This is a genomic window from Brevundimonas sp. (assembly GCF_051858995.1).
In the GTDB taxonomy this organism is placed as follows: domain Bacteria; phylum Pseudomonadota; class Alphaproteobacteria; order Caulobacterales; family Caulobacteraceae; genus Brevundimonas.
Window position 1 is genome coordinate 227,802 of the sequence record NZ_JBHYGN010000010.1, and the last position, 57,671, is coordinate 285,472.

General features: G+C 68.1%; 43 protein-coding genes and 1 tRNA gene (1 of these 44 only partly in view). 17 read left to right on the top strand and 27 right to left on the bottom strand.

From position 1 onward, the window contains the following. The 3 genes in view from ACTIEF_RS12025 to ACTIEF_RS12035 are tightly spaced (each overlapping or abutting the next) and all read left to right on the top strand, a layout consistent with a single transcriptional unit that may run on beyond the window. Positions 1-2,373, top strand: partial view of a hypothetical protein gene (locus tag ACTIEF_RS12025; protein ID WP_439472382.1) — the 3' portion only. The gene continues 327 nt to the left of window position 1, outside the view; only the last 2,373 of its 2,700 coding nucleotides appear in the window; its start codon lies off the left edge, out of view; the stop codon is at positions 2,371-2,373. Next, complete coding sequence (locus ACTIEF_RS12030; RefSeq protein ID WP_439472383.1) at positions 2,370-2,903, top strand: hypothetical protein; 534 nt, start codon at positions 2,370-2,372, stop codon at positions 2,901-2,903. Before ACTIEF_RS12025 ends, ACTIEF_RS12030 begins: the two co-directional genes overlap by 4 nt. After that, on the top strand, positions 2,900-3,361 hold the full coding sequence (locus tag ACTIEF_RS12035; protein WP_439472384.1) for a hypothetical protein: 462 nt from the start codon (positions 2,900-2,902) through the stop codon (positions 3,359-3,361). The genes ACTIEF_RS12030 and ACTIEF_RS12035 overlap by 4 nt, the downstream gene beginning before the upstream one ends. Here ACTIEF_RS12035 and ACTIEF_RS12040 read toward each other — a convergent pair. From ACTIEF_RS12040 to ACTIEF_RS12050, 3 genes are read right to left on the bottom strand one after another with little or no spacing between them, the layout of a single operon-like run. Beyond that, the gene (locus ACTIEF_RS12040) at positions 3,352-3,630 is read right to left on the bottom strand and encodes an Hpt domain-containing protein (protein ID WP_439472385.1); all 279 of its coding nucleotides are present in this window, start codon (positions 3,628-3,630) and stop codon (positions 3,352-3,354) included. The genes ACTIEF_RS12035 and ACTIEF_RS12040 overlap by 10 nt on opposite strands. Then, positions 3,627-4,010: a response regulator gene (locus ACTIEF_RS12045; protein ID WP_439472386.1), complete on the bottom strand. Its 384-nt coding sequence runs from the start codon at positions 4,008-4,010 to the stop codon at positions 3,627-3,629. Before ACTIEF_RS12045 ends, ACTIEF_RS12040 begins: the two co-directional genes overlap by 4 nt. Continuing rightward, complete coding sequence (locus ACTIEF_RS12050) at positions 4,007-6,502, bottom strand: CHASE3 domain-containing protein (protein WP_439472387.1); 2,496 nt, start codon at positions 6,500-6,502, stop codon at positions 4,007-4,009. The genes ACTIEF_RS12045 and ACTIEF_RS12050 overlap by 4 nt, the downstream gene beginning before the upstream one ends. Positions 6,503-6,708: 206 nt before the next feature. On the opposite strand from ACTIEF_RS12050, the gene ACTIEF_RS12055 reads away from it, so the two are divergent. Beyond that, a complete protein-coding gene (locus ACTIEF_RS12055; protein WP_439472388.1) occupies positions 6,709-6,969 on the top strand; it encodes a hypothetical protein in 261 nt (86 codons plus the stop codon). A 9-nt stretch (positions 6,970-6,978) separates the two neighbouring features. Here ACTIEF_RS12055 and ACTIEF_RS12060 read toward each other — a convergent pair whose 3' ends face one another. From ACTIEF_RS12060 to ACTIEF_RS12095, 8 genes are all read right to left on the bottom strand, one after another. After that, positions 6,979-9,975: a TonB-dependent receptor gene (locus ACTIEF_RS12060; RefSeq protein WP_439472389.1), complete on the bottom strand. Its 2,997-nt coding sequence runs from the start codon at positions 9,973-9,975 to the stop codon at positions 6,979-6,981. Between the two features lie 77 nt (positions 9,976-10,052). Next, positions 10,053-11,039 (bottom strand): FecR family protein, encoded by a 987-nt coding sequence (locus tag ACTIEF_RS12065; protein ID WP_439472390.1) that lies wholly within the window; start codon positions 11,037-11,039, stop codon positions 10,053-10,055. Positions 11,040-11,126: 87 nt separating this feature from the next. Further along, positions 11,127-11,657 (bottom strand): RNA polymerase sigma factor, encoded by a 531-nt coding sequence (locus ACTIEF_RS12070; protein ID WP_439472391.1) that lies wholly within the window; start codon positions 11,655-11,657, stop codon positions 11,127-11,129. A gap of 94 nt (positions 11,658-11,751) precedes the next feature. After that, entirely contained in the window at positions 11,752-14,556 is a 2,805-nt protein-coding gene (locus ACTIEF_RS12075; protein WP_439472392.1) for a TonB-dependent receptor, read from the bottom strand. Between the two features lie 123 nt (positions 14,557-14,679). Then, positions 14,680-16,524, bottom strand: coding sequence for a Ca2+-dependent phosphoinositide-specific phospholipase C (locus ACTIEF_RS12080; protein ID WP_439472393.1), 1,845 nt, complete (start codon positions 16,522-16,524; stop codon positions 14,680-14,682). A 97-nt stretch (positions 16,525-16,621) separates the two neighbouring features. Next, complete coding sequence (locus ACTIEF_RS12085) at positions 16,622-18,940, bottom strand: TonB-dependent receptor domain-containing protein (protein ID WP_439472394.1); 2,319 nt, start codon at positions 18,938-18,940, stop codon at positions 16,622-16,624. A gap of 130 nt (positions 18,941-19,070) precedes the next feature. Further along, the gene (locus tag ACTIEF_RS12090; protein WP_439472395.1) at positions 19,071-20,021 is read right to left on the bottom strand and encodes a FecR family protein; all 951 of its coding nucleotides are present in this window, start codon (positions 20,019-20,021) and stop codon (positions 19,071-19,073) included. 103 nt (positions 20,022-20,124) lie between these two features. Further along, positions 20,125-20,649, bottom strand: a complete 525-nt coding sequence (locus tag ACTIEF_RS12095) for an RNA polymerase sigma factor (protein WP_439472396.1) — start codon at positions 20,647-20,649, stop codon at positions 20,125-20,127. A 203-nt stretch (positions 20,650-20,852) separates the two neighbouring features. On the opposite strand from ACTIEF_RS12095, the gene ACTIEF_RS12100 reads away from it, so the two are divergent. The 3 genes from ACTIEF_RS12100 to ACTIEF_RS12110 are packed head-to-tail and all read left to right on the top strand — an operon-like array spanning position 20,853 to position 23,510. Continuing rightward, positions 20,853-21,767: a glucosamine inositolphosphorylceramide transferase family protein gene (locus ACTIEF_RS12100; RefSeq protein ID WP_439472397.1), complete on the top strand. Its 915-nt coding sequence runs from the start codon at positions 20,853-20,855 to the stop codon at positions 21,765-21,767. Further along, the gene (locus tag ACTIEF_RS12105; RefSeq protein WP_439472398.1) at positions 21,767-22,879 is read left to right on the top strand and encodes a glycosyltransferase family 4 protein; all 1,113 of its coding nucleotides are present in this window, start codon (positions 21,767-21,769) and stop codon (positions 22,877-22,879) included. Before ACTIEF_RS12100 ends, ACTIEF_RS12105 begins: the two co-directional genes overlap by 1 nt. 43 nt (positions 22,880-22,922) lie before the next feature. Then, positions 22,923-23,510, top strand: coding sequence for a class I SAM-dependent methyltransferase (locus ACTIEF_RS12110; RefSeq protein ID WP_439472399.1), 588 nt, complete (start codon positions 22,923-22,925; stop codon positions 23,508-23,510). Between the two features lie 62 nt (positions 23,511-23,572). Here the strand turns inward: ACTIEF_RS12110 and ACTIEF_RS12115 are convergent. From ACTIEF_RS12115 to ACTIEF_RS12140, 6 genes are all read right to left on the bottom strand, one after another. After that, positions 23,573-23,662, bottom strand: a tRNA-Ser gene (locus tag ACTIEF_RS12115). A gap of 87 nt (positions 23,663-23,749) precedes the next feature. Beyond that, positions 23,750-24,682 carry an NUDIX hydrolase gene (locus tag ACTIEF_RS12120; RefSeq protein WP_439472400.1) on the bottom strand — a complete coding sequence of 311 codons (933 nt, stop codon included), beginning with the start codon at positions 24,680-24,682 and terminating at the stop codon, positions 23,750-23,752. A gap of 2 nt (positions 24,683-24,684) precedes the next feature. Beyond that, positions 24,685-25,278 (bottom strand): YfbR-like 5'-deoxynucleotidase, encoded by a 594-nt coding sequence (locus tag ACTIEF_RS12125; protein WP_439472425.1) that lies wholly within the window; start codon positions 25,276-25,278, stop codon positions 24,685-24,687. Positions 25,279-25,409: 131 nt separating this feature from the next. After that, positions 25,410-26,297, bottom strand: a complete 888-nt coding sequence (locus ACTIEF_RS12130) for a methyltransferase type 11 (RefSeq protein ID WP_439472401.1) — start codon at positions 26,295-26,297, stop codon at positions 25,410-25,412. 216 nt (positions 26,298-26,513) lie between these two features. Continuing rightward, positions 26,514-27,374, bottom strand: a complete 861-nt coding sequence (locus ACTIEF_RS12135; RefSeq protein ID WP_439472402.1) for an AAA family ATPase — start codon at positions 27,372-27,374, stop codon at positions 26,514-26,516. Between the two features lie 483 nt (positions 27,375-27,857). Then, a complete protein-coding gene (locus tag ACTIEF_RS12140) occupies positions 27,858-29,135 on the bottom strand; it encodes a lytic murein transglycosylase (protein ID WP_439472403.1) in 1,278 nt (425 codons plus the stop codon). 400 nt (positions 29,136-29,535) lie between these two features. On the opposite strand from ACTIEF_RS12140, the gene ACTIEF_RS12145 reads away from it, so the two are divergent. The 5 genes from ACTIEF_RS12145 to ACTIEF_RS12165 all read left to right on the top strand — a co-directional run bounded on the left by ACTIEF_RS12145 (position 29,536) and on the right by ACTIEF_RS12165 (position 31,273). Beyond that, the gene (locus ACTIEF_RS12145; protein WP_439472404.1) at positions 29,536-29,817 is read left to right on the top strand and encodes a hypothetical protein; all 282 of its coding nucleotides are present in this window, start codon (positions 29,536-29,538) and stop codon (positions 29,815-29,817) included. 32 nt (positions 29,818-29,849) lie between these two features. Continuing rightward, the gene (locus ACTIEF_RS12150; RefSeq protein ID WP_439472405.1) at positions 29,850-30,089 is read left to right on the top strand and encodes a hypothetical protein; all 240 of its coding nucleotides are present in this window, start codon (positions 29,850-29,852) and stop codon (positions 30,087-30,089) included. A 153-nt stretch (positions 30,090-30,242) separates the two neighbouring features. Next, positions 30,243-30,368 carry a type B 50S ribosomal protein L36 gene (ykgO, locus tag ACTIEF_RS12155; RefSeq protein ID WP_045655953.1) on the top strand — a complete coding sequence of 42 codons (126 nt, stop codon included), beginning with the start codon at positions 30,243-30,245 and terminating at the stop codon, positions 30,366-30,368. A 207-nt stretch (positions 30,369-30,575) separates the two neighbouring features. Next, a complete protein-coding gene (locus tag ACTIEF_RS12160; protein ID WP_141626229.1) occupies positions 30,576-30,851 on the top strand; it encodes a DUF2312 domain-containing protein in 276 nt (91 codons plus the stop codon). Positions 30,852-30,964: 113 nt separating this feature from the next. Beyond that, positions 30,965-31,273, top strand: coding sequence for a hypothetical protein (locus ACTIEF_RS12165; RefSeq protein WP_439472406.1), 309 nt, complete (start codon positions 30,965-30,967; stop codon positions 31,271-31,273). 74 nt (positions 31,274-31,347) lie between these two features. On the opposite strand, the gene ACTIEF_RS12170 is transcribed toward ACTIEF_RS12165, so the two are convergent. The 3 genes from ACTIEF_RS12170 to ACTIEF_RS12180 all read right to left on the bottom strand — a co-directional run bounded on the left by ACTIEF_RS12170 (position 31,348) and on the right by ACTIEF_RS12180 (position 37,777). Continuing rightward, positions 31,348-34,146, bottom strand: coding sequence for a TonB-dependent receptor (locus ACTIEF_RS12170; protein WP_439472407.1), 2,799 nt, complete (start codon positions 34,144-34,146; stop codon positions 31,348-31,350). Between the two features lie 192 nt (positions 34,147-34,338). Beyond that, positions 34,339-35,820 (bottom strand): sigma-54-dependent transcriptional regulator, encoded by a 1,482-nt coding sequence (locus ACTIEF_RS12175; RefSeq protein ID WP_439472408.1) that lies wholly within the window; start codon positions 35,818-35,820, stop codon positions 34,339-34,341. Between the two features lie 115 nt (positions 35,821-35,935). After that, positions 35,936-37,777 (bottom strand): DUF4153 domain-containing protein, encoded by a 1,842-nt coding sequence (locus tag ACTIEF_RS12180; RefSeq protein ID WP_439472409.1) that lies wholly within the window; start codon positions 37,775-37,777, stop codon positions 35,936-35,938. A 401-nt stretch (positions 37,778-38,178) separates the two neighbouring features. Between ACTIEF_RS12180 and rplJ the strand changes: the two genes are divergently transcribed. Continuing rightward, positions 38,179-38,694 carry a 50S ribosomal protein L10 gene (rplJ, locus tag ACTIEF_RS12185; RefSeq protein ID WP_439472410.1) on the top strand — a complete coding sequence of 172 codons (516 nt, stop codon included), beginning with the start codon at positions 38,179-38,181 and terminating at the stop codon, positions 38,692-38,694. A gap of 66 nt (positions 38,695-38,760) precedes the next feature. Next, entirely contained in the window at positions 38,761-39,147 is a 387-nt protein-coding gene (gene rplL, locus ACTIEF_RS12190; protein WP_439472411.1) for a 50S ribosomal protein L7/L12, read from the top strand. A 102-nt stretch (positions 39,148-39,249) separates the two neighbouring features. Here rplL and ACTIEF_RS12195 read toward each other — a convergent pair whose 3' ends face one another. The 5 genes from ACTIEF_RS12195 to ACTIEF_RS12215 all read right to left on the bottom strand — a co-directional run bounded on the left by ACTIEF_RS12195 (position 39,250) and on the right by ACTIEF_RS12215 (position 46,366). Then, positions 39,250-40,623: a serine hydrolase gene (locus tag ACTIEF_RS12195; protein ID WP_439472412.1), complete on the bottom strand. Its 1,374-nt coding sequence runs from the start codon at positions 40,621-40,623 to the stop codon at positions 39,250-39,252. Positions 40,624-40,725: 102 nt separating this feature from the next. Further along, positions 40,726-42,693 carry a M61 family metallopeptidase gene (locus tag ACTIEF_RS12200; protein ID WP_439472413.1) on the bottom strand — a complete coding sequence of 656 codons (1,968 nt, stop codon included), beginning with the start codon at positions 42,691-42,693 and terminating at the stop codon, positions 40,726-40,728. Positions 42,694-42,701: 8 nt separating this feature from the next. Continuing rightward, the gene (locus tag ACTIEF_RS12205; protein ID WP_439472426.1) at positions 42,702-44,654 is read right to left on the bottom strand and encodes a M61 family metallopeptidase; all 1,953 of its coding nucleotides are present in this window, start codon (positions 44,652-44,654) and stop codon (positions 42,702-42,704) included. 134 nt (positions 44,655-44,788) lie between these two features. Further along, on the bottom strand, positions 44,789-45,808 hold the full coding sequence (locus ACTIEF_RS12210) for an alpha/beta fold hydrolase (protein WP_439472414.1): 1,020 nt from the start codon (positions 45,806-45,808) through the stop codon (positions 44,789-44,791). A gap of 48 nt (positions 45,809-45,856) precedes the next feature. Beyond that, positions 45,857-46,366 (bottom strand): FKBP-type peptidyl-prolyl cis-trans isomerase, encoded by a 510-nt coding sequence (locus ACTIEF_RS12215; RefSeq protein ID WP_439472415.1) that lies wholly within the window; start codon positions 46,364-46,366, stop codon positions 45,857-45,859. Between the two features lie 380 nt (positions 46,367-46,746). Between ACTIEF_RS12215 and rpoB the strand changes: the two genes are divergently transcribed. Together rpoB and rpoC are read left to right on the top strand one after the other, a co-directional pair. Further along, on the top strand, positions 46,747-50,862 hold the full coding sequence (rpoB, locus tag ACTIEF_RS12220; RefSeq protein WP_439472416.1) for a DNA-directed RNA polymerase subunit beta: 4,116 nt from the start codon (positions 46,747-46,749) through the stop codon (positions 50,860-50,862). A 95-nt stretch (positions 50,863-50,957) separates the two neighbouring features. Further along, complete coding sequence (rpoC, locus tag ACTIEF_RS12225; RefSeq protein ID WP_439472417.1) at positions 50,958-55,154, top strand: DNA-directed RNA polymerase subunit beta'; 4,197 nt, start codon at positions 50,958-50,960, stop codon at positions 55,152-55,154. Positions 55,155-55,327: 173 nt separating this feature from the next. On the opposite strand, the gene ACTIEF_RS12230 is transcribed toward rpoC, so the two are convergent. Beyond that, positions 55,328-56,128, bottom strand: coding sequence for a hypothetical protein (locus ACTIEF_RS12230; RefSeq protein WP_439472418.1), 801 nt, complete (start codon positions 56,126-56,128; stop codon positions 55,328-55,330). Between the two features lie 69 nt (positions 56,129-56,197). Continuing rightward, positions 56,198-56,836, bottom strand: a complete 639-nt coding sequence (locus tag ACTIEF_RS12235; protein WP_439472419.1) for a hypothetical protein — start codon at positions 56,834-56,836, stop codon at positions 56,198-56,200. 429 nt (positions 56,837-57,265) lie between these two features. On the opposite strand from ACTIEF_RS12235, the gene rpsL reads away from it, so the two are divergent. Continuing rightward, entirely contained in the window at positions 57,266-57,637 is a 372-nt protein-coding gene (rpsL, locus tag ACTIEF_RS12240; RefSeq protein WP_056453566.1) for a 30S ribosomal protein S12, read from the top strand. Positions 57,638-57,671 lie beyond the last annotated feature (34 nt).

Consider the following 57,671-nt stretch of genomic DNA (forward strand, 5'->3'; position numbering starts at 1 on the left):
CGGCTGGCGGGGCGGTCCATCCGATTCAGTCCGGACCAGGCCGCCATCTATGACGACGACCTCTATGTGCGGCTGGACCTGCTGCAGCAGATTCTGCCGGTGCGGCTGAGCGCCGATACGGCCGCGCAGGTGATGGACCTGACCGCCACCGAGCCCCTGCCGTTCCAGCAACAGGCGGACCGGTTGCGGCGGCAGGCGACGCTCGGCGCGACGCCGTCGGAACCGCAGGCCCTGCATGTCGCGACGCCCTATCAGCTGTTCACGCCCCCCGCCTTCGATGTGAACCTGGGCGGTATGCTGGCCCGGGACGGTGTGGATCAGGCCAGCCGCTATGACGTGCGCGCCGCTTCGGACCTGCTGTGGGCCGGCTTCGAAGGCTATGTCGGGTCGGACGAAGACGGGCACGTCAACGACGTTCGCGTCCTGCTGAGCCGCAAGGACCCCGGTGGGCGGGCGCTGGGGCCGCTGGGCGGCACCCGGGCCGGGCTGGGCGACGTGTTCACGCCCTCAATGCCCATTGGCGCGGCGGGCTATGCCGGGCGCGGGATCTTTTACACCTCCGCGCCGCTGGAGAATCTCGATCTGGCCACGCCACTCGACCTGCGCGGCGAACTGGCGCTGGGCGAGGAGGTCGAGCTCTACGTCAATGAGGTGCTGCAGGCGGCCCAGACCTCGCCGGCGCAGGGGCGGTATGAATTCCTCGACGTGCCGCTGGCCTTCGGCCTGAACACCCTGCGCCTAGTCTTCTACGGATCGCAGGGGCAGAAGCGAGAGGTCGTCCGTCGGATCAATTTCGGCGCCGGACAGGTCGAGGCCGGGCGACTGGTCTTCCGCTTCGGCGCGATCGAGCAGGGGGCGACGGTCTTTGACGTGGGCGACCGCGCGGTCACCGCCGCGACGGGCGAGACCCGGTTCAGCGTCATGGCCGATTACGGCCTGTCCTCGGGCCTGACGGTCAGCGCGGGCGCGGCGCGGTTCACCCCCGAAGGCGCCGAGGCTCGCTCGCTGGGCGCGCTGGGCCTGCGCAGTTCGCTGGGCCCCGTGGCGGCCCAGATCGACATGGCCTTCGACGATGTCGGCGGACGCGGGGCGACCGTCGGCGTGGCGGCCCGCCCGTTCGGCGTCTCGGTGGTGGCGCGGCATTCCGAATACCGTGGCGGTTTCATCGATGAGACCCGTCAACTCGGCGTGCTGGATCTCGCGCCGCTGCGCAGCGCTACGGACCTAAGGCTCGATGGTCAGGTGTCGGGGTCGCGCGGCCTGTCCGTGCCGGTGTCGTTCAACCTGCGCCAGCTGCGCCGCACCAACGGCGACCGGCTGACCAATGCCGAACTGCGCGCCTCGGCCCCGGTCGGGCGCTATTACGCCTCCAGCAGCGTGGTCTATGAGAATGATCAGAGCACGGGCCTGAACCGCCCCCGCTGGCTGGGTTCGACCGATGTCGCCACCCTTGTTTCGTCGCGCCTGCAACTGCGCGGCGGCCTGGCCTATGAGTTGTCGCCCAACCCGGAGATCGAGACCGCCTACGCGACGCTGGACTGGCAGATCACCGAGGCGAACGCCCTGCGTCTGGGCATCGTGCGGGCGCGGGGGACGACCTCGGAGACCAGTCTTCAGGTGTCGAACCTGTGGCGGGCGGACCGGTTCGATCTGGCCGTGAACGCCTCCTACGAGACCGAGTCCCGCGAGTGGCGGATCGGGCTGCAGATGGGCTTCGGCTTCGGCTATGACCCGTTCGCGCAGCGCTATCGGATGACCCGGCCCGGAGTTGCGACGGGGGGCTCGGTCGCGGTCAACGCCTGGGTGGACGAGAACGCGGACGGCCTGCGTCAGGCGGGCGAGCCTGGGGCGCCAGGGCTGGTCGTCGATACGCCCGTGGGGGCGGTCAACACCGGGGCGGATGGGCAGGTGGTGGCGGTGGGGCTGGGCGACGGCGCCTCGGCGCGGATCCGTCTGGACGCCGAGGGGGTGGACGATCCCTTCCTGATGGCCGGCCCGCCCTTGCTGGAGTTCACCCCGCGTCCGGGCCGGACGGCGGTGATCAACTATCCGATGCGACGCAGCGCCGAACTGGAGCTGTCGGCCCGCCTGCGCCGGGCGGACGGCACGTTGCGTCCGCTGGCGGCGCTGAACGTCGAACTGGTCTCGGCGGATGGTCAGACCATCGTCGCCGGGCGTAGCGACCACGCGGGCGTCATCTTCTTCGAGGGCGTCGGCCCCGGCGTCTGGACCGTGCGTCTGGAGGAGGCCCAGTCCCGCCAGTTGAACCTGCGGCAGGTCGCGCCGCTGCAGGTGACCATCCCCGCGACCGGCGGCTTCGTGCGGGGCGGGGCGGTTCTGATCGACGCCGGACAGCAGGAGGCCGCCCAATGAAACGTCTTGTCGCCGCCTTCAGCGCCGGACTGATGCTGTTCTCAGCCAGTCAGGCCCAGGCCGATCCAACCGTGACCCGCTCGCCCGCGACGGCGCCCGCGCTGGGCACGGTCATCCGGGGCAGCGCCACCACCTTCTCGGTCTCGACCGCGGGGGCGGTGACCCGCACCTCCGGCACGGCCATCCGGCTGACATCCAGCACGGTCACCACCCCGACCATCACCATCAACTGCGGCCTGCTGAACCTGAACAGCCTGTGCGCCCTGCGCTATATCCGGGTAACGATCACGCCGGTCACGGGCTCTGGCCCGGCGACGATCACCCGCCTGCGGGTGGGCTCAATGACCGGCGGCGTCTATCGCAGCGGCTCGGCCCCGGCTGAGGGTGCGAGTCTGACCTTCGATCTCAATCCGCTGGGCCTGCTCACCACCGCGACCTTCAAGCTGGGCATGGATGTGCAGCTTGCCGCCGGGGCGACCACAGGCAATACGACCTTCGACTACCTTGTCACGGTACAGTTCACGACATGATCCAGTTTCGCGTTCTTCTGCTGGTCGGCCTGATCGCCGCGACCCCCGCCGTGGCGGCGGCGCAATCGGAGACGGGCTCGGCGACCCTGACTGTCCAGCGCGGCCTGAGCATCGCCACCGTCAGCCCCATGCGGCTGCAGCCGTCGGACCCTGAGGCCGCCCTGTCGGTGACCGGCTCCAATCTGGTCGACGCTCCGGCGATGATCCGGATCAGTGGCGATCCGGGGCGGGTCTACCGGATCCGCCTGCCGCAGGACGACGTCGAGCAGCAGGGCGTGCCGGTGATCTATGATCTGAAAATCTGGAGCGCGACCTCGGGCGACATCTCCGAGACCCGCGTGGCTCGGCTGGATCTGCAGGGGCATGACCTGCTGCGGGTCTCCGGACGCCTGCGCACCGGGACGAACGAGGAGGGCGAGCCGGTGGCCGCCCTGCCGCTGAGCATCGACTACGAATAGGCCGCCGTGTCGCGCCGGATGGCGGTGATCAGGGCCTCGACCTCTGCACGACCGGGCGTCTCGCCCTCCGCGAACTTGCCGTCGATCCGCTTGGCCAGACCGCCCATGTCGGTGAAGCCGAACAGGCCCGCGGCCCCCGCCAGCCCATGCGCGAGCGCCTCGATCCGCACGTGATCGGTCTCGGCCAGGGCGGCCTCCAGCGCATCGGCGTCGCCGCGCGCCCGCTCGCAGAAGCGGGGCCTCAGGGGGGCGAGAGGATCGGGGCTCAAGCCTGTCCCTCCGCCAGCAGGGCGCGGACCTGGGCGGCCAGCGTCATCGGATCGAACGGCTTGACGATCACCCCGATGGCTCCCAGCGCCAGATAGCGGTCCTGCTCGCTGGCCTGCACCCGCGCGGTCATGAAGATGACCGGCGTGGTCTCCAGCCCCGGCAGGGTGCGCAACTGGGCCAGTGTTCCGGGACCGTCCAACCGGGGCATCATGACGTCCAGCAGGATGACATCGGGGCGCATCCCGCCCTGAAGAAGCTCCAGCGCCGTTTCGCCGGATTCCGCCGTGGTCAGGGTGATGCCCGGATCAAGCTCCAGCGAGAAGGCGGCCACCTCCCGGATGTCGGGCTCGTCGTCCACGTGAAGGATCGCGAGGGTCATTGTCGGCCTCCCTTGCCCGTCAGACGGCGCACCGTCCGCACCAGTCCCGCCAGCGAGGTTCGGGACTTCACCAGCACCGCCTCGACCCGATGGCCGAGGGCGGCGTCCATTTCCTGCGCCGAGTAGACGATGACCGGGACCGGCTGGCCCTCGCCGTCATCAAGGTCCGCCAGCAGCTCCAGCCCGGAGCCGTCGGGCAGGCCGAGGTCCAGGATCACCAGATCGGGCAATCGGCCCCTCAGCACCTCGCGCGCCTCGGATAGCGAAGGGGCGGGCAGAACCTCGGCCACGCCCACCAGGGCCGAGGCTGTCACGGTCAGGATGTCGGGGTCGTCGTCGACATGCAGGACGACCGGGCGGCGTTTCTCCAGCCGCTCCAGAATGCCGGCCACGGCGCTGCGCAGGCGGGTCTGGTCGAACGGCTTCTCGAGCCAGTCGATCACCTCCAGCGAGCGGCCCCGCGCGCGGCCCCGCGCGATGTCCGCCGAGACGACCACCACGGGCAGGTCGCGCGTCCTGGGATCGGAGCGCAGGGTGCGGATCAGGCCCACCCCGTCGGCGTCGGGCAGCTGCAGATCAACCAGAACCGCCGCATAGGCCTCGGTGCGGACGGCCACCAGGGCTTCCCGCGCGGTGGCGGCGATGTCGGCGCTGAAGCCGTCCTGGGCCAGCATGGTGCGCAGCACCTGTGCCGCGTCCGGATCGTCCTCGACGATCAGCAGGTGCGGGCCGTCGCCCTCGCTGATGTCGCTGTCCTGCAGGTCGAGCGGCAGGTCCATGTGGAAGGTGGCGCCTTCGCCCGGCGCGGATTCGAACCACAGCCGCCCGCCGTGGCGCTCGGCGATCTCGCGGGCGATGGCCAGCCCCAGCCCGGTGCCGCCCTTGGCGCGGGTGTCGGAGGAGTCCGCCTGGGCGAATTTCGAGAAGATGCGGGCGCGAAATTCATCAGGGATTCCGGGGCCATAGTCGCGGACGCTGAGGCGGGCGATGCGGGTTTCTGGCTCCACCGTGACCACTACTTCGCTGCCTGCGGGCGAGAATTTCGCGGCGTTGGACAGCAGGTTCACCACCACCTGGATCAACCGGTCCTGATCGCCGCGCACCGGGGCGCTCGGGCCATCGACCAGCTTCAGCGTCACCTCCAGATCGTCGGCGAGGCCGTGGACATTGTCGATCGAGCGCAGGGCGATGTCGCGCAGGTCCAGCGGCGCGATCTCCAGCACCATTTGGCCGGACTCCAGCTTTTCGACATCGAGGATGTCGTTGATCAGCCGCACCAGTCGCTGGCTGTTGGAATGTGCGATGCCGATCAGCCGCGCCGCCTTGTCGCTCAGATCACCCGCCGCGCCGCCGGCCAGCAGGCCCAGTGAACCGGCGATGGAGGTGAGGGGGGTGCGCAGTTCATGGCTGACGGTCGAGACAAACTGCTGCTTCAGCTCATCGACGCGGCGGCGTTCGGAGATGTCGCGCACGACGGCCACCATGTGGACGCCTGTGGGCAGGGGCATCAGGCTGAGGGCCACATCGACGGGGAAGGTCCCACCGTCGCGGTGGCGGGCGGTCAGCTCCCTCACGATGCCGTCGCCCATCTCACCGTCGCGGAAACCGAGGCGAGCGAGGAAGCCCTTCGACGGATCGCCCGCGCCATCGAGGTCGAGCATGACCGAGATGTCCCGGCGCACCAGTTCCGGTCCGGCCCAGCCGAACATGCGGGCGGCGGCGGCGTTCATCGTCTCGATGCTGCCGCTGGGATTGAGCGTCAGGATGGCGTCGATGGCGCTGTCGAAGATGGCCTCCTGCCGGGCGGCGGTCTCACGCACCTCGGCCAACAGCAGGCGGCGGGTGCGGATGTAGCGCCAGCCGGTCACCCCGGTGAGCAGCACGGTGATCAGCAGCAAGGCGAACAGGCCGGTGACCCACCGCTCGGTGGCGGCGCCGCGGGCTTCGGCCCGTCCGGTCAGGACGGACAGCGCCTGCGCCTCATGGTGGACCATCCGATCGATCACCACCCGGATATCGTCCATGGCGGCCTTGCCCGCCCCGCCCGACACCACCGCGAGGGCGGCGTCGCGGCCCTGCTGCTGCCGCGCCTGCAAGCCCTCGGTCAGGGTCGCCTGTTTGCGATCAACCAGGGTTTTCAGGCGGGCGACGTCGGCGGCCTGGGCGGGCTGGTCCGCATAGAGCCGCTCCAATCGCTGGAACTGCGCCGCCAGCTTGTCCTCGGCCTCGTCATAGGGCTGCAGGAACCGATCATCGCCGGTGATGATGTAGCCGCGCTGGCCGGTCTCGGCGTCCTGCAACAGGGAGAAAACGCTCAGGATTTGCGCCCGGGTCTCATGCGAGCGCTCGACCTCGGCCCGGACCTCGCTCTCGCGGGTGAATTCGCGCCGAAGCTCCAAGCCGATGCCGATCAGGGCGACGGCGACGATCAAGGCTCCGGCGGTCGCCAGCAGGGCGACGCTGCGACGTGACATCAGAACCGGCTGCTGCATCGACCAGCTTCCCCTCCAGGCGGACCGAATCTCCGAACGGGAGAGTGCGCGACTTACGAATTCTCGCAACCCCGACGGGATAAGTTCCCTAAGGTGCACAAGTTTGAGGATAACGTTCAAAAGTCGCTGTCGGATGCGCCTGTCCTGAGGCATTCACCCAGGGAAGAAAGTTAATAGCGTACGCCGTTGGGGAACGGGCATTGTACGTGAAGCTGGTTTACGTCTCCGACCATCTTCTGTCGGGGCAACGGTGTATCGGAATGGTTGTGCATTACGCGGATGGCGGGTGGCAACTGGCGTGTGGCAAGTATGACCACCACCCGGATTTGGCCACAACTCGACCAACCCACGCCGGAAGCCTTTTTGCGGGCGCGCCCTTCCTCCAGGAGATGATGGAGTCTCTGGAGCGGGGCTGGCTGGCCGAGTGGGTGGATGATCGCTGGGTATTGGCCGGTCACGACGACTGACCGGCGCGGCTAAAGCGTCCAGCGGAAGGCCAGCGACACTGTCCGCCCGGCGCGGCCCAGTTGCAGCAGGCGGTCGCGCGACCCTTCCCAAGCCAGATCAACGGTGTCGGTCAGGTTGGAGGCGGTCAGCATGATCCGCGTCCTGTCGGTGAGGTCGAAGGTCGCCTGGGCGTCGAGATAGCCCGCCGGCGCGACCACGAAGCTGGAAACCCCGCCGCCCTGCATGTCCGCCTCGGAGCGGAAGGCCGAGCGCCATGACCAGGACAGGTTCACTGCCAGCCGACCCCTCTCGTAGAAGGGATTGAGCGAGTAGGATAGCTCCGACACGCCCAACAGGGCGGTGTCCGATCCGACGATCCGGCTGTCGGTCCAGGTCCCGCTGGCCCAGAAGCCGAAGCCGCCGTCGAACGTCTGGTGCAGGCCGATCTCCAGCCCGTCCACGCGGGCGCGCCCGACATTGCGGGGACGGGACATCATCACCTCGGCCTGGACCGGCGCCCCGGCGCGGGTCTCGAAGGTCAGGACCTCGGGCGCGGCCAGGGTCTGGATGAAGTCGTCGATGGTCTTGTGGAACAGGGTCGCGCTGAACGAGCCGCGAGGCAGAGTACGCTCCCAGGCGATGTCGAAATTGGTCGCCACATAGGGCGACAGGTGCGGATTGCCGCCGACCCCCGAGAAGATGATGCCCGGCGACGGGTTGTCGATCTCGGCCTGACCCCGCTCATAGATGGCCGCCACGAGCACGCTGGCGGGGACCGTGGCCGAGCGAAGGTCGGCCAGCGACGGGCGGGTGATGGAGCGCGAGGCGGCGAGGCGCAGCAGGCTGATGCCGTCCAGTTCAATGGCCAGATTGACGCTGGGCAGCCAGACCTCGTGCGTCCCGGCATAGGTGACCGGCTGGACCTGCAGCAGGCCGCTGTCCATCCCGAGGATCGAGCCGTCCACCTCGGTGCGGATGTCCACGGCGCGAAGGCCCAGATTGCCGGACAGTGGCCACGGCCCCGCCATGGCGTCGATATCCAGCCGGACGTAGGCCGCCGCCACCTGCTCGCCGACCCGATAGGAGTTCTGCAGATCCGCGCCGGTCGGGGCCAGTTCGCGGGGACGGAAGATCGCATTGTCCCGCTCGCCGGGAAGGAAGAAGGCGTCGCGATACCAGTGGGCGCCCGCTGTGGCCCAGGGAGCCGAGCGATGGGTAATCAGGTCCTCGAACACATCCCCCGGGGTCTGGCCGTCATAGGCCTCGACCATGTTGACGAAGCCGGGGCGAAGGACGGCCATTCGGTCGCGGCGCTGATAGTCGCGGTCGCGGTCACTGAACTGACCGCCGATGCGCAGGCTGGCCAGGCGGACGGGCCCCAGATTGCGGTCGAGCGGACGGCGGGCGTCCATCAGGAGAGTCACGTCGTCATCGCGCGACTCCACCGCCCGGACGCCCAGCTTGGGCGGGGCGAACAGTTCGGGATCGGTCAGGTCCAGGTCGGTGGTCAGCCTCAGCACCCGGCGCCTGTCCGCCGCGTCACCGAGATCGAAGGCATAGCCGGCGGGGGCGGCGGTGCGGGCTGACTGTCGCTCCAGCGGAGTGTCGAGCACCGACCGGGCCACGGACACGCTGAACCGGGGCTGGAGCCGCCACTCGCCCAGCCGGAAGCGGGCGCCCGCCGACATCGCCAGATTGAGGTGGGTCTGATCCGAGAACTCGGTGTTGTTGTCGATAGCGCCCGCCGTGGTCCAGGCCGAGGTGACCACGCCGTTGCGGACGCCCACGCTGGCGCCCGGCTGCATCAGCCGCTCGCCGAGGCCGTAGACCAGACGATCTTCGCGGATGGCGTTGTCGAAGGTCGAGATCAGGCCGTCGAAGTCGAGCGACAGATCGGGAGTGAAGCGCCAGTCGATGCCCAGGAAGGCGCTGCGCCGCCGCCGGTCCTCGCGCTCGACGGTGGTGCGCACATCGGCGGGGGTGGCTACGGTCTCGCCGCCGATGGGCAGGTCGAAATAGCGCTGGATCTGGAACCGGTCGTAGCGGACTGACCGGTCCTCCTGCGCCACCCCGCCGACCACCCCGCGCCGCCCGTCCCCGGAGATCGCACGGCCCGCGACCGAGACCTCGGCGCCCGGGCGGCCGGTGCGGGCGTCGAAGCCGCCCCCGGCGCGGATGGTCAGGAAGGGTTCGCCGTCCAGCCCGCCGACCGTCTCGATGTCGATGTTGGAGCCGATGCCGCCGTCGATCATGTCGGGCGTGGCCGACTTGGACAGGGTCGCCCCGGCCAGCAGATCCGGCGACAGGGCGCGGAAGCGGAACTGCCGCCCGCTCTGGGTCGAGTTGCGGATGTTCTCGTTGAAGGCCACCGGGGCGCCGTTCAGGGTCACCGACTGGAACAGCGGGCCCAGCCCTCGAACGCTGACGAACTGGCCTTCGCCCACCTCGCGCTCTATGGCCACGCCCGGCGCGCGCTGCAGGGCCTCGGCCAGGTTGGCGGCGGGCAGTTCGCCAATTCGGCCGGCGGTGACGACATCGAGGATCAGGTCGGCGTCCCGCTTCCGCCGCAGGGACTCGTCGATCCTCTCGGACAGGCGGTTGATCACCACCACGGGGTCAAGTTCGACCGGCGCCTCCGGAAGGATTGGGGCAGGGGCGGGGGCGGTCGCCGCGCGGGGCTCGCTCCACACCCGGACGCCGTGGGCGCCGATGAAGCGGTGGCGCAGGTCAGTGCCGCGCAGCATCTGCTCCAGAGCCGCGCGCCATGTCATCCGTCCTCGCACGGCCCGGGTGCGCACGGTCACGCCGGGTCGCTGGACGAAGGCCAGTTCGCAATCGGCGGCGGCGCACAGCCGCAACAGTGCGGATGAAGCGTCCTGGGCGGGAATGTCGAAGGTCTGCACGCCCGCCGTCTGGGCGTCTGCGGGGGCCGCCGCGAGCAGGGTGAGGCCGGCCGCCAGAGCCGCCGCCAGACCGGGCGCGCCCCGCGCGGCGCGCGCCGGCAGCGATGGAGCGGACGAAGTCAAACGCGGGACCTGTCAGGAGACGGTGGGAAGGAACCGGTGGTCCTTACAGCGCGGGCGTGACAGCTCTGCGATACGGCCTATTCGCCGCGGACCAGGGTCCGGCCATCCGCCGTCTGTTCGACCGTGACCGGCAGCAGGGCGTCGATCCGGCTCACCAGGCTGCCTTCACCCTCCAGCGGCAGCACCGCCGTCACGCGCACGGCGGCCAGCCGGGGATCGGCCAGCGTCAGCGGACGATCCGAATAGCGTGATGCCGCGGCGATGACCTCGGATATGGGCGCATCGCGGAAGATCAGCCGACGCTTGCGCCAGGCGGTGGCGATCTCGAGGTCGTCGCGGGCCTGCCGGACCACGGGCGCGCCGCGACGGTAGTGGGCTTGGTCACCGGGCGTCATGGCCACGCCGTCGGACAGGGCGCGACCGGTCTTCACGTCATGGACGCTGAGCACCACCCGGCCTTCCAGCAGGGCGACCTCGGCGGTGTCGGTCTTCAGGGTGGTGACGAAGCGGGTGCCGGTGACGATGACGTTGCGATCCATCAGCCCGACCTGGAAGGGATGGGCGGCGTCGTGGGCGACGTCGAAATAGGCCGCGCCGCGCTCCAGCCGCACTCGCCGCACCTTGTCGTCCATCGAGACGCGGATGGCCGAACCGGCGTCCAGCGTCACTCGCGAGCCGTCGTCCAGCATCACGTCGGAAATCTGGCCCGGCGCGCTTTCATAGAGGCGCCCCTGAGCGGGCATCATCGGCCACATCAGGACCCCGGCGACCGCCGCGGCGGCGACCAGACCGCCGGACAGCACCAGCCGTCGCGACAGGGCAGGCCTTTGGCGACGCCAGCGAATGGCGGCCAGATCGGCCTGGAAGGCGCCGCGCAGGGGCTCCAGCGCCGCGCTGCGGGCCTTGGCCCGTTCGTACCGTTCCAGATTGGCGGGATCGGCCTCCAGCCAGTCCATGAACCGGGCCTGCTCACGCGCGCTGACGCCCGACCGGCCCATGCGCGCCAGCCAGTCCTCGGCCGTTTCCGGCCGACGGTCGAACAGGGCGGTCAGGCGGTGGATCATGGGCGGGCGAAACTCTCGTGACGGCGACCGCGCGCAGGCTGCGCGATCAGGGGCTTACAACTCACAACGACGGCGAAGGCCAACACCTCAGTCCTCCGCCGAAATCTTCAGCTGTCGGAGCGCTTCGGCGATGTATTTCTCGATCATGCTGACCGAGACGCCCAGCTTTCCGGCGATCTGGCGGTAGGTCTGGTTCTCGAACCGGTGCATCAGGAAGGCGTCGCGCGTGCGCGGGGGCAGGGCGCGAATGACGGCGGCGGCGGCGGCCAGGTTCTCGCGACCGATCAGCCGGTCATCAGCGCTCCGGTCGTCGCTGGCGATGGCGCGTGGACCCGCGTCCAGGGTGGCGACATCCTCGGCGACCAGACGTCGGGCCTCGCGCGCGGCGGCCTTCCAGCGGTCGTTCTGGATATTGCGGGCGATGACGAACAGCAGGGGGCGGGCGTCGGGGGACATCAGATCATGGCCGGCGCGGTGGAAGCGGACGAAGGCCTCCTGCACCGCATCCTCGGCGTCGCCGGTGGTCTGACCCTTGCGTTGCAGATAGCTGACGATGTCGCGGCGCAGGACCGCGAAGGCCTCGGCCTGACGGGCGGCCTCGCCACCCGCCGGACGCACAAGGACGCCCCCTCCATCGGAGGGGGCGTCCGCGCGGACTGTATTCCCGGGGATCAGGATAAAGCCCGTGTGCTGGTCAGGCGGTGGCGCAAGGTCAGAAGTCCATACGCATGCCGAAGGTGACCCGACGGCCGGACATCTCGTCCATAACCGGGAAGGACGGATCCATGGTGTAGCCCGTGGTCCGCTCGTCGGTGAGGTTGATGGCCTCGACGTTGAACTGGATGTTGTCCGTCAGATTGTAGCTGACCGAGACGTCGGTCTGGCCGTAGCCATCGCGCCAGATCGGGTACATTTCGTAGCCGATGCTCTCCACGTACTTGTCCTTGAAGTTATAGGACGCGCGCGCCTGGAAGCGGTCGTTCTCGTAGAACAGGGTGAGGTTGTAGGTCGACTCGGCCAGACCCACCGGCGGCAGCGGGATGTTGAGGGTCGAGGTGCCCATGATGGAGCTGTCCAGCATGGTGTAGTTGGCGTTCACGCCGAAGCCTTCCAGCGGCTCCCAGAACATGCCCAGCGGCACGACCGCGACCAGTTCCAGACCGTTGACCTCGAACGAGCCGTCGACGTTGATCGGCTGATACACATCGAAGGTGTAGACGCCGTCGATGGTGCCGTTGGCGTTGTACTTGGTCACGTTCGGCACGGTGCCGGTCAGGGCCTGACGGACCAGACCGTCGATTTCCTTCCAGAAGTAGGACACCGACAGCAGGCCGCCGCCGTCCAGATACTGCTCCAGACCCAGTTCCCACTGCTTGGCGTAGGTGGGCTTCAGGTTCGGGTTGCCGTCAGTGAAGCGGAACGAGTTCCAGCTGGCGGTGCGCTTGTAGGCCAGGTCCGTCAGGGCCGGGCGGATCAGGGTCTCCGAGGCCGCGCCGCGCAGGATCAGGCTGTCGGTCAGCTCAGCGGTGAAGTTGATGCTGGGCAGGACCTTGTCGTAGCCGCCTTCGCTGCTCACCGGGGCCGGGGTGTAGGTGGTGCCGCCGGTCGGGGTCTGGATCTGGTGATAGCCGGACGAAGTGACCGAGGTGTCCATGTAGCGCAGGCCGGCGTTGACGCTGACCGGCACCGGGCCGATGTCGAAGTCGAGGTTGGCCATGGCGTAGGCGGCCAGGACTTCTTCCGAGACCTCATAGTAGTCGCCGACGTTGAACGGGGTCCGGAAGCCGTCGTAGCGGAAGGTGCGACGGGCGTAGTCGTTCGACACCTGGCTCCAGCTCAGGTCACGCAGGGTGTAGCCGCCGCCGGGGGCGAGATCGGCGCTATTCGTCAGCTGGCTGTCCGACAGGCGACGGGTGTTCAGCCAGGCGGTGCTGCCCGCGGTCGGGCCCTGGATGTTCAGGGCGCCGTACTGACGTTCCTTGTTCTTGTCGGTGTAGCGCAGGCCGACCTGCACGCTGGTCAGGGCCGGGAAGACGTCGAGCCCGAAGTGCTGAGTGAAGTCGACCTGGGCGGCGTACTTGTCGTCGGTGATCTGCTCGAGCGTGGTCTCGTAGGCCTCGAACAGGTAGCGATCGAACGAGCTGTACATGTTGAAGCCCGCCGAGGCGGCGCTCGGGATGGTCTCACCGCCGTTCGCGGTCCAGCGGGTGCGCGACGGGGCGTAGGCCACGTGCTTCAGGTTGGCGTAGTCCAGCGTCTTCTCGGCGCCCGAGTAGCCGATCATGGCCGACAGCTCCCAGCTGTCGCCGCGCCAGTCCAGGGTCCCCGCGAACTGCGAGTAGTCGGTCTGGTTGATCCGTTCCTTGCTCAGCATCTCGTGCTGGGTGGCGGTGTAGGAGACGTCGCGCAGGACCACGATCCGCTGCTCGCCCAGGGTGGTCGAGTCGAACGCGTGGATCGTGTCGAAGGTGCTGCGGCTGGAGGCCGAGTAGGCGGCGGCGTCGTACTCGTCTTCGGTGGTCTCATAGCCGCCCAGCATGGCGTCGAACGTCAGGCTGAACTGGGTCGAGGGACGGTACTGCAGCGACAGGGTGCCGCCCCACTGGTCCTGCTCATTCATGTAGATGCGGTCGCCGACCTTGTCCTGGAAGATGATCCGGCCGGTGATGTCGCGGTTGTCCATGTCCGCGTCGGACAGGTTGATCCCGGCGTCGCGCAGCAGGACGGCGCGGGCCTGGGCTTCGCGGGCGCCGCCGGCTTCCAGGAAGCGGAAGGCCGGGCGGAAGTTGATGCCCGAGTTGGAGTCGGTGCGGTTCGAACGGCGAGCGGTCGAGAACGACACCAGCGCGCCCCAGTCGCCCCAGGTGTCGCTGGCCAGGAAGGAGACCTTCGGGTCGATCTCGTCCGAGATGGAGTTGTGCGAACCCTCGACCGAGGCGACCAACTGGCGGTCGCGATAGTCGAAGGGGCGGGCGGTCGAGATGTCGACCGAACCGGCGATGCCGCCTTCCTCATCCGAGGCGCGCGGCGACTTCTGGACGACGACCTGCTGGATGATCTCCGAGGCGAAGATGTCCATCTCGACGTCACGACCGCCGCTGCCCGAGGCGGTGGCCAGGTTGTTGATGCTGACGAAGGTGTACTCGCTCGGCAGGCCGCGGACGCTGACCCGGCCGCCCAGGCCGCGGTTGCGCTCGATGGTCACGCCGGGGATGCGCTGTAGCGCTTCAGCCAGGTTCTGTTCCGGGAAGTTGGCGACGTCGGTGGCCACGATGGCGTCCGAGAAGCCGACGTTCTCGCGTTTGATGTCGATCGCCTGCTCAAGGCTGCGCTGGTAGCTGCCGCCGGTGACGACGATTTCGTCCAGCTGGGTCGACTCTTCCTGCGGCGCGACGGCCGGGGCGGTCTGGGCCGTGGCGTCGCCGGCGCTCATCAGGCTGACGACGGCGGCGCCGCCCATCAGGAAGGCCATGCGGCCGGTGCGGCCCTGGCCGCGATTCTGGTTCGATCCGGTCACTACGAAATCTCCGCTGGGTCGATGTTGACGTCGGCGGCCGCCGGCGGATCGTTCCGTCCGGTCTGCGCCCCCGTGGCCCTCAACGACCCCGCGGCGAGGTCCCTCAACGTGTGACAGCAGGTTTCATTCAAAGTTCACGGCGGTGTCTTGTTCGCCGCCGGAACCGGCTCTCGCCAGCGCCGCCTGCACCTCGGCGCGGGCCGCTTCCATGTCGCGGCGGAAGGTCTCCGATCGCTGCTCGGCGCCGTAGATGACGGCTCCGGACAGGATGCCCGCCTCGGCGGCGCTGTAGCTGTGCGAGCCGCAGATGTAGCGGCTCTCGGCGAACTCGCGCCCCCGGGCGTACAGGATGTCGGCCCGCTGCGGGGCGAGTTCGGCCAGGATCATGGCGACGTGCATCCCGTGGGCGGAGTGGCCGGACGGATAGTCGGGATTGCCCGCCAGGTGATCGGTCTTGGCCTCACAGATCGGCTGGTCGGTGCCGATATAGGGGCGCTGGGTGCCCCAGTGGGTCTTGGCCACGCCGACCACAGACCGGTCATCGCCCGACCGGTTCAGCAAGGCGGTCAGCACCGGCGCTTCGGCCTCGGTCAGCTCGACGCCCAGGGCGCCCGCGAAGTGGTGGTACATCGTCCCGCGCACATCGTCCGTGGCCAGCGCCCAGCGCGGCGAGCCCTCGAGCGGACGGGTCTCGCGGAAGACGCCGGTGTTGGCGATGTCTCGGGCCGAGCCCGGCGCCGGGGGCGGGGCCAGCACCAGCGTCAGGTCCGGGCGGTCCTCGCGCGCCAGATAGCCCCGCTGCGGCGCGTCTTCGGTCAGCTCGACGGCTAGGCCATCGCAGCGTTCCGCCGCGCGGACCGGGTTACAGGCCGCCGCGACGCCGCCGGGCAGACGGACCTGATAAGTCGGGAAGCGGGCGTCGGCCCACATGTAGTCGGTCGAGATGTACTGCGCGCCGCTGGACAGGGCGGCGCTGCGCCGGGTCACGTCGGCGGCGCGGGCCTCGACGGTGTCGGCGTCAGCGCGGGTGCGAACCACGAAGCCCGCCTCGACCGCGGCGCGGATGCGCGCCTGCTGCGCGACCGGATCGTTCAGGGTCAGATAGGCGGCGGCGGGCGAGGCCTCGTCGGTGTTGACGAACATGGCCCGGCCTTCCAGCGAGCGCCGGGCGCCGCGATAGCTCGCCACCGTCTCCGGACCTTCATCGAGGGCGAAGAAGACCTTGCCGCGGGCCTGGCCCAGCGTCGGCCAGCCGCCCGCCAGCACGCCGTCGCGCAGGGTGGCATGGTCGCCCTGAACCTGATCGGGAGTGATCAGGCCGTCGGCGCCGAAGACCGAGCGGATCTCGGCGTCCAGCGCGTCCCAAGCCGTCGCATCGAAGTCCAGCAGGGCCGTTCCGCCCGGCATCGACGGCGCACCAGTCTTGGCGTTGAGCATGATCAGGATGGGCGCGTGACCCGGGTGCGCCCGCGACCAGTCGCGGATTTCGGTCAGGCAGGCGACGAAGGTCAGGCAGGAGCTGCGGAAGTCCACGTCCGGCATGTGCAGGGTCTTGAACCCCGGACGGGCCATGGCCTCGGCGAAGGCTGGGCTGATCGGCGCGCCGCCACCCAGCGCCGTGCGGGGTCGCGCATAGCGCCCGCCCTGGGGGTCGTTCAGCACATCGATTTCGATCTGGCGCGCCCCGGCGTTCAGCTGTTCGACCAGCGGACGGTGGGCGTAGTCGAGGCCGCGCGCGGCGGGATTGGCGGCGGTCATGGCCGCCAGCTCATCGCCGGGGATAGCCAGCTTGTAGCTGTTGTGGGTGCCCACCGCCGACAGGTCGTTCAGGCGCAGGTTCCGGTCCATCCAGACCCGGGCGCAGGCGTCGCCACCCCCGGCGCCAAGGCTTTCCGCTGTCGGTGCGCAGGCCGGTTCCGGCCCGGTCTGCAGCGATCCCGCCATCAGAATGGTCAGCAGGGTGAACATGGGCGCGCTCCATCGGTTTCGACGGCGGCCCTCCTAGTCACGCTCCGTGAAGGTTCGATGTCGGGGGCGGGCGCGACGCGGCGCCGCAGCGGCCTTCCTAGCGCGATACCCGCAGGGTCACGCCGATGGTGCGCGGGCGCAGGGGCGTGGTCGCCAGCGCCTCGGGCAGGCGGAACGGATCGCCGAATGAGAAGGTATTGGCGGTGGTGTTCAGCGGGTTGTCCACGAAGGCCACGACCGCCCAGCCGTCGGTCTCCAGCCCGGTCGAAATCCGCCCGGTGACATAGTCGCCCATCCGGTATTTCCGTTCGGCGTCGAAGGTCAGGCGAGAGTCGCCGACATAGGCCAGGCTGCCCTCGACGAAACCCTCCAGCCCGAAGCCGACCGGTTTGCGCCAGGCCATGTTGATGTTGGCCGACACGGCCGGGACGCCCGGCAGGCCCGCGTCGCCACGCGAGTTGAAGCTGGGACTGGGGTCGGTGATGCGGGGTTGGGCCAGCAGGGCGTTGGCGCGGATTTCGATGGTGCTGGTCGGCTTCCAGTTGGTCTCGATCTCGATGCCGCGATTGGAGCCGTCGCCGACGTTGACCGCATAGGCCAGACCGCTGGGCAGGAACTGGTCGCTCTGGATATTGCGCCAACTGGCGACGAAGGCGGCGATGCGCGCCTGCACCCGGTTGTCCCACAGCGAGGTCTTGGTCCCGACCTCGAAATTCCACAGGGTGTCGCCGGCGTATTCACGCGCCGGGTTCCGAGGACCGCCGCCAAAGGTCTGCGACATCGGTCCGCCGGTGTTGAAGCCGCCTGTCCGGTGCCCCTGGCTGATCAGGCCATAGACGCCGATGCGCTCGTTCACCCGGTATTCCAGACCCACGCGCGGCGAGAAGCCTGAGGTCCGGCCCTGACCCTGGAAATTCCGCTCCTGAAGCCCCTGATCGACCTCGGACCGCGCCTGATAGTCGAAGGTGTAAGCCCGCCCGCCGAGGGTCAGGCTCAGCGACGGACTGAAGTCGTAGACGACCTCGCCGAACACCGCCGCTTCCCACAGTTCGTCGTGGCGATCCTCGGCATAGGGGATCCAGTAAACCGGCCAGAGGGAGGTCAGGGTCGTGTCGGTCCGCGTCCGGCTGCTGGAGAAGAAGGCGCCCGCCAGCCATTCCAGCCTGCCCGATGATCGGGAGCGGAAGGTCGCCTCGCCGACCACCAGATCAATGCTTCGCGCCTCGTCCAGCGCGCCGATGCGGCCCGCGGAGCCGAACTGGCGCAGGGCGGCGGAGGCGTCGTAGCGGCTGTTGAACCGATGATCGAGCCAGGCGAGGGAGGCGTCGAACCGGCCCCAGTCAGCGCGCCCCCTGACGGCGATGGCGGCTCGGGTGAAATCGTTGGAGTGCGGTTCGCGCACAAGATTGGCCCGCCGCAGCCCGCCGAGGGTCCGATAGACGTAATGGGTGTCCTCGGTGTCGATCGACTGGTGCGCCAGGCTGAGGGTGGTGCTCCAGTCTGGCGAGAGCTGCAGTCGCGCCGCCAGCCGTCCGCCCCGCCGGGAGGAGGCGTTCACCTGACGCAGGCTCAGGCTCACGTCATCGATGTAGCCGTCGAAGGATTCCTCATAGAGGACGCCGCGCACCGCGCCCGCATTGCCGGGCAGGGGGAGGTTCAGCACCGCCGAATAGTCGCTGTTGGCGCCGCCGCCATTCGTCACCGAGCGGGTGGACAGAACGTCCAGCGTCGTCTCCAGCGGGTCCGGGCGGCGGGTGACGATCCGCACCACTCCGCCGATGGGCCCAGTGCCGTAGAGGACGCCCTGCGGCCCCCGCAGCACCTCGACCCGGTCGATGTCGACCAGCTTCAGATCAGGGTCCGGGGCGCTGTAGGTGACGGGGACAAGGTTCAGGTACAGGCCCACCGTCGACTGGGTCACGCCGGTGAAGGCGCCGTCCGACATGCCGCGCAGCAGGATCTTGTTCCGTCCCGAGCCGAGGTTGGTGACGGTCATCCCGGCGACGAGGGCGCTCAGGTCGTGGGTGTCGACCGCTCCGGCGCGTTCGATCTGCAGGCCCGACAGGGCGGTGACCGGCGTTGCGGCGCTCTGGGGCGAGTCCGGGCGGCGCTCGATGGTGACGATGACATCGCTGAGTTCCGCCACCGCCTCGGGCGCGACCGCCGCCTGAGCGGCGGGCGAAGGCGGGGAGGGGGCGACGACGGGCGCGGGGCGAGACGGCGCGGCGCGGCGAATGATGATCGCTCCGCTGTCGCTGACCGTCCAGCTACAGCCGGAGCCGCTCAAGAGATGGGACAGGGCGCGATCTAGCGTCATCGTGCCGTTCAGGGGGCGGGTGACGCCCCGGCAGGCCGACAGATCGCCGCCTAGGGTCGAGCGGCTTTGCAGGGCCAGATCGAGCAGCGCGCTTTCCACGCGCTGCGCCGGAATGTGCAGATTCAGACGGCGCTCGGACCGCGCCTGCACGGGTCCGGCCAGTCCGACAGCGACAGCTGACGCGATGGCGACGAGGGCGACCTTGCTCGTCCTCCAACTCGATAGGCTGTCAGGTCCCGCCACGCCTGGTCAGTTCCACTCCCTCGGGTGACCGGGAGACCTCCACCGGAACAAGCTCGCGAAGCTGCTCCAGCATGATCTTCTCGTCGCCGACCCTCAGCACCCCCGTGAAGCGCAGTTCGCGCGCAGACTGGGACACGTTAACCGGTTTGTCGAGGTAGCGCGACAGGTCATCTCCAACCTCGCCCAGCGAGGCGCGGCGATAGACCAGAACGCCGTCGCGCCAGGCCGAGGCCGTGGCCGGATCAACGGTGCTGAGCACCGCGGCGGCGTTGCTGACCTGATCGACGCGCTGGCCCGCCTTGAGGCGCAGGGGCGTGCGGCTGTTCGCGGGGGTCACCCCCACCACGCCGCGCTCGACGCTGACGGAGAAGCGTCCGTCGTGATTGACCACATTGAAGGCGGTGCCCAGCACCTCGACGCTGTGGTCGTCGGCGGCGATGACGAACGGACGTCGCGTGTCATGGGTGACGTCGAAGGCGGCTTCGCCGTCCGTCAGGCTGACCTCGCGCCGACCGGGGCGCATGCGGACCCTCATCTCCGAATGGCGGTTCAGATAGACGGTCGAGCCATCTTCCAGCCGCACCGTCTGCGGCGCGGAGGTGGTGCGATAGGTCTGCAGGTCGCCGCCGTTCAGCATCGGCCACACGCCGACGGCCAGCAGGACGGCGGCCGCGATGCCCACGCCGGGCAGCAGCCAGCCGGGACGCGAGGCCTGACGACGGGGGCGGGGCAGGTCTTCGTTGGCGGGGAGGGCGGAGGCGGGGACGTCTTCCAGGGCGACCCACAGGGCCTCGACCCGGTCGTAGGCCAGACGGTGCGCGTCATCGGCCTCGATCCAGTCCTGGAACGCGAGCCAGTCCGCTTCGGGCGCATCCGGGCCGTTCAGCCGGACGAACCACCCGCGAGCCTGTTCATCGATGTCAGTGAAACTGTTCATCCGAGAGGTTGCCAATTCTGAACCGTAAAGCACGGATCCCAATGCCAAGACGTCGCCGTGGAGGCGCCACCTCCGACGAAATATTCGCTTTTGAGGATAGAGGTCATCGCGGCGCCCTTGCAGCGAGTATCTTCAGCGCGTCCATCATGTGCTTCTCGACCGAGCTTCGGGAGATATCGAGGCGGGCGGCGACCTCGGCGTAGCTGAGGCCGTCGAACTTGTGCATGCGGAAGATGGCGGAGGTCTTGGCCGGAAGCGTCTCCAGCGCGGCGACCAGGGCGGCCAACCGTTCTCGACCGGCGACCACGGCCTCCGCCGACGGGGCGTCGTCGATGTCCTCGGCGCCCGAGGTGGCGTGGGTCAGCATCCGCCATGCGCCGTCTCGCGCTCCGGCCCTTTGGCCTGATCTGCGCCGGTCCAGCAGCAGGTTGGATGCCAGCCGATAGAGGAAGGCGCGAGGGTCGCGGACTTCCATCGACGGCTCGACCTGTGACGTCTTCAGATAAAGGTCCTGCAGCAGGTCCTCGACGTCCGGGGCGCCGCCGGTTCGCGCTCGCAGAAACCGCGCCAGCGCCTCGCGCTGCTCGAAATACACTTCGGTCAGGGTAGGCCCTGTCGGCGCAGTCACAGAATGTCCGCCCCTCCCGAAGCCGCGACCTCCGGTGTCACCGGATCAAACCCGTCATGCCGCGCAGATTCTTTTGAGGCAAGCGGTCCGGGGCGCCGTCTACTTAACGAGAGGTAACCCCTGCCCTCTCACCACCCGCCCGGTCCCAGCTCTCCTGCATCGGGGCCGGGCGGTCACTGAGACGATGGTAGCGAACCCTCTGGATGTTTGATCTCTGGCGTGTCGGCTTTATCCGCAAACCGCTGGCGCATGTTCTGCGGCCGGAGGGGCTGGACGTCGCCAATGTTGTCTGGCTGCCGGAGAGCCCGCGCGATTTCCAGTTCGTCGCCGATCCGTTCGGAATTGAGCGCGGCGGCGTTCTGACCGTCTTCGTCGAGGCCTTCGACTATCGCGTTCGTCGCGGCGAGATCCATTACTTCCAGTACAATCAGGCCGATGTCTTGATCGCCAAGGGCGTGGCCCTGGCCGAACCGTTCCATCTGTCCTTCCCGAGCCTGATCGAGGAGGGCGGCGAGCTCTATATGCTGCCGGAAGGCTACAAGAGCGGCGCGTTGACCCTGTATCGCTGTGTTCGCTTTCCAGACCACTGGGAGCCGGTGCAGACCCTGCTGGACGTTCCGGCCATCGACGCCGCTGTGACCCATTTCGGCGGGCGGTGGTGGATGTTCCACGCCCTGCCGGGTCCCGAAGACCGGGCGATGCGCGAACTGCATGTCGCCTGGGCCGACAGCCTGATGGGGCCTTGGACCCCGCACACCGCCAATCCCGTCCGCTCGGGTCTGGCCGACTGCCGTCCGGGCGGCACGCCGTTCGAGCAGTACGGGGTGCTGTATCTGCCGGTCCAGGATTGCGCCGAGGGGTACGGCCGTCGCATTCGTCTGCTGCGTCTCGATGTTCTTGAACCCGACCACTTCGAGGCGACCGAGGTCCGCCGGTTTGAACCTGAGGGGGTTCTGGAGGGCTATGCCGACGGCCTGCACACCCTGTCGGGCCTCGGGAACGTCACCTTCATCGACGTGAAAAGTCTGAACCAGTCTCCGTCCGAGGGACTGATCCGCACCCAATACAAGCTACGCCGCCTGTTCAGGATGAATGGGCCCCGGAAGGAGGCCGCGTGATGCGGATCGCCGTCGTCATGCCCCGTGGCAGCCGCATGGAGCGCGGCAGGACCAACTCCATGGAGACGGTGGCCGTCACCCTGAACCGCTACAGCCGCTACAGCGCCGACGTCCGGATCATCTGCGACGCGGGCGCCGCCGACCCGGCCATGCGCGGGCTGGTCACCGTGCCGAACGGCCTCAGCAAGCGCGAGCGCAACCGGGCGGTCATCGCCCTGCTGCGCGACTTTGAGCCGGACATCGTCGAATACCATCAGCAGCTCGGCCCGGCGGCTGAACTGGCCAAGAGCCTGCCCGGGCCGGTGCATGTGCTGTACCGCCATACCCGCATCAAGCCGCCGGGCGGCTTCGTCGAGCGGTTCCGTTATCGCCGCCGCCTGCGGGCCTTCAATCATCTGCTGTTCGTCAGCGAGGCCGCCTGCGCCGAGTTCCGGGTGGACTATCCGGGCTTCAATGGCTCGATCTCGTCGGTCTGCAATCCGATCGACGTCGAGGCTTGGCGGGGAGACCCCGACGCCCGCGAGCCGCTGATCCTGTTCGCGGGGCGCGCCATGCCCGAAAAGGGGCTGGACGCCTTCTGCGAGGCGCTGGCCACGGTGCTGGACCACAATCCCCTGTGGCGCGGCGCATTGATGCTGGGCGACTGGGAGAAGCATAGGGACTGGGCCGAGCCCCACGTCCGCGAGCTGGATCGTTTCGGCGACCGGGTCGAGGTCCACTATTCCGCGCCGCTGACCAAGGTGGCCGAGGTGACCCGTCGCGCCGCCATCGCCGTCACCCCTTCGCGCGTCCCCGAGGCGCTGGGCCTCACCGCGCTGGAGGCCCACGCCGCGGGCGCGGCCCTGGTGTCGTCCGGACGCGGCGGCCTGCGCGAGGCCAGCGGCGAACACGCCCTCTATGTCGATCCGCCCGAAGCGCCCGGTCTGACCGAGGCGATCCTGCGTCTGGTCGGAAGCCGCACCCTGCGTCGCTCGATGGGCCGTTCCGGGCTGGCGCATGTCCTCGCCTGCCACACCCCGACTGTCCGCGCGGCCCAACTGGACGATCTGCGCGAGCGCCTTACCGCCGACCGCGTGGTTCACGGTAGCCTTCCGCACCGCAAGGCCGCATGATCGGACGCCAACCGGCTCCAACCATGTTCGATCGAGGCTCGCCATGGGCGGACGCACTTTTCTGACCAACCTCCTGTTCGGCAAGGAGGCGGCGGCCCGACGGCTGCAGGCCCGCACCCGGCATATCCGCGAGCTTCCGGACCGGCTGATTCTGGCCGACGTCTGGATCCCGGCCTTCGCGGGCGAGGGAGGGCGAATCCTGTGGGTCGGCTGCCGGGCCTACACCTCGACCGACTATGCCGCGCTGGAAGCGCAGGGCGCGGAGGTCTGGACCACGGACATCGATCCCGACGCCGCCCGCTGGGGCCGCGAGGCGCGGCACCGCACCGGCGACCTGTGTGAGATCGACACCGTCTTCCCGGAGCTGACCTTCGACGCCGTCGTCTGCAACGGCGTGCTGGGCTACGGCGTGGACGCGGTCGAGCAGCAGAAGAGGGCCATGGCGGCCATGGCGGGGGTCCTGCGGCCGGGCGGGCGGCTGCTGCTGGGCTGGAACACTGACAAGATCGACGACCCGGTCGCCGGAGGGCTGCTGGAACCGTGGTTCGACCCGGCGCCGTTCGCGGGACAGCCGTCGCGCACCGGCTTCGAGACCGTCACCCACGTCTACGACAGCCTGATCCGGCGCTGAGGGCGTCTGGGCGGTCGGGGCCGCCGGAGCGGCTGTTTTCTGATTTATCGGGCTAGGGCCGGTGGCGGAGAGGGGGGGATTCGAACCCCCGGTACGCTTTCACGCACGCCGCATTTCGAGTGCGGTACATTCAACCACTCTGCCACCTCTCCGCGGGGCCGAACGCTCATTGGTCGAACGAGAGCGGCTTCTCTAATGGGGGAGGCCGTGCGCCGCAAGCGGCGAATTGAGGAAAATCGTCAGCGTAGGGCCGGAAGCGGCAGACCCAGCGCCTCGCCGCTGGACAGATCGCCCGCGACGACGCGGAAGAGCTCGGCCGGACGGCCGCCGGTGGCCGCCGAAAGACGGCCGGTGGCCTCGACCAGACCGGTGCGCTCGACCCCTCGGCGGAAGTTCTGCTTGTGCAGAGACAGGCCCGCGACGGCCTCGGCGGCGGCCTGTAGGCCGGACAGGGTGAAGGTCTCGGGCATCAGGTCGAACAGGACCGGGCGGTACTTCAGCTTGCTGCGCAGACGGCCCAGGCCGGTGGCGAGGATGCGGCGGTGATCGGAGGCCATCGGCAGGCCGGGGGCGTGGGCTGGAACGGGCTTGTCCTGATCGCGGGCGGCCTCGGCTACCAGCCCGGCCTCGTAGAGCAGTTCGTAGCGCTCCAGCACGCGGCCCTCGTTCCAGCGGTAGCCGGGGGCGGCGGCGAACAGGGCCTCGACGCGGGCGGCGCGGCGGGGATCGCCGGCGCTCCAGTCGCGCAGACCGTCGAGCAGGACGGTCTGGCAGGCGGCGGCGCCGTCGCGGCGGTCCTCCCACGGGAAGACGTCCAGCAGGGGCGTCCAGCGGGCGTCTGCGGCTGGGGCGTCGGCGGCGTCGGCGGTCAGGGCCAGATAGCCGACCGAGACCTCGCGGTGATGCTCCGGCCCCGGAGTGGCGCGGGGGCTGGCCCGGCCCAGGTCGCCGAAGGTGTAGAGCTGCTCGACGAAGCCGAGGCGGAAGCCGGTCTGGGCCGTCACGAAGGCGCGCAGGGCCAGTTCGAAGGTGCGGTCGCGGGCCGGGTCGAAGGGGCCGAAGGGCAGGGCGGCGGAGCCGTCATCGCCGGTCGTGGTCAGGGCGCAGGCCTTGCCGTCCCGAAGCGCGATGACCACAGCCGAGAGGCCGATGCGGACGCCCTGTTCGCCCATGGCTATTCGGTGTGCCAGGCGTCGGGCGCGGTGATCAGGCCGACGGCCTCGGCCAGCACGCGGTAGCGCTCGAGATAGCGCTGCTGGGCCACGGGGGCGGGCAGGGGCTCGATGATCAGATCATAGCCGGCGGGCGGGGCGCCGAAGATCTGCAGGCTTTCGGTCTTGTTGAAGCCAGCCAGCTGGGTGGCTTCGAAGAAGGCGCAGGCGCGGTCGGCCTTCTTGATCAGGGTCTTGATGGCCACCGGGTTCTTGGGCGGCAGGCCGAAGCGGACGTGGATGGCGCTTTCCAGACGGGCCTCGAAGGCCTTGTAGTTCACGCCCAGCGCGGCCTTGAACGGCGAGATCATGTCGCCGATCACATACTCCGAGGCGTCATGGAGCAGGGCGGCGAGGCGCCATTTCGGCTCGAGGCCCGGCTTGATGTAGGCGGCGATCTCCTCGACCACGCAGGAGTGCTGGGCGACGGAGAAGGCGTGCTCGCCGATGGTCTGGCCGTTCCAGCGGGCGACGCGGGCCAGGCCATGGGCGATGTCCTCGATCTCGATGTCGAAGGGCGACGGGTCGAGCAGGTCCAGGCGGCGGCCGGACAGCATGCGCTGCCAGGCGCGGGGCGCTTTCGACGAGGAGCGGGGTGCGGAAGCCAAGGCGTTATCCAGTTCAATCGGCTGGATGTGGTGGAGCATCGAGCCGCCGCGATCAAGGGCGGCGGGGCTTCATCCCCGCCTTATTCCCCGGCGTTGAGCGCCACCAGGTCGCGCGCGTCCTCGAAGACCCGGCCGCGATTGCGATCGCGGGAGCGGACGGTGGCGACCACCAGGGGGCCGCCGACGGGGCCGCGGGCCTCGTAGCCGACCAGCCGCCAGCCACTGGGGGAAGGCCGGTTGTCGGTCAGGATCCAGCTGGCGCGGGTGGCGTCGCCCGAGGCGACGGCGCGGACCTCGGTGCTGTCGTTCTGGGCGCGGACGCTGACGCTGTCGCCGTCGTCCTCGCCCTGGATATCGACGGAACTTCCGTTGTCGCCGGCGTCGATGTGCAGGCCGCCGATGCGGACGGTGGCCTGATCGCCCCGGGTCTCAATCTGCATGCCGGGCAGTCGGACATTGGCGTCGTCGCCGTTGGCCTCGACGGTCAGGCCGGGGGCGTGGACCGAGGCGCGGTCGCCCGAGGACTCGGCGCGGGCTTCGACACGGGCGCGTTCAGCGTCGGCGCGCACGGCGTCGGCGTCCGCGCGGGCCTGCTCGGCCTGACGGCGGCTTTCGGAGGCGTTGAGCCCGGCCAGGGCTTGCGGCATGTCGGCGGACAGGCGGTTCTCGAAATCCTTGAGCACCTGGGCCGGGGTGCGGTCGCCCAGCGGGGCGAGCTGGAGGGTCACCTCGGCGCCCTTGGGGCCGACATAGGTGCAGACGGTGCCGTTGTTCGAGGCCGAGCCCTTGCGGGTCAGGGAGCCCATGGTCTGCGGGCACTGGAGGGTGTCGACGACCTTGAGCACGCCCTTGGCGTCATTGTCCTCGGTCCGGGTGGACGAGATCTGCACCGAACGCTCGCCGTCGCAGGCGGCGGTCAGCGCGGCGAGGGCGCAGACGGTGGGCAGAAGAAGGGAACGGCGCAACATGATCCAGGTCCTCAAGTCACTGACATCCTGCGCGTCGAGGCGCGTGAATCCAGTGAAATCGCGGTAACCGGCGTGACGAAACCCGACCGCCCGTGTGGCGAACCGCTCGCGATGGAGCGTGATACGCGACCAGCGCCTACAGAACCGATCATGGACGTCCCCCCGGACCCAGCTTGACCAGACTGCACAGTTTCGCGCGCCGCGTCACCCTGATCGTCAGGCGCCGGGGCGACCGCCCTCGCGGCGGTTCAGGAAGGCGAGGCGTTCGAACAGGTGCACGTCCTGCTCGTTCTTCAGCAGGGCGCCGTGGAGCGGCGGGATCAGCTTGTTGGGCGTCTTCTCGCGCAGGGTCTCGGCGTCAATGTCCTCGACGAGGAGCAGCTTGAGCCAGTCGAGCAGTTCGGAGGTCGAGGGCTTCTTCTTCAGGCCCGGCGTGTCGCGGATCTCGTAGAAGGTCTTGAGCGCCTCGGAGGCCAGACGGCCCTTGATGCCGGGGAAGTGGACCTCGACGATGTCCTTCATCGTCTCGGCGTCCGGGAAGCGGATGTAGTGGAAGAAGCAGCGGCGCAGGAAGGCGTCGGGCAGTTCCTTCTCGTTGTTCGAGGTGATGACGACGACCGGGCGGACCTCGGCGCGGATCGTCTCGTCGATCTCCTGGACGTAGAACTCCATCCGGTCGAGTTCCTGCAGCAGGTCGTTGGGGAACTCGATGTCGGCCTTGTCGATCTCGTCGATCAGCAGGACGGGGCGGACGGGGGAGGTGAAGGCCTCCCACAGCTTGCCCTTCTTCAGATAGTTGCGGACGTCGTGGACCTTCTCCTCGCCCAGTTGGGAGTCCCGCAGGCGGCTGACGGCGTCGTATTCGTACAGGCCGTTGTGGGCCTTGGTGGTCGACTTGACGTGCCAGGTGATGAGGGGCGCGTTCAGCGCCTTGGCCATCTCATAGGCCAGGACCGTCTTGCCGGTGCCGGGCTCGCCCTTGATCAGCAGCGGGCGCTCCAGCGCCACGGCGGCGTTGACCGCGATCTTGAGGTCGTCGGTGGCGATATAGTTCGACGTGCCTTCAAAGCGGGACATGGCGGCTCCTGCGTACTGTTTGAAAACGCCTAGCGAAGGCGGGGGCGGTTAACAACGATCATGTTGGGGCAGGCCCCGTGATGGGAGAATGCCGAAACCCCGTCTTCCCGACACATTCGCGAAATGTGCACTCGGAAAAAAATGGCGTGCACATAGTGGCCTTTTTCGCCTGAGGCGGGGGATGGCGAGCGGGGTTCAACCGATAGATTGTCAAAGACCTGAGGATGCGAAGCCTAGCAGGCCGATGCGTCAGAATTGGACGTGCGGTAGCGCACCTCCCCAGCGCCCCTTCAAGGCGGTGGGAAGGACAGATCGCGCAGCGATCAGGCGGGGGCGGCGCTGGGGGTGAGGGAGTAGCCGCCGACACCGGTGTTTGAGCCTTATCCGGCCCTGACGGAGCCGCCCTCTCCTGATCGACGCTGGCGCGCCGATCTGTCCTCTCCATTCGCTTGAGGGCGAATGGAGAGGTGAACGGTGGAGCACTCAGCCGCCCCGCCGGATCAGTTCGTCCGCGAGATCCGCCGTCAGATAGCCGTCGGCGAGACGGTTGTTGGCGATCTGCCAGCGGCGGAGCGCCGCGCGGGTGTTGGCGCCGATGACGCCATCGACGCCCTGGGTGTCGAAGCCCAGATTGGTCAGGGCGCGCTGGGCGCCGATGCGCTGGTCCCGCGACAGGGGGGCGTCGGTCGGCCAGGCCTTGGTCAGGGCGGGCTTGCCCTGGATGCCGTCGGCGGTCAGGCCGATGGCGAGCGCATAGCTGACCGAGTTGTTGTAGGCGCGGATGATGTAGTGGTTGGGCAGGGCCAGGAAGGCCGGGCCGCGCGCGCCCTGGGGCAGGAGGATGGTGGCCTGTTCCGCCGCCTCGGCCTCGTTCGGGCGACCGCCGGCCGCGAGGGTGACGCCCTTGGCCGCCCAATGGGCCCAGTTGTGGCGCGGACCCTCGGCTTCGGCGTAGTCGAAGTTCGCCGGGAGGGTGACCTCGTAACCCCAGGTCTGGCCGCGCTTCCAGCCCGCCTGGGCCAGGAGGTTGGCGGCGGAGGCGAGGGCGTCGGCGTCGTCGCCCCAGATGTCGACGATGCCGTCGTTGTCCTGATCGACGCCCAGACGCAGATAGTTGTCCGGCATGAACTGGGTCTGGCCCATGGCCCCGGCCCAGCTGCCCTTCAGGCCTGAGCGGGCGCGCTTGCCGTCCACGACGATGTCGAGCGCATTCTTCAACTGGCCCTCGGCCCAGTCCCGGCGGCGGCCGTCGAAGGCGAGAGTGGCCAGCGAGCGGATGACGTCATAGTCGCCCTGGACCTGACCGAAGGCGGATTCCTGGGCCCAGATGCCGACGAGGATTTCGGACGGAACGCCGAAGCGCTGGACCACGGCCCACGGCACGCGGTCCACCCGCTGACGCGCCTGGGCGATGCGGGTGGCGGTGACGGCGTTCTGGACATAGGCGCCGGCGGGACGGCTGAACTCGGGCTGGTTGCGGTCCAGACGGATGACGGACGGGTCGGGGGTCAGGCCCGCCAGTTCCCGCTCATACTGGGCGCGGCGGACGCCGCCGTGGCGAGCGAGGAAGCCCTGTTTCCAGCCTTCGAATCCGGCCTGATCGACCACGGGCGCGGCGGGCTGGGCGGGCGTGGCAGCGGGCGTCGGCGCGGGCTGCTCGGGCGCCGGGGCGGGCGTCGGCGTGATCGGCGGCGGCTCGGGCAGCATGGGCGCGCAGGCGGCGACTGTTCCGAGCAGGAGGAGGCGAAGGCTGATACGCATGTTCAAGAGTCTAGTGTCCCCGGGAGCGACGCCCTCATAACAAGTGCGCGAGTCGCCGCTTTCGCCATAAAGCGCCCGGATGGAGAAAGCGTTGCCGTGTCCTTCCCCATTCAGCGTCATTAACCGATTTTGTTTTTGGTCTGGTGACCGCGACGGGCGTATGGAAAACGCTGTCCTCTGAAACGGCCTGGTGGCGGAGGGGCTACGCGGCGGAGGTGCAACTCCGCAGACCCTCCGTTCAACTCGGAGGCCAGGCCTCCAGATATCGCGGGGCGATCTCTGGAGTTTGTTGGTGGCGCTAGCGCTGGGCTCGTGGAGCCTCGCTGCTTGAGCGCAAGAGGATAGCGCAATCGGTCGCCGTGCGGTGGCTTGCGGTTCGGAATGATCATCGGGGGCGCGGATGGCCGTTGAGAAGTTCAGCGCATGGTTCTTCGAGCAGCCGGGGCTGGTTCAGGAAGCGGTCCTGTACGGGCCGCCGCTGCTGGTCTCGACGGTGATCACCGTGATGCTCGGTGGACGGCTCAAAACCTCCCTGATCGCCTGGCTGTTCAATCCCAGCATCGCCGCCTCGGTCGACGCCCATCGCTGCGCCACCGATGAGGAGGCGGACGCCGAATGGACTCATGCCGCCAAGGACTCGATCAACGAGATGATCGCGCGACGGCGGCGAGGGATTCACTGAGGGGTCGGGGCCATGAGGAAGAGCTGCAGGCCATGCAGGCGCGGGCCGACGCGGCGGCTCCGGGGCCTTGGCTATCGTGGGTGGAGGGCCGGGATCATCTGGCCGGCTCAAACATCATCCAGACGCACGGCGGCGGACCGGAGGGCGTCGATATTGAGCCTGTGGGCGCATCCATCGCGGATCAGGACTTTATTGCAGCGGCGCGCTCGGACGTTCCGTCCTTGATCGCCGAAGTCAGGCGGCTGCATGGCTTGCTCGGCCCGGGAGGTTAGGTCTGTTTTCAGCCGTTTGCGCATCGGGTGTCGCAGTCTGGTCCTGTTGGGGCTTTACTCGGTTGACCTCTTCCCGACTCCTCTCTATACGCACCGCTCCGCCGCAGGCTCGTCCCGCGGCTTTCTTATTTTGATTTGCCTAGGACGACGACCATGAAGGTCCGTAGCTCGCTCAAGTCGCTGAAGACCCGCCACCGCGACTGCAAGGTCGTGCGCCGCAAGGGCAAGGTGTACGTGATCAACAAGACCGACCCGCGCTTCAAGGCCAAGCAAGGCTAAGAAGTCCGTGTGTGCCGACGCAGGCGACGCGGTCGCCTGCTACTTGCGCACAGGTTGGAATGAACAGGGCTGTGGACATTGTCCGCAGCCTTTTTCGCGTCCGGCGTTGAGTCGCGCGCAGGGACGTGGTTAGCGTCCGGTCCAACGAGCGCCCCCCGCCGCCTTCGGGCGAGGCGAGGGCCGGTTCCCCCTTACGGAGTTCTCCCCATGGCCGATGACGCCACCTTCGACTCGTCGCCCGACGTCCTGACCGCCACCGCCCAGGGCCGCCTGCGCTCGATCATCGAGCGTCTGGAGCGTCTGGAAGAGGACAAGCAGGCCGTCATGACCGACATGAAGGAGGTCTTCGCCGAGGCCAAGGGCGAGGGCTATGACGTCAAGGTGCTGCGCAAGGTCATCCGCATCCGCAAGCAGGACAAGGCCAAGCGTCAGGAAGAGGAAGCGATCCTGGACCTGTATCTGTCGGCTCTGGGGGAAGTCTGAGGTTTGAGGGAGTAGGGCGTAGGAATTAGGAATTGGGGGGATCACCGGCCATGCTGGATCCTGCGCCCCAATTTCTACTCCCTAATTCCTAGTCCTACTCCCTAAGCCCTCAGATGAAGCGGAAACCCCCGCCCAGCCCCTTCGAAGCCCAGCGCAAGGCCGCCCAGCGGGCGGCGCTGAGCGCCCTGAAACGCGCCCGCCGCTCGGCAGAGCAGGCGGGCGTTTCGCTGTCTGACTGGGAGGGCGAGTTCCTCGACTCGGTGTCCGAGCGGGTGAAGACCCACGGCCGCGCCTTCGGCGACCCCGAACTGGGCGCGCCCGGTCAGGCCCTGTCGGCCATGCAGGGCCGCAAGCTGAAGGAGATCACCGCCAAGGCGAAGGGGGAGGAGCCGAAGCGGCGGTGGGGGAAGAAGAGGGACTAGGGAACAGGGATTAGGGATTAACGGGCCCGAGCCCGCGTCATCGACCTAATCCCCAATCCCTAGTCCCCAATCCCTCAGAAGAGGATCTTCCGCAGCGTCAGGCTGATCACCCGGCCTTGGGGGTCCAAGTAGTCGGGCTGGTAGTTGAGCGGCAGCTCGCCGGCGTCGGTCGAGACCTCGGGGCGAGTGTCGAACAGGTTCTGAACCCCCAGCTGGATCCGGGCGCCCTTGAGGAACGGGTATTTGGCGACCCAGCTGGTGCGCTGGTTCAGGTCCATGAAGACGTTCAGATTGACCGTGGTCTGGTCGGCGAAGCGCAGGTCGGGGCCCGTGCCGCCGTCGACGCGGGTGCCCTCGCGCCAGGTGGCGAACATGAAGGCGCCCATGCCGTTGCGGAAGACGCCCGAGGTCAGCTGGAACTCATTGCGAGGGCTGCCGCCGCGGCCCGAGGTGGCGCCGCCGTCCAGCATGTCGATGACAGGCAGGCCGTCGGCGATGGTGATCTCATCCTGCAGACGGACGGTGTGGTAGAGCGAGATGTTGAAGCGGCCCTGGCCGGGCTGCATGGCCGGGCCTCGACCACGACCGCCGCCGCCTCCGCCCATGCGGATCTGCTGGCCACCGCCGCCACCGCCGCCGGGACCACCCTCCATGCGGATCTGCATGCCGCCGCCCGGGCGCGGGCCGCCCGGGCGGCCGGGCAGGGGCGACTGATTGGCCGCCGCCGGATTGGGCGTGCCGAAGGCGCGCGAGAAATTGATGCCGGTGCGGATGTCCTGCCGCTCGTACTTCTGGAAGTTCAGCGGGCGGGAATCGACAGAGAGCAGGTCGCCGACGGTCTGATCCGGGCGCGGGTCCGCGCGGGTGAAACGGCCCGGCAGGGCGGCCTCGAGGTCCGGTGTGATGGTCGGGAAGGCGGCCAGATAGTCGTCGGTGCGGCTGTAGGTCCAGGTCGACTGGATCGACAGGTCCGTCTCGCTGAACGGGCGGAAGGTGCCGCCGAAGCGGAAGACGTGGCGGTTGTCGGCCTCGAGGTTCGGATTGCCGCCCGAGATCTGGGTGACCAGCACCGTGGTCTGGTTGGCGAAATCGTAGACCGGCACGTTGAAGGTCGAGACGGTCGGATCGTTCAGCTGGCTGATGCTGGGCGCGCCCTGTTCGTCGGCGTAGCTGACGAGGAAGGACAGGGGCTCGATCGGCGACCAGTTCAGGCCGACGTTATAGCTGGACAGGCCGCCGAAGTCCGACAGGTCCTCATAGCCGAGGGTGGCGTTGACCGAGAGGTCGCCGAGGAAGGTGAAGGCGTCGCGGCGACGGCTGGCGATCGGGAAGTTGAAGGTGCCTTGGCCGTTGACCCGGTCACGCGACTGGGACCGGTCGGTGGTGACCGGAACGCCCAGATTGTTCGCGCGGGTGCTGGTCGAGTCCAGCGAACGGGTGTCGGCCCCGAATTTGAAGGTCGAGGAGATGCTGCCCGCGGGCAGTTCGTACAGGTCGCCGTTCAGCACCAGCTCTGCGCTGAGCACCTGCGATACCGAGTTAGCGGTGTCGTTCGGATTCCGGGTGAAGTCGGTCGGGTTCAGGGCCGCGAACGGGTTGGCGGTCGGGTCGTTGGCGTTCAGGCGGGCCTGGAAGGCCGTGGGCAGGGCATAGCCGCGACCGGTCGTGGTGTCGGTCTCTGTGCGCTCATAGTTGCCGGTGGCGGTCCAGCGCCAGGCCTCGCCGAGATAGCCATCGACCACCACGCCCAGCTTGCCAGAGAGGGCGTCGGTCTCGCGGCGAAGGGAGGCGGCGTCGTCGATGTAGCGGTGCACGACCACGTCGCCGGCGAAGGGCGAATAGGGGTTGGCGTCGTCGAGGTTCAGACTGAGACCCGGCAGGCCGTTGAAGCTGCGGCTGGAGGTGTCCTCCAGACTGCCGCTGACGGTCAGCTGGGTGGTGCCGTTCAGGTCGCGCTTCATGGTGCCGCGCACGGTGGCGCGGTCGCTTTCCGACAGCAGGGTGCGATAGGCGCCCAGATCGGCGGTGCGGGCCGGACCGGCGGCGAACAGGAAGTCGTTGAAGGTCGGGTTGGTCACGCCGCCGGGGACGGGGGTGATCGCCGTGCCGAGCGCGGGATCGATGGCCGCGCAGGTGGCCGGGGAGGCGGTCAGGCAGCCCTCGCTGTAGCCGGGGCTGGTGACGTTGCCGATCAGGTCATAGGGCGTCGAACCGGCGCTGCGGTTGATGTCGCGCTCGGATTCGAACAGCGGGGTCGAGCGCTCGTATTCGGCGTCCATCGACCAGCGGTTCGCGCCGTTGATGCGCAGGACGTTGCCCTCGATCTCGGTGGTGGTGCGACCGCCCTGCACCGGGCGGCGGGCGCTCAGCTCGCCGGTGTAGGAGTTGAAGTTGTTCTTCAGGACGAAGTTCACCACCCGCTGCTCGGCGCGGTAGCCGAACTGGAGCGCGACCTGCTCGGGCAGGATTTCGGTGCGTTCGATGGCTTCGGTCGGGATGCCCTGGATTTCTTGGAAGCCCGAGATGCGGCGGCCGTTGACCAGGAAAACCGGCTGCAGGTCGGTGCGGCCGCTGGAGCTGCGGGTCAGCGGCTCCAGATAGGTCATCAACTCCGAGATGTTCGAGGCGCCGTAGGCCTGGATCTGCTCGGCCGAAAGGGTGACGTCGGCGGGGATGTCGGTGTCGACGCTGCCGCGCGGGCGGGCGCCGGTGACGACCGTGGTGCCCAGGTCATAGGCGTCGTCGTCCTCGGTCGAGGCCGGGGCGGCGGTCGCCGGGGTCTGCGCTTGCTGCGGCGGCGTCTGTGGCGGGGTCGGCGCGGTCTGGATCACGCCGGCCATCAGGCCGGACAGCGCGGTGGTCACAAGCAGCATACGAGGGGCCTCGGGGGGAGAAGAAACTAAGCAGCAAACGTACGGCGTCCGTGTTTCCGTCGCATTGCAGCGATGAAACCGAGAGTTGCCGTTCGCGGTCCCGCCTGTCTTCGAGGGCGGGGCCTGTCCATGCCAATGAACTTTAGTTCAGGTTGAGGGCTTCCCTGAGGCGTTGCCGATTTGCAGCAGGGCTCAGCCCGCGTCCTTGAGCGCCCCTTCGAGGCCCTGTTCGCGCACCTTGCGATAGAGGGTCGAGCGGCCGATGCCGAGGCGGCGGGCGATCTCGGACATGTGGCCCGCATAGACCTCGATGGCGTGCTGGATCAGGTCGCGCTCGATCTCTTCCAGCGTCCGCAGGTGGCCGCGGTCGTCGAGGATGCGGATCGGCGTGTCCGGCAGGGGCGGCAGGTCGATGTCGGAGAGATGGGATTGAGCCCCCGCTGACAGCCCCTCCGTCTCGTGGCTGTCGCCACGATCCACCTCCCCCAAGGGGGAGGAATAGACACCGGAGATGGCCGGGAAGTCGTGGGGCTGGAGGAAGGGCGAGTCCGCCAGGATGATGGCGCGGTAGACGGCGTTCTCCAGCTGGCGGACGTTGCCGGGCCAGTCGAAGGCGGTCAGCAGGGCGATGGTCTCGCCGGACAGGCCGGTGACGCGCTTGCCTTCCTCGACATTGAAGCGGGCGATGAAGTGATCGACCAGGGCCGGGATGTCCTCGCGACGCTCGCGCAGGGCCGGGGCCTCGATGGGGAAGACGTTCAGGCGATAGAACAGGTCCTCGCGGAAGCGGCCGTCTCGAACCTGTTCGGCCAAGTCGCGGTTGGTGGCCGAGACGATGCGGACATCGACCTTGACCGAGCGCTTGGAGCCGACCGGGTCGATCTCGCCTTCCTGCAGCGCGCGCAGCAGCTTGACCTGCATGTCGAGCGGCAGTTCGCCGATCTCGTCCAGGAAGAGGGTGCCGCCCGAGGCTTCGGCGAACTTGCCGAGGTGTTTGTCGGTGGCGCCGGTGAAGCTGCCCTTCTCGTGGCCGAACAGGATCGACTCGACGAGGTTGGCGGGCAGGGCGCCGCAGTTCACGGCCACGAAGGGCTTGCCTGAACGGTCCGAGGCGCCGTGCAGGGCGCGGGCGATGACTTCCTTGCCGACGCCGCTTTCGCCGGTGATCAGCACCGGAATGCCGGACCTGGCCGCGCGGGCGCCCAGCGACTTGACCAGACGCATGGGCGGGCTGTTTCCGACCAGATCATCAAAGGAGGTGCGGCCGCCGTGGTGCTTCTTCAGGCGACCGACCTCGGCCGTCAGCTGGGTCAGCTGCAGGGCGTTTCGGACGCCGACCAGGAGGCGTTCGGCGGAGACGGGTTTGACGAAGAAGTCCTGGGCCCCGGCCTGCATGGCCTTGACCACGGCGTCGACGCCGCCGTTGGCGGTCAGGACGATGACCGGGGTGGCGACGCCCGCGGTGCGGATCTCGGCCAGGGCCTCCATGCCGCTCATGCCCGGCATGACCATGTCGAGCAGGACGACGTCCGCGCCGCCGCCCTTGGTCAGGCGATCGATGGCCTCGCCGCCGCTCTCGGCATGGACGACGACGTAGCCCTCGCGCTCGAGCACCGCCTGCGCCAGACGGCGCTGGGTCGGATCGTCGTCGACGACAAGTACGGTCTTCGCCATGCGGGCCCCTGTTCCATCACGTCCGGCCGGCTCTCAATGGTGGAGCTGGCTCATTCCGGGACGTTTTAGGCCTCACAAGGTGAAGATCAGGTGGTCGGGCAGGGTGAGCGGGGCGTTAACGGCCTGCGTCCGCCGACGCCTCCGTACAGAAGGCGCGGACATCGATCTGCGGCGTCGCGGGAGGGCCGTCGCCGAAGGTCAGGGAAGGCCACCGAGGCGTGGTGGTTCGCACTTCGTCGCGCTTCAGCCGATCCCGGAGGTCCTCGCGCGGACCACTGCCGCAGCGCGGATTGGTGTAGGTCCCCTGCGCGGTCCAGACGCCTTTTTCGTTCCGGGCCCACAGGATGATGTTGAAGGATCGCGCCACCAACACCTCCACGGCGCCGTCGCCGTCCAGATCCATGGCCTTAGCGACGCAGGCGCCCTGACCCATGCAGTCGTAACGGTCATCGTCCGGGCGGACCCCGCGCGCGAAGTCCTCCGGCAGCGGCGATCCGACGACCTCGAACATCGGGGTGCGATCCGGCTGGCCTTCATCGCGCGCGTCCCAGCGCTCCTTGATGGCGGCGACGCGTTTGGCGCGCTCGGCGACATCGGTGTTGGACGAACGGGTCAGCCGCTGCAGCGCCGCTTCACCGACCTTGCCGCTTTCGAAGCGCAGGAAGCGGAAGTCGAACTGGTCCGGTTTCACGGCGCCGCGCTCCAGCCGGGCGACCTGGTCGGCGACGGACAGGCGGGCGGGGTCGGCGAGGGGGCTGAACAGGGCGAGGATGACGAGGATGGCCAGGCCGGCGGTCAGGATGTTGGTGCGCTCCAGCGGCTGCATCCAGCCCGCGCCCTTGCGCCAGAAGGGCTTGAGGGCCGCGAAGCCGTAGCCGCCAGCGTAGGCGGCGCCGATGACGGCGCAGGCCAGGGCGATGATCCGGTCGGGCGTGAGGCCGTGCTGGCCGATGCGCAGGGCCAGTCCCCAGAAGGCCAGGATGACCAGCGGCGTCAGCAGGACGGCGGCGACGCGCACGGTCCACTGCAGGATGCGGGGCGGCAGGTTGTCGGCGCGTCCGTCCTGATAGGCAGTGTTGATGAGGATGATCAGGGCGGCGGCGGCCGACAGGACCAGCGCCGTGGCGCTGCCGGTGTCCCACAGGCCCTGCAGGCCGGTGAAGGGCAGGGCGGCGAGGAAGCCCGCCGCCAGCACGGTCATGAGCAACAGCAGCCACGACAGCAGCATCAGGGCGACGCTGCGCACGCCCCGGATCAGGCCGTCACGCACATCCGTCAGGTGGACGGCGACCGAGAACATCAGCGTCGTGACGGGGATGGAGAACCAGGACTCGTTGATGAGGTCCTTGAGAAACTCCAGGCCGATGATCCTGAACAGGGCCGCGCCGAGGTGGAGCAGGATCCAGAAGGCGATCGTGAACCCTATCGACAGGGCCAGTTGAACCCCGGCCTTCCAGGCGGTGTCGAAATAGGTGGGGAAGGCGGCGATCCGCTTGCGCTCCAGATCGGCCGGCAGGACCAGGTGGTGGCCGATGAAGAGGGCCGCCGCAGCGAACAGGGGCATGGGCCAGGGCAGGAAGGGCGGCCGGGTCGCCGGGCCGTAGTCCGCGACGGACTGGGCGGCGACGCCGTGCCAGCCCAACAGGGCCAGGAAGGTGGTCGCGCCCAGCGCCCAAAGGGCCAGGGTCAGGGGGCGCATCCGCCCCGCGCCCGCGAGCAGGAGGACCGGGACCATGACGAGGATCATGGCCAGCGGTCCGAACAGTTCCGGGACGGTGGCGGGCCAACTCAGCTGCTCGAGGACCGGCTGGCTGTAGTCGTGGACCTGGGCGCTGCGATACAGCCACCACAAAGCCCCGCCCTGCAGCAGGCCGACCGCCAGTCGAAATCCCGCCAGGGCGGGCGTTCCGGCCCGACCCAGACTGTTGCGGCCGGTGGCCTCGACGGCGTCGCTCATGCGATCCCCTCCTTATGGTTGAGGGGAGCCTGCCCCGGATTTCCGGCCCTGTCTTGAGGATTTCCGGTGCAGTTGACCTGCAAACGTCGAACCGGCTTGAGTTTGCGGGGATTGCGTGTATAGAGCGCGCCTTCTCCGTCGCAGCCTTCGGGACGCGGCGGTCCTGTCCGAGAACTTCGGGGCGTGGGGGCCACCCATGCCGTAACTGTCAGGGAGCCTCCTGACGCCGTGGGGAGATGGGGATGCAGACGATCGCCGTCACCCGGTTTTCCGGGGGCACGGGGTTTGAGCTTCCTTCGGACAATACGACCGGCCTGAACGTCTCGCAGCGATGCGCGGCGCTTTGGCCACAACGTCGTCGGGAATAAGCCCGGCGGCGAGTACCAAGACTGGAGACCGCAATGGACCGCGCACAAAAAGCCGAGTCGATCGAAACGCTGAAGGGCGTTTTCGCCGACGCGGGCGCCGTGGTCGTGACCCACAACCTGGGTCTGACCGTTGCGGAAATGGAAGACCTGCGTGGCCGCCTTCGTAAAGAAGGCGCCGCGTTCAAGGTGGTCAAGAACCGCCTGGCGCTGAAGGCGCTCGAAGCCGACGAAGGCAGCGACTACCACGGCCTGTTCAAGGGTCCGGTGGGCATCGCCTATGCCAACGATCCGGTGACGGCCGCCAAGGTCACCGCCGAATTCGCCAAGGGCAACGACAAGTTCGTCGTTCTGGGCGGCTTCATGGGTGAAAAGGTTCTGGACGCGAAGGGCGTGGAGACTCTCTCCAAGCTGCCGTCGCTGGATCAGATCCGCGCCTCGCTGCTCGGCCTCATCAACGCCCCGGCGACCAAGATCGCCGCCGTCGTTCAGGCCCCGGCCGGCCAACTGGCTCGCGTTTTCAACGCCTACGCCACGAAGGACGCCGCGTAAGCGGACCGCCGACTTTCATCTCTGCAAACTCTCTACTGAACCCCATCCTACCGAAGGAACTACCCCATGGCTGATCTCGCCAAAATCGTTGAAGACCTGTCGGCTCTGACCGTCCTGGAAGCCGCTGAACTGTCGAAGCTGCTGGAAGAAAAGTGGGGCGTGAGCGCCGCTGCTCCGGTCGCCATGGCTGCCGCTCCGGCTGCCGGCGGTGGCGACGCCGCTCCGGCCGGCGAAGAGCAAACCGAGTTCACCGTTGTCCTGGTTGACGGCGGCGACAAGAAGATCAACGTCATCAAGGAAGTCCGTGGCGTGCGTTCGGACTTGGGTCTGAAGGAAGCCAAGGACCTGGTCGAAGGCGCTCCGCAGAACGTCGTCGAGAACGTTTCGAAGCAAACCGCCGACGAAATCGCCAAGAAGCTGACCGAAGCCGGCGCCAAGATCCAGATCAAGTAATCTGGCTTCTGGCAGTCGCCCCTCGGGGCGATGGCTTGCAAAGCATGAACGGGCCGGAGGGAAACCTCCGGCCCGTTTTCTTTTGGGCTTCGACGATGCGGCCTAGCGCTTGCGGCCCGGCATCTCGCGGCCGTTCTGGTGCAGGGTCAGGCTTTCGACCACGCCCGAGGCGTCACGGGTGAAGGTGATGCGGGCGTCGACCATGCGCAGGAAGAAGGCGTCCTGGGCTTCCGGCGACAGCGCCAGGGCTTGCTGACCGGTGGCCTGGGCGGTCAGGCCGCCGTCCACGACCGCGATGGTGATCGAGAAGGTCGGGGCCAGTTCATAGACGCCCTCATAGGCGCGCAGGTCTTCGGCGGAGACGGTGATCTCGCTGCGCTCTTCGGGCAGGGTGACGGTCCCGCCGTTGGCCAGGGTCATCAGGTCCGCGCCGATCTTGTCGGGGGCCGGGCCGTTGAGGTTGCCTAGGACGATGACGGTCATGTCGCTGCCGGTGTCGTGGGCCATGAAGGTGTTGAAGCCCTCGATGCCGCCGCTGTGCAGCAGCAACTGGCCGCCCTGGCTGGGTCGGACGCCTAGGCCGAAGGCGTAGCCGCTGCGGACCGGTGTGGTCAGAAGGGCCATGGACTCCGGATCCAGCAGGCGGCCGCCGAACAGGCCCTCTTCCCACTTCAGCAGGTCGCGGGTGGTCGAGTAGAGGGCGCCGGCGCCCTGGGGCACGACCATGTTGATGTATTCGGCGTTGGCGAAGCCGCCGCCGGGAGCGGGGGTGTAGCCGGAGGCGCGCCGGGGCAGGACGGTGGCCGAGACGTCATAGCCGCTGTCGGCCATGCCCAGCGGGCGGAACAGGTGCTGATCCAAATAGTCGGCGTAGGACTGGCCGCTCGCCTTCTCGATGATCAGGCTGAGCAGCAGATAGCCGGAGTTGGAGTAGGCGAAATCCTGACCCGGCTGGAAGTCCAGCGGCAGGTCGCGGAACAGGGCCAGGGTCGCCTCGGGCGTCGTTTCCTGCATCTTGTAGGCGCGGAAGCTGTCGAGCGAGGTGACATTGGGCAGGCCGGCCGTGTGGGCCATCAGGTGGCGCGGGGTAATGGCGTCCCAGCCGGCCGGGGCGTCCGGCAGCCAGGTCTTCACCGGGGCGTCGATGTCGATCAGCCCGCGCTCGCGCAACTGCAGGATGGCGACGGCGGTGAACTGCTTGCTGACCGAGCCGAGGCGGAATTTGGTGTCGCCGGCGTTGGGAATGTTCCACTCGCGATTGGCCAGGCCGAAGCCCTGATCCAACAGGACCTGATCGCCGCGCGCGACCAGCACCGAGCCGGTGAACTCATTGCGGTCCAGCGAGCTGCGGACGACCTGCTCCATGCGAGCCACGTCCTGGGCGAGGGCGGGCGCGGCGGTGAGCGCCAGGACCGCGGCGACGGTGCAGCCGAGGCGCGCGCGGAGGCGAACGCCGGAGAGAATGCGATTGGACACTGGGAACCCCCTTCAAGCGCGACAGTCACGCTAATGGAGGAAGAGGCCGCCCGGCCACCGGATGGATGCGGGCCGCCTCATTACGTTTCCGTAAGTCGCCCCCTAGCGACGGCGCGGGGCGAAGATGTCGGCCAGACGGTCGCGCGTGCCCTCGATGCGGACCAGGCGCGGATAGCGCAGGCCGCCGTGGTAGTCGAAGGCGATGGTGCGGAACTCGTCGCCGCGCTTGAGGACCAGCCGGATCGGATCGGGGCTGGTCTTGGCCGCGGTGACGGCGGCGCGCAGGGCGTCGGCCGAGCCGACCCGGTCGCCGACGGCCACCAGCTCCCAGCCCGCGCCCAGCCCCTGATCGAACGCCAGCGAGCCCCAGCGGACGCCGGTGATGCGCGTGCCCGACAGGCTGAAGCCCAGGGAATACTGGAAGTCGCCGCCCCAGCCGCCGAACATCCGCTTCTCGACCGGGGTCAGCTCATCGACGTAGGTCAGGCGCCAGCCGGCGCGCTCGAGACCGTCCAGCGGGGCCTTGGCGTCGGGGCCGACGGCGTCCAGACGGGTGCGGAGGAAGGCAGCCCAGTCGTGCGGGTGCACGGCGTTCAGGGTCGTGACCACATCCTCGAACGTATAGGGGCGGGCCTCCCAGACGCCGTCCTCGACGCCGAAGAAGGCCTTGGCGAAGTCGTCCAGCGACTTGCGGTCGTTGGTCTCGGACCGGATCAGGGTGTCGGCGTCCAGCCAGATTAGCAGGGCCTCGCGGTAGTAGTCGCCGGTGCCGCGCATCCACGACGACCAGGGATTGGTCAGCCGGTAGCCGAGCAGGTTGTGGTTGGTGGTGTCCTGCAGGGCGCGCCATTGGCGGCCGGGCTGCTGGTCATAGAAGCCCGCTACCTCGGCCAGGTTGATCACGGCCTCCTCGAAGGTGCCGAGGCCCGAGCGCGGGGTCAGGACGTCGCCCCAGTATTCGGTCTGGCCCTCATAGACCCACATCAGGGTGTTCTGGGTCGGGACGTTGAGGTTGGCGACGTATTCGTCGGACGGACGGCGGAATTTGCCGTTCCAGCTGTGGACGTACTCGTGAGGCAGCAGGCCGCGCGCGCCATAGGCCGGGTTGGCGCTGGAGAAGTAGTTGGGGGCTGCGGTGTTCTCGGATGAGCGGTGATGCTCCAGCCCGATCCCGCCCATCTGGTTGGTCAGGCCCAGCAGGAACTCGTAGCGGTCGAAATGGCGGGCGCCGAACAGGTGGTCGGCCTGATCGACGAGAGCCTCGTACTTGGCCGTCCACTCCGGGGTGATGTTGATCGAGGCGGCGGTGTCGCCGACGAGGTTCAGATGGACCGGCGAGCGGCCGCCCGGGTCGATGTCCACGCGGCGGTAGTGACGGCCCGCGAACATGGGGCTGTCGGCCAGATGCTCGAGATTTATCGGGGCGAAGGTCGCCACGTCGCCTTCGCGCCCCGTGGTGTCCAGCGCCACGCCGTAATTCCAGCCGGTCGGCAGGACGACCGATGGGGCGAAGGTGATGCGGCTGTGGTTGTAACCCGCCGGATAGAGGAGGGCCTTCTCCCACTGCAGATTGACCATCTCGGGCGTCATGACCACGCGCCAGACGGCGTTGTCCGGCTGGGTCAGCCACTCGAACGACACCTCGATGGTCGACACGCCCGCCGGGATGTCGAGGTGGAAGGCGTGGGGATCGACCGTGTCGCGCACCCACTCGATCCGCTGGCTATTGCCCGTGACGGTCAGGCCCGAGATCAGCTGGATCGGGCCGGTGTCGGCGTGGTTGCCCGGGATGTATTTCGGATACTGCAGGACCAGATGGCCCGCCGAGACCGGGATGGTCTGGCGGGTGCGGATGACCTTGTGGTCGAGGTCGGTCAGGTCGACGCGGATGCCGATGACGCCCGGATAGTCGCGGTCCTGCGGCGCGGGGATCGGCGGCAGGGCGTGCGGCAGGCTGGTCGGCGCGGGCAGCGGCGCCTGGGCCTGGGAGGCGGGGACCTGCGCCATGGCGGGCAGGGCTGTCGAGGCGAGCAGCAGGGCGAGGGCGGCGGGCTTGATCATGTCAGGCATACTCGAAATCAGCGACGACGCGGCGACAGGATATCGCCCAGCCGGTCGGGCGTGCCCTCGATCCGCTCCAGGTGCGGGTAGCGTAGGCCGTCGTGGTAGTCGAAGTCGATGGTGCGGAAGCGGTCGCCGTTCTTGAGCATCATCTGGATCGGGGTGCTGTTGCCCTTCGAGGCGGTGATGGCCTCGGCGATGACGGCGGCGTTGGCGGTTCGGCCGTTGACGGCCACCACTTCCCAGCCCGAGCGCAGGCCCGCCTCGAACGCCGGGGAGCCCCAGCGGACGGCGGTGACGCGGTTCGAGCCGTTGAGCGACAGGCCCAGCGAATACTGGAAGTCGACACGGCCCAGCTCGGTGTTCAGGGCGCGGGAGTAGGCGTTGGGGGCCTCGCGCCAGACCAGACGGTAGCCGCCGCGCTCAATGCCGCCCAGCGGCCCGCGGGCGTCGGGGCCGACGGCGTCCAGACGATCCCGCAGGAAGGTCGCCCAGTCATTGGACTGCACCCCGTTCAGGGTCGAGGTCACGTCGGTGAAGGTGTAGGGCGCCGGGTCCCAGTTGCCGTCCTGCACGCCGAAGAAGGCCTTGGCGAAGTCGTCCAGCGACTTGCGGCCGTCGGTCTGCTCGCGGATCAGGGTGTCGGCGTCCAGCCAGATCATCGCGCCTTCGCGATAGTAGTCCTCGCTTCGCTGGCGGCTGGGCCAGGGCTGGGCGCGGCGCTGGGCGATGATCGGATCGTTGGTGGTGTCCTGCATGGCGCGCCATTCGCGGCCCGGATTGCCGTCGGCATAGGTCGCGGCGGTGTTGGCGAAGACGTCCAGCGCCTGCTGCTTGGTCATCAGGCCCGCGCGGGCGGTCAGGATCAGGCCCCAGTACTGGGTCTGGCCCTCATAGACCCAGAGCAGGGAGTTCTGCAGCGGCTCGTTCAGGGTCGGGGTCAGCTGGTCCGCCGGGCGACGCCATTTGCCGTTCCAGCTGTGGGTGTATTCGTGGCCCAGCAGGTCGCGGTCGGCCAGGGTGCCGGTCGGGTCGGTGAAGTATTTCGTATCGACGCTGTTTTCGGACGAGCGCATGTGCTCCAGCCCGATCCCGCCCAGATGGTCGGTCACGGCCAGCAGGAAGTCGTAGTGATTATAGTGGCGGGCGCCGAACAGGCGGTCGGCCTGACGGACCAGTTCGCGGTGCTGGTCGATGTGGGCGTCGGTGGCGGCCAGCTGCTCTGCGGTATCGGCGACGACGTTCAGGCGCACGGGAGAGCGGCCGCCCGGATCGAGGTCGATCTGGCGATAGTGGCGACCGGCGAACAGCGGGCTGTCAGCGAAATGCTCGAGGGTGACCGGGGCGAAGACGGCCACGCCGTTCTGGAACGAGCGGGTGTCCAGCGCCGTGCCGTACTGCCAGCCTGCGGGCAGGCGTAGGGTCGGCTGGAAGGTGATCTGACGCGAGTAGTAGCCCGCCGGATAGAGGAGGGCCTTCTCCCACTGGATGTTCAGCATGTCGTCGGTGATGACCACGCGGCCCTGCGAGCCCTCAATGGGCGTCAGCCATTTGAAGCTGACCTCGACGGCCGATACGCCGGCCGGAACCTCGACCTGGAAGGCGTTGGTCTGGACCGTGTTGCGGACCCAGCGCAGGGGCTGGCCGTTGGCGGTGACGCGCAGATCGGCGACGTCATCCACCGGGCCGACCGGGCCGTGGGCGCCGGGGATCCACTGCGGATAGAGCAGGATCAGCGGACCCGCGCCGGTCACCGGCACAGTCTGTTTGATAGAGACGATGCGGCGGTCGATGTCTGTGGCGTCCACCTCGATGGCGATGGGCGCCGGATAGGCGACGTCGCGCGGGGCGGGGATGGGGGCCAAGGCCACGGGCAGGGCGGGCGTGCCGACCTGAGCCAGGGCGGGCGCGGAGCCCAGCAGCAGCGCGGCGGCGCAGGCGGTCGCGATCAGGCGGGTGGTCGGACGCATCATGAAAGGCACTCTGGAGCGGAACGCGGAAGGGACGCAGATCACTGCGCGGGGCGGCGGGGGTCAACCCGATGGGGCGACCCCTGCATTAAATCGCTGTCATGTTGGAATCCGTCGCATCGGGCGGCGGGGCGTCAGTGGGGCGAGTCCAGCGCGGCCAGCAGGGCGGCGTGGAAGACCTCCGGCGCCTCCACCTGAGGCGAATGGCCCAGGTCGGGGAAGGCGATCAGGCGGGCCTGCGGAATGGCCTGCACCGTGCGGTGGCCGAGCAGATCGTAGCGGCCCAGCCGGGCCTGAACCTCTGGCGTGGCGCGGGCGGCGCCGGGGGCGGTGCGGTCCATCTCGCCGATGAACAGCAGGACCGGGACGCGCAGGCTCGACAGTTCCTGCACGACTGGCTGGGTGAAGATCATGTCGGAGGTCTGGGCCTGGTTCCAGGCGACCACCTCGCCGCCCGGCCCGGCGTACATACCCGCCAGCATGCCCACGGGCTCATCGTAGCGGGCCTGCCAGTCGCCGTCATAGTAGAAGCGGCGCTGATAGGTCTTGATGCTGTCGAAGGTGGTGCGGCGCTCGCCCGCGAAGGCGTCGTCAAGCTGGGCGTAGGGCACGCCCTCGGCCTGCCAGTCCTCCAGTCCGATGGGATTGACCAGCACCAGCCGCGAAACGGCGTCCGGGTTCTGCAGCGCATAGCGGAGGCCCAGCATGCCGCCCATGGAATGGCCCATGACGATGGGCCGCTCGACATCCAGGCTGTCCAGCAGGGCGCGGGTGTTGGCGGCCAGTTGCGACAGGGTGAACTGGTAGGCCTCGGGCTTGGACGACTTGCAGAAGCCGATCTGGTCCACGGCGATGACGCGATAGCCGTCGGCGGTCAGGGCATTGATCGTCGGCGTCCAGGTGGCGGCGCAGAAATTCTTGCCGTGAAGCAGGACGATGGTCCGGCCATTGGGCGCGGCGGTCGGGGCCAGGTCCATATAGACCATCTCCAGCGCCTGCCGCTGGGAGGTGAAGACGAAGGTGTGGATCGGGAACGGGTAATCGTACCCCTCCAACCGCGGGCCATAGGTCGGATGGTCCTGCGTCGCCGTCTGGGCATGAACGACCGGCGCGGCCGCGAGCAGCAGGCCGGCGAGGAGGAGGGGACGAAGCATGGGCGGCCTTTCGGGGAGGTCAGGCGACGGGGCCTGAACCGCGAAGGCTCAGGACGCCGGTTTTACTTCCAGCAGTTCGACCGTGAACAACAGGGTCGAGTTGGGCGGCAATTCGTCGCCGCCGACCCAGCGCTCGCCGTAGCCGAGCGAGGCGGGGATGACGAACTCGAACTTCTCGCCCTCCCGCATCAGGGCCACGCCCTCGGTCCAGCCGCGGATGACGCGGTTCAGCGGGAACTCGGTCGGCTCGTTACGGTCGTAGCTGCTGTCGAACTGGCGACCATCCACGAAGGTCCCGCGATAGTGGACCTTGACCGTGTCGGCGGCGACTGGCTGGCGGCCTTCCGGATGGGCGCGACCAATGCGGCGGTACTGCAGGCCGCTTTCGGTGGTGGTCCAGCCCTTACGCGCGCCGTTGATGCGCAGGTATTCGAGGTTGCCGGCGGTCCAGCCCTCGTGGGTGCCGGTCCCCAGCGCGACGGGCGGCGGGGCGGTCGGCGTCGAGGCGCAGGCGGCGACGATCAGGGCGGAGGCGGCGGCGATCAGGAGACGGGTCATAAGGCGACGCTAGCCGGAGTTGGCGAGGACGGAAAGAGACCCCATATGCGCCCTCCACCGCAGGGGTTGCGGGAAGGGCAAGGCGAATTCCGCTGCGGCGCCAAGATTTTCCACAGCGACCTTTATTTCGCCGTCAAAGCGAGTATATCAGCCCGTTCCGCTAACTCCGTATGAGTCTGCGCGAAAGCGCCGAGGCCCGGTTTGTCGCCCTCCGACCGGTGCGAAGGCGCGCTCCTCCCCAAGGGAGCCTTACATTTCAGGTGTCCTGGGACCGCAAGGCCCGAGGGTGGACGCCGAAACCGATCGTCACGGATCGCCAGTCGGCGGACCGTGGCTGCTGCATTTGAAACGAGCTGCCCGGCTCGTATTGGGAAGACAGAATGGCCAAGTCCAAAGCGGAACTCACCGTCTCCGGTCAGTTCCTCACCGCCACCTCGTTCACCGGCAAGAAGCGCATCCGTCACTCGTTCGGTCGCATCCCGGAAGCGGTGCAGATGCCGAACCTCATCGAGGTTCAGCGCGCGTCGTACGAACAGTTCCTTCAGCGCGAGGGCCGTCCGGGCCTGCGCACCGATGAAGGCATCGAGGCGGTCTTCAAGTCGGTCTTCCCGATCAAGGACTTCAACGAACGCGCCATCCTCGAATACGTCTCGTACGAGTTCGAAGAGCCGAAGTACGACGTCGAGGAGTGCATCCAGCGCGACATGACGTACGCCGCGCCGCTGAAGGTGAAGCTGCGCCTGATCGTCTTCGAAATGGACGAGGAAACCGGCGCGCGCTCGGTCAAGGACATCAAGGAGCAGGACGTCTACATGGGCGACATCCCGCTCATGACGGACAAGGGCACCTTCATCGTCAACGGCACCGAGCGGGTCATCGTCTCGCAGATGCACCGTTCGCCGGGCGTCTTCTTCGATCACGACAAGGGCAAGACGCACAGCTCGGGCAAGCTGCTGTTCGCCGCGCGCGTGATCCCGTACCGCGGTTCGTGGCTGGACTTCGAGTTCGACGCCAAGGACATCGTCTACGTCCGTATCGACCGTCGTCGTAAGCTGCCGGCCTCGACCTTCCTGATGGCTCTGGGCATGGACGGCGAGGAAATCCTCAAGACCTTCTACGAGACCGTGCCTTACGAGAAGCGCGGCGAAGGTTGGGTCACGCCGTACAAGGCCGAGCGCTGGCGCGGTGTGAAGCCGGAGTTCGATCTGGTCGACGCCGACACCGGCGAAGTGATCGCCGCCGCCGGCACCAAGATCAGCGCCCGTCAGGCCAAGAAGCTGGGTGACACGACCAAGTCGCTGTCGCTGGCCGCCGACGCCCTGCTGACCCGTTACCTGGCCGCCGACGCGGTCAACTACGAGACCGGTGAAATCTACGCCGAAGCCGGCGACGAGCTGGACCAGGCCGCGATCAACCTGCTGGAAGAGCAGGGCTTCACCACCATCGACGTGCTGGACATCGACCACGTCACGGTCGGCGCCTACATGCGCAACACCCTGCGCATTGACAAGAACACCGGCCGCGAGGACGCGCTGTTCGACGTCTACCGCGTGATGCGTCCGGGCGAGCCGCCGACCCCGGAAGCCGCCGAAGCCATGTTCCAGTCGCTGTTCTTCGACAGCGAGCGCTACGATCTGTCGGCCGTCGGTCGGGTCAAGATGAACATGCGTCTGGAAAGCCCGGAGGTCTCGGACGAGATCCGTGTCCTGCGCAAGGAAGACGTGCTGAAGGTCTTGCAGATCCTGGTCGGCCTGAAGGACGGTCAGGGCGAGATCGACGACATCGACAACCTGGGCAACCGTCGCGTCCGCTCGGTGGGCGAGCTGCTGGAAAACCAGTACCGCGTCGGCCTGCTGCGCATGGAGCGCGCGATCAAGGAGCGCATGAGCTCGGTCGATATCGACACGGTCATGCCGCACGACCTGATCAACGCCAAGCCGGCCGCGGCCGCCGTGCGTGAGTTCTTCGGCAGCTCGCAGTTGTCGCAGTTCATGGACCAGACGAACCCGCTGTCGGAAATCACCCACAAGCGCCGCCTGTCGGCCCTTGGACCGGGTGGTCTGACCCGCGAGCGCGCCGGCTTCGAAGTCCGCGACGTGCACCCGACCCACTACGGCCGGATCTGCCCGATCGAGACGCCGGAAGGTCCGAACATCGGCCTGATCAACTCGCTGGCCACCCACGCCCGCGTGAACAAGTACGGCTTCATCGAGAGCCCCTACCGTCGCGTGAAGGACGGCCAGGCTCAGGCTGAGGTGGTCTACATCTCGGCCATGGAGGAGTCGAAGTACACGATCGCCCAGGCGAACATCGAGCTGAAGGACGGTCAGATCGTCGACGATCTGGTCCCTGGCCGGATCAACGGTGAATCCCAGCTGCTGACCAAGGAAACGGTCGACATGATGGACGTGTCGCCGAAGCAGGTCGTTTCGGTCGCCGCCGCCCTGATCCCGTTCCTGGAAAACGACGACGCCAACCGCGCCCTGATGGGCGCGAACATGCAGCGTCAGGCCGTGCCGCTGGTCCAGTCGGACGCGCCGCTGGTCGGCACCGGCATGGAAGCCGTCGTGGCCGTGGACTCCGGCGCCGTCGTGGTCGCCCGTCGTGAAGGCGTCGTCGAGCAGATCGACGGCACCCGCATCGTCGTGCGCGCCACCGGTGAACTGGAGCCGGGCCGCTCGGGCGTCGACATCTACCGCCTGTCGAAGTTCCAGCGTTCGAACCAGTCGACCTGCATCAACCAGCGCCCGATCGTGCGCGTGGGTGACGCGGTGAAGGCCGGCGACGTGATCGCCGACGGCCCGTCGACGGACCTGGGTGAACTGGCTCTGGGCCGCAACGCCCTCGTCGCCTTCATGCCCTGGAACGGCTACAACTTCGAAGACTCGATCCTGATCTCGGAGCGCATCGTGCGCGACGACATCTTCACGTCGATCCACATCGACGAGTTCGAAGTGATGGCCCGCGACACCAAGCTGGGACCGGAAGAAATCACCCGCGACATCCCGAACGTCGGCGAGGAAGCCCTGCGCAACCTCGACGAGGCCGGCATCGTGGCCATCGGCGCCGAAGTCCAGCCGGGCGACATCCTCGTCGGCAAGGTGACGCCGAAGGGCGAAAGCCCGATGACCCCGGAAGAGAAGCTGCTGCGCGCCATCTTCGGCGAAAAGGCTTCGGACGTCCGTGACACCTCGCTGCGCCTGCCGCCCGGCGTCGCCGGAACCATCGTCGACGTGCGCGTCTTCAACCGCCACGGCGTCGACAAGGACGAGCGCGCCATGGCGATCGAACGCGCCGAGATCGAGCGTCTGGGCAAGGACCGCGACGACGAGCTGAAGATCCTCGAGCGCAACGTCTACGGCCGCCTGCAGCCCCTGCTGCTGGGCAAGACCGCCGTCTCGGGTCCGAAGGGCCTGGGCCGCGGCGAGGTCACCCTCGAGAAGCTGGGTGAACTGTCCAAGGGTCTGTGGTGGCAGATCGCCCTCGACGACGAGAAGGCGATGGGCGAGCTGGAGGCCATGAAGAAGCAGTTCGAGGACGCCAAGAAGGCCCTCGACCGTCGCTTCGAGGACAAGGTCGAGAAGCTTCAACGCGGCGACGAACTGCCCCCGGGCGTGATGAAGATGGTCAAGGTCTTCGTCGCCGTGAAGCGCAAGCTTCAGCCGGGCGACAAGATGGCCGGCCGCCACGGCAACAAGGGCGTCATCTCCAAGATCCTGCCGATCGAGGACATGCCGCACCTGGAAGACGGTACGTCGGTCGACGTCGTTCTGAACCCGCTGGGCGTGCCGTCGCGCATGAACATCGGCCAGATCTTCGAAACCCACCTGGGTTGGGCCGCCGCCGGTCTCGGCAAGCAGATCCAGGGCCTGCTGGAAGCCTGGCAACAGGGCGGCCAGAAGCAGGCGCTGATCGACCATCTGTCGGACATCTACGGTGCGGACACCCCGCTGCCGCAGGATGAAGAAGAGCTGGTCGAGCTGGCCCGCAACCTGTCGAAGGGCGTTCCGTTCGCGACCCCGGTCTTCGATGGCGCGCACATCTCGGACATCGAGGACCTGCTCGAGAAGGCGGGCCTGGACCGCACCGGCCAGTCGATCGTCTACGACGGTCAGACCGGCGAGCAGTTCAAGCGTCCGGTCACGGTCGGCTACATCTACATGCTGAAGCTGCACCACCTGGTCGACGATAAGATCCACGCCCGCTCCATCGGGCCGTACTCGCTCGTCACCCAACAACCGCTGGGCGGCAAGGCGCAGTTCGGCGGCCAACGCTTCGGTGAAATGGAAGTGTGGGCGCTGGAAGCCTACGGCGCGGCCTACACCCTGCAGGAAATGCTGACGGTGAAGTCCGACGACGTGGCCGGCCGGACCAAGGTCTACGAGGCGATCGTCCGCGGCGACGACAGCTTCGAGGCGGGCATCCCCGAGTCGTTCAACGTGCTCGTGAAGGAAATGCGCTCGCTGGGCCTGAACGTGGAGCTGGAGAACGGCTGATCGCTTCAACCCTCCCCGCCGTCGAGGCGGGGAGGGCAGCCTTCACCCCCTCCAACTGATTGAATTTTAGCGGCTCCGCCGCAGAAGGAACAAAGATGAACCAGGAAGTCCTGAACATCTTCAACCCGGTCCCGGTCACCCCGACCTTCGACCAGATCCGGATCGCCCTGGCCTCGCCGGAGAAGATCCGCTCGTGGTCGTTCGGCGAGATCAAGAAGCCGGAAACCATCAACTACCGCACGTTCAAGCCCGAGCGTGACGGCCTGTTCTGCGCTCGTATCTTTGGCCCGACCAAGGATTACGAATGCCTGTGCGGCAAGTACAAGCGCATGAAGTACAAGGGCATTATCTGCGAGAAGTGCGGCGTTGAAGTCACCCTCGCCCGAGTCCGTCGCGAGCGCATGGGTCACATCGAGCTGGCCTCGCCGGTCGCCCACATCTGGTTCCTGAAGTCGCTGCCGTCGCGCATCTCGCTGATGCTCGACATGGCGCTGAAGGACGTCGAGCGCGTCCTGTATTTCGAGAACTACATCGTCACCGAGCCGGGCCTGACCCCGCTGAAGCAGAACCAACTGCTGACGGAAGACGAGTTCTACCGCTACCAGGAAGAGTTTGGCGATGACGGCTTCACCGCCGAGATCGGCGCCGAGGCCGTCCGCAACCTGCTGATGGGCATCGACCTGAACGCCGAGGCTGAGAAGCACCGCGGCGAGCTGGCCGACAACCCGTCGGAAATGAAGGCCAAGAAGGCGTCCAAGCGCCTGAAGCTGATCGAGGCCTTCCTGGAGTCGGGCAACAAGCCCGAGTGGATGATCCTGAACGTCGTTCCGGTCATCCCGCCGGAACTGCGCCCGCTGGTGCCGCTGGACGGCGGTCGTTTCGCGACCTCCGACCTGAACGACCTGTATCGCCGGGTCATCAACCGGAACAACCGCCTGAAGCGCCTGATCGAGCTGCGCGCGCCGGACATCATCATCCGCAACGAAAAGCGGATGCTGCAGGAATCGGTCGACGCCCTGTTCGACAACGGTCGCCGCGGCCGCGTGATCACCGGCGCCAACAAGCGTCCGCTGAAGTCGCTGGCCGACATGCTGAAGGGCAAGCAGGGTCGCTTCCGTCAGAACCTGCTCGGCAAGCGCGTCGACTACTCGGGCCGTTCGGTCATCACCGTGGGTCCGGAGCTGAAGCTGCACGAGTGCGGCCTGCCGAAGAAGATGGCGCTGGAGCTGTTCAAGCCCTTCATCTACGCGCGTCTGGACGCCAAGGGCCTGTCGGGCACCGTCAAGCAGTCCAAGCGCATGGTCGAGCGTGAGCAGCCGCAAGTCTGGGACATCCTGGATGAGGTCATCCGCGAGCACCCGGTCCTGCTGAACCGCGCGCCGACGCTTCACCGTCTGGGCATCCAGGCGTTCGAGCCGAAGCTGATCGAGGGCAAGGCCATCCGCCTGCATCCGTTGGTCTGTACCGCGTTCAACGCCGACTTCGACGGCGACCAGATGGCCGTGCACGTCCCGCTGAGCCTCGAGGCCCAGCTGGAAGCGCGCGTCCTGATGATGTCGACGAACAACATCCTGTCGCCCGCCAACGGCAAGCCGATCATCGTGCCGTCGCAGGACATCGTCCTGGGTCTGTACTACCTGTCGCTGGTCAAGGAAGGCGAAGTCGGCGAAGGCAAGCTGTTCGCCAACATGGGTGAAATCGACGCCGCGCTCGACGCCAAGGCCGTGACCCTTCACACGAAGATCAAGGCCCGCTGGACCGAGATGAACGCCGCCGGTGAAGTCGTGACCAAGGTCATCGACTCGACCCCGGGCCGGATGAAGCTGGGCGCCCTGCTCCCGCACAACCCGAACATCGGCTACCGCCTGCTCGAGAAGAACCTGACCAAGAAGGAGATCGGGAACCTGATCGATCAGGTCTACCGTCACTGTGGTCAGAAGGCGACGGTCATCTTCGCCGACCAGATGATGCAGCTGGGGTTCCGCGAAGCCGCCAAGGCCGGCATCTCGTTCGGCAAGGACGACATCGTCATTCCGGCCGCCAAGGCTGGTCTGGTCGCGGAAACCCGCACCCAGGTGGAAGAGTACGAGCAGCAATATGCTGACGGCCTGATCACCAAGGGCGAGAAGTACAACAAGGTCGTCGACGCCTGGGCCAAGGCCACGGACAAGATCGCCGACGCGATGATGGGCGAGATCGCGCAGCCGCGCGTTCTGGCAAAGGGTCAGAACCCCGACATCAACTCGGTGTTCATGATGGCCAACTCGGGCGCCCGTGGTTCGCAGGCGCAGATGAAGCAGCTGGGCGGCATGCGGGGCCTGATGGCCAAGCCGTCGGGCGAGATCATCGAGACCCCGATCATCTCGAACTTCAAGGAAGGCCTGACCGTGCTGGAGTACTTCAACTCCACCCACGGCGCCCGTAAGGGTCTGGCCGACACCGCGCTGAAGACCGCCAACTCGGGTTACCTGACCCGCCGTCTGGTGGACGTTGCGCAGGACTCGATCGTCACCGAGGACGATTGCGGCTCGACGCGGGGCATCACCCTGCGCGCCGTGGTCGAAGGCGGCGACGTGCTGGTCTCGCTGGGCCAACGTGTCCTGGGTCGCTACGCGGCCGAGGACATCAAGGAGCCCGGCGGCGACACGGTCCTGTTCCCGGCGGATACCTATCTGCAGGAAGAGGAAGTCGAAGTCATCGACAAGGCCGGCGTCCAGTCCATCAAGGTCCGTTCGGCCCTGACCTGTGAAGCCGAAGCCGGCATCTGCGCCATGTGCTACGGTCGTGACCTAGCGCGCGGCACCAACGTCAACATCGGTGAAGCCGTGGGCGTCATCGCCGCCCAGTCGATCGGCGAGCCGGGCACCCAGCTGACGATGCGGACCTTCCACATCGGCGGTACGGCCCAGGTGGCGGAAACCTCGTTCTACGAGGCGACCAACCCTGGGACCGCCCGGATCAACGGCCCGACCGTCAAGGCCGCGCACGGCGATCTGGTGTCCATGAGCCGCAACGTGACCATCACCGTGGTGGTCGACGGCAAGGACCGCGAGACCCACAAGGTCCCGTACGGCGCCCGCATCCGCGTCAAGGAAGGCGGCGACATCGCCAAGGGCCAACGTCTGGCGGAGTGGGACCCCTACACCACCCCGATCCTGACCGAAGTCGCCGGTACGGTGCGCTTCGAGGACCTGGTCGAAGGCCTCTCCGTCAAGGAAGAGACCGACGAAGCGACGGGCATCGCCCAGCGCGTCGTCAGCGACTGGCGCGCCTCGCCCCGCGGTTCGGACCTGCGTCCGGCCATGGGCGTGACCAACGGCGACAGCTACGCCAAGCTGGCTTCGGGCTCTGACGCCCGCTATCTGCTGCCGGTGGGCGCGGTTCTGTCCGTGTCGAACGGCGATGAGGTCAAGCCGGGCGAGATCATCGCCCGCGTTCCGACCGAAGGCGCCAAGACCCGCGACATCACCGGCGGTCTGCCGCGCGTCGCCGAACTGTTCGAAGCCCGTCGTCCGAAAGACTGCGCCGTCATCGCCGAAATGGATGGCCGCGTTGAGTTCGGTCGCGACTACAAGAACAAGCGCCGCATCAAGATCACCCCGGAGCCGGACGCCGATGGCAACCAGGGTGAAGCGGTCGAGTTCCTGATCCCGAAGGGCAAACACATCTCCGTCCACGACGGCGATCTGATCCAGAAGGGCGACTACATCATCGACGGCAACCCGGATCCGCACGATCTGCTGCGCATCCAGGGCGTCGAAGCGCTGGCCGAATACCTCGTGAACGAAGTGCAGGAGGTCTACCGCCTGCAAGGCGTGCCGATTAACGACAAGCACATCGAGGTCATCGTCCGTCAGATGCTGCAGAAGGTCGAAGTCCTGGATTCGGGTGAAACCACCCTGATCCGCGGCGACACCGTCGAAGTGGCTGAGGCTGTTCTGGAGAACGAGAAGGTCGAGAAGCGCGGCGGCCGTACCGCCACCACGCAACCGGTCCTGCTGGGCATCACCAAGGCGTCGCTGCAGACCCGCAGCTTCATCTCGGCGGCCTCGTTCCAGGAAACGACGCGCGTGCTGACCGACGCCTCGGTCAACGGCAAGCGCGACACCCTGGAAGGCCTGAAGGAGAACGTCATCGTCGGCCGTCTGATCCCGGCCGGTACGGGAGCCTACCTGCGCAGCCTGCAGAAGATCGCCAACGAGCGTGACGCTGAGCTGACGCAAGCCCGCGAAGACGCGGTCGAGCCGCTGCCGGCCGACCTGGCCCTGGAGCTGGAGAAGTCGGAAGGCTGATCCGGGTCTCGGACCTGAAGTGAATGGAGAAGGGCGGCCCCGGAAACGGAGCCGCCCTTTTCTTTTATGTCCGGACGCGCGAAGCGCGCAGGGAGGGCGCTATCGCTCGCCGCGCGGCGGCTCGCTGCTTGAGCGCATGAGGGTGCCCTGACGCTCGCGACCCGAGAGACCGCTCAGTCTTCCTCGGCCTCGCGGACACGGTCGCGGCGGGTGCGGACGTTGGTGGTCGAGTCCGGGCGCAGCGCCGGGTCCAGATGGGCGCCGGCGACGCCCATGCCGAAGTTGGAGCCGGGGCCGTCCTGCGGGCCGACCACGCCGACGCCGCCCGCCAGGGGACGACGACGCGCCTCGTATTCGGCCAGGGCGCGGGCGCCCTGACGCGCGAACTCGCCGTCGCGCTCGGGATCGCCGGTGCCGCGGATCGGCGGGGCGGCGGCGGCGCGTTCGCCGAACCGCTCCTCGCAGATCTGCTGCTCCTGTCGGCTCAGCAGTTGGGGGCTGGCGCAGCCGGGGCCGCGGGTGCGCAGGCCGCGCCCGACCCGGTCACCCATGGTCTCGGGCCGCACCTGCCAGGCCTCGGCCCCGGTCGGAGCCGTGGGCGCGCCGGGGGCGGGCGCGACATAGCGGGGCGCGGGCGGGGATGGGCGGTCCTCCTCATCCCGACTGCGTTGGAAGGGCAGGCGCAAGCCCATGACGCCGCGCTGGGCCGACGACGGCGCTGGCGGGCTCTCGGCGGCGCTGGACGGGGCGGGCGTGGGGCGGGGACGGGGCCGCTCATCCTCCAACAGGGGGCGCGGCTCGATCTCGATGAAGATGGGCTTGGGCGGGGTCGGCACGGCAGTCATCCGGTCGCCGACGCCGCTGGCGATCAGCACGGCCAGCACGGCCGCGTGCAGGCCCACGGACACGCCGACCAGCACCGGCTTGCGCCAGCGCCTGTCGCCAGAGAGGGCCGTCCACCCGCGTCCGCTCATCCGTCCTCCCGATCGATGGGGCAGGTGACCCGGTCAGCGTGACCGTATTGGGGCGACTTCGCCAAGACCTCAGTCCTCCCGCTGCTGGTTGGGGAACCAGCCGTCCACGGTCGAGAAGATGTCGACCTGAATCTCCACCTCGCAGTCCGCGATCGGGCCAGGCTTGTCGCAGACCGGACGTTCCATCACCCCGGTCCGGCGGCGTTCCTCATAGGCGGCCAGGGCGCGGGCACCCTGCCGGGCGAAGCGGGCGTCACGGTCGGCGTCGCCGGTTCCGGCGATCCGGGGCGCGGCGGCGGCGCGCTCGGCGAAGCGGGCGTCGCAGGCGGCCTGTTCCTCCGGCGCCAGCCACTGACGCGCGGCGCAGGCCGAGGCGCGCGGACGCGGGCGGAAACCCGTCGGGCTGTCGCCGGGGCGGACCTGCCAGTCTCCGGCGACGGCAGGCCAGGCCGGATCGGCGGCGGGCCGGCTTGCTGTGGCGGCGGCGGGGACGCCCGTCGTGTTCGCGGGATCAGGCGACCGGGACGGGGGCAGGGCGGGCCTGTGCGGACGGACGGGCACGGCGCTGGTGGCGGGGCTGATCTCCAGCGGCAGGACGAACAGACGCGGCTGGGGCGGAACGGAGGAGGCGCGAGGCGGGGACAGGGCCAGGGCCAGCAACACCGCGAGGTGCAACGCCACCGAGGCGCCGATCAGGGCGCCGCGCATCCTCCCTGTTCGTCGCCCCGATTCCGTCAACCGCCGTCCCCCGCTGGTCTGACGCGAAGGGGATGGGGCCAGCGTGGCCGTATTGCGGCCCGATCCGGGCCTTTCCGCGAACGGCGTGATCGTGGGATAAGCGGTCGGCCCTTCCCGAGGCTTCGGCCCCGTCGCCCTTGACCTGACGGCCCCGCGCGCGTAGAAGCCGCGCACTTTCGAGAGGGATGTCCCGGACCTCCTCCGCGATCGTGACAACTCATTGACACGGGCTGTGCCCGCCGGAATGGCCGAAGCGCCCGTTCCGGCTTTTGTGTTTGTCATGACGAGGCTCGAAACCTCACCCGAGGGCGACCATCCGGTCGTCCGAAAAGAAGGCTCACCGGGGCGCTCCGGCCGAAAGGCACACGCTCCCATCGATTAGAGAAGAACGAGTACTCGATGCCGACTATCAACCAGCTGATCCGCAAGCCGCGCGCCCCCAAGCCGGTCCGTAACAAGGTCCCGGCCCTGAAGGGTTGCCCGCAACGCCGCGGCGTCTGCACCCGCGTCTACACCACGACCCCGAAGAAGCCGAACTCGGCGCTTCGTAAGGTCGCCAAGGTCCGTCTGACCACCGGCATCGAAGCCGTGTGCTACATCCCGGGCGAAGGCCACAACCTGCAGGAGCACTCGGTTGTGCTGATCCGCGGCGGCCGCGTGAAGGACCTTCCGGGCGTTCGCTACCACATCCTGCGCGGCGTGCTCGACACGCAAGGCGTCAAGGACCGCAAGCAGCGCCGTTCGCACTACGGCGCCAAGCGTCCGAAGTAAGCGACCGCTTCATTCCATTCGCTGGTCCGGGCTG

Excerpts from the sequence above, each read along its gene's own strand:
- ACTIEF_RS12030 (WP_439472383.1), top strand. The coding sequence starts at position 2,370 with ATGAAACGTCTTGTCGCCGCCTTCAGCGCCGGACTGATGCTGTTCTCA.
- ACTIEF_RS12035 (WP_439472384.1), top strand. The coding sequence starts at position 2,900 with ATGATCCAGTTTCGCGTTCTTCTGCTGGTCGGCCTGATCGCCGCGACC.
- ACTIEF_RS12045 (WP_439472386.1), bottom strand. The coding sequence starts at position 4,010 with ATGACCCTCGCGATCCTTCACGTGGACGACGAGCCCGACATCCGGGAG.
- ACTIEF_RS12050 (WP_439472387.1), bottom strand. The coding sequence starts at position 6,502 with ATGCAGCAGCCGGTTCTGATGTCACGTCGCAGCGTCGCCCTGCTGGCG.
- ACTIEF_RS12065 (WP_439472390.1), bottom strand. The coding sequence starts at position 11,039 with ATGATCCACCGCCTGACCGCCCTGTTCGACCGTCGGCCGGAAACGGCC.
- ACTIEF_RS12080 (WP_439472393.1), bottom strand. The coding sequence starts at position 16,524 with ATGTTCACCCTGCTGACCATTCTGATGGCGGGATCGCTGCAGACCGGG.
- ACTIEF_RS12090 (WP_439472395.1), bottom strand. The coding sequence starts at position 20,021 with ATGAACAGTTTCACTGACATCGATGAACAGGCTCGCGGGTGGTTCGTC.
- ACTIEF_RS12100 (WP_439472397.1), top strand. The coding sequence starts at position 20,853 with ATGTTTGATCTCTGGCGTGTCGGCTTTATCCGCAAACCGCTGGCGCAT.
- ACTIEF_RS12105 (WP_439472398.1), top strand. The coding sequence starts at position 21,767 with ATGCGGATCGCCGTCGTCATGCCCCGTGGCAGCCGCATGGAGCGCGGC.
- ACTIEF_RS12110 (WP_439472399.1), top strand. The coding sequence starts at position 22,923 with ATGGGCGGACGCACTTTTCTGACCAACCTCCTGTTCGGCAAGGAGGCG.
- ACTIEF_RS12120 (WP_439472400.1), bottom strand. The coding sequence starts at position 24,682 with ATGGGCGAACAGGGCGTCCGCATCGGCCTCTCGGCTGTGGTCATCGCG.
- ACTIEF_RS12125 (WP_439472425.1), bottom strand. The coding sequence starts at position 25,278 with ATGCTGTCCGGCCGCCGCCTGGACCTGCTCGACCCGTCGCCCTTCGAC.
- ACTIEF_RS12130 (WP_439472401.1), bottom strand. The coding sequence starts at position 26,297 with ATGTTGCGCCGTTCCCTTCTTCTGCCCACCGTCTGCGCCCTCGCCGCG.
- ACTIEF_RS12135 (WP_439472402.1), bottom strand. The coding sequence starts at position 27,374 with ATGTCCCGCTTTGAAGGCACGTCGAACTATATCGCCACCGACGACCTC.
- ACTIEF_RS12140 (WP_439472403.1), bottom strand. The coding sequence starts at position 29,135 with ATGCGTATCAGCCTTCGCCTCCTCCTGCTCGGAACAGTCGCCGCCTGC.
- ACTIEF_RS12145 (WP_439472404.1), top strand. The coding sequence starts at position 29,536 with ATGGCCGTTGAGAAGTTCAGCGCATGGTTCTTCGAGCAGCCGGGGCTG.
- ACTIEF_RS12150 (WP_439472405.1), top strand. The coding sequence starts at position 29,850 with ATGCAGGCGCGGGCCGACGCGGCGGCTCCGGGGCCTTGGCTATCGTGG.
- ykgO (WP_045655953.1), top strand. The coding sequence starts at position 30,243 with ATGAAGGTCCGTAGCTCGCTCAAGTCGCTGAAGACCCGCCACCGCGAC.
- ACTIEF_RS12160 (WP_141626229.1), top strand. The coding sequence starts at position 30,576 with ATGGCCGATGACGCCACCTTCGACTCGTCGCCCGACGTCCTGACCGCC.
- ACTIEF_RS12165 (WP_439472406.1), top strand. The coding sequence starts at position 30,965 with ATGAAGCGGAAACCCCCGCCCAGCCCCTTCGAAGCCCAGCGCAAGGCC.
- ACTIEF_RS12170 (WP_439472407.1), bottom strand. The coding sequence starts at position 34,146 with ATGCTGCTTGTGACCACCGCGCTGTCCGGCCTGATGGCCGGCGTGATC.
- ACTIEF_RS12175 (WP_439472408.1), bottom strand. The coding sequence starts at position 35,820 with ATGGCGAAGACCGTACTTGTCGTCGACGACGATCCGACCCAGCGCCGT.
- ACTIEF_RS12180 (WP_439472409.1), bottom strand. The coding sequence starts at position 37,777 with ATGAGCGACGCCGTCGAGGCCACCGGCCGCAACAGTCTGGGTCGGGCC.
- rplJ (WP_439472410.1), top strand. The coding sequence starts at position 38,179 with ATGGACCGCGCACAAAAAGCCGAGTCGATCGAAACGCTGAAGGGCGTT.
- rplL (WP_439472411.1), top strand. The coding sequence starts at position 38,761 with ATGGCTGATCTCGCCAAAATCGTTGAAGACCTGTCGGCTCTGACCGTC.
- ACTIEF_RS12200 (WP_439472413.1), bottom strand. The coding sequence starts at position 42,693 with ATGCCTGACATGATCAAGCCCGCCGCCCTCGCCCTGCTGCTCGCCTCG.
- ACTIEF_RS12205 (WP_439472426.1), bottom strand. The coding sequence starts at position 44,654 with ATGCGTCCGACCACCCGCCTGATCGCGACCGCCTGCGCCGCCGCGCTG.
- ACTIEF_RS12210 (WP_439472414.1), bottom strand. The coding sequence starts at position 45,808 with ATGCTTCGTCCCCTCCTCCTCGCCGGCCTGCTGCTCGCGGCCGCGCCG.
- ACTIEF_RS12215 (WP_439472415.1), bottom strand. The coding sequence starts at position 46,366 with ATGACCCGTCTCCTGATCGCCGCCGCCTCCGCCCTGATCGTCGCCGCC.
- rpoB (WP_439472416.1), top strand. The coding sequence starts at position 46,747 with ATGGCCAAGTCCAAAGCGGAACTCACCGTCTCCGGTCAGTTCCTCACC.
- rpoC (WP_439472417.1), top strand. The coding sequence starts at position 50,958 with ATGAACCAGGAAGTCCTGAACATCTTCAACCCGGTCCCGGTCACCCCG.
- ACTIEF_RS12230 (WP_439472418.1), bottom strand. The coding sequence starts at position 56,128 with ATGAGCGGACGCGGGTGGACGGCCCTCTCTGGCGACAGGCGCTGGCGC.
- ACTIEF_RS12235 (WP_439472419.1), bottom strand. The coding sequence starts at position 56,836 with ATGCGCGGCGCCCTGATCGGCGCCTCGGTGGCGTTGCACCTCGCGGTG.
- rpsL (WP_056453566.1), top strand. The coding sequence starts at position 57,266 with ATGCCGACTATCAACCAGCTGATCCGCAAGCCGCGCGCCCCCAAGCCG.